Genomic DNA, 43,984 nt, shown 5'->3' with positions numbered 1-43,984 from the left:
GCCGCCCCGCCCCGGGGCGGGGCACGCCGGGCGGGGGGCCCTGGGCGGGCCCCCCGCCACGGGCGGCCCGGGGCCGTGGGGCGGCGCCGCGCGGCGCCGCCCCGCGCGTCCGCCCGTCGGGTCCGCGCCACCTGGTGGCCGTTCGCCGGGTGCGGCCCGCCGACCTCGGCGGCGGGCCGCACCCGCACGTCAGGACTCGACGCGGTCCATGCGCTCGCGCAGGCTGCGCGGGCGCATGTCGGTCCAGACCTCGTCCACGTACGCGGAGCACTCGTCCTGGGTGCCCTCCTTGCCCACGGCCTGCCAGCCGGCCGGGACCTCCAGATCGGCCAGCCACAGCGAGTACTGGTCCTCGTCGTTGCGCAGGACCTGGTAGCGGGCGTTCTCGTCCATGTGTGTTCTCCCATCGCGGAGTCGGGGTGCGAAAGCGGGTCGGATGTGGGATCGGGGGGCGCGCCGGACCGTGGTCCGGGCGGTGTCCCGTCGGGCGCGGGGGGCCGGCCGGGGCGGCGCGCGGACACCGACGCCGGTGCGCGGCGCCGGGGCGGCGGGCTGTCGCGTCTTCACGAGCCGGCCCTGGCGTGCCCGGCGATGTGGCGCAGCGCCTCGGCGAAGTCCGCGGCCACGGCGCGTACGGTCGCCTCCTCGTGCACGGTGGGCCGGTAGCGCCAGGTGAAGGCCAGCCGGCCGTCCTGCACGGCGCCGACCACCTCCAGCAGGTGGGCGCCCGCGTCGCGGGGGTCGTGGTCCTGGCCGAAGGAACCGTGCTCGGCGCGCACCAGCGCCCCCGCCGCCTGGTCGGCCCTGGCGTCCCACTGCCCCAGGTAGTTGAAGGCGAGCTGTCCCGCGCCCGGGCGCGTCAACGCGGCGCGCACCTCGGCGGGGCCGTACGTGCGCAGCGCGCCGAACCCGATGCCGTTGCCGGGCACGGCCCGCAACTGCCGCCGCACCGACTTCACCAGCGCCCGCCAGTCGCGGTCCGGCCCCCGATGGGCGGCGTCCGGCACCCGCAGGCGGACCGGGTGGATGGTGGTGAACCAGCCGACGGTGCGGGAGAGGTCCACATCCTCCAGCAGCTCCTCCCGGCCGTGGCCCTCCAGATCCACACTGACCTCGTCGTCGCCGGTCCAGCGCGCCAGGGCCAGCGCGAGCGCGGCCAGCAGCACGTCGTTGACGCGCGTGCGGTACGCTGCGGGCGCCGCCCGCAGCAGCGCTCGCGTGTCCTCCTCGTCCAGCGAGGCGACCACCGAGCGGGGCGCGCCGCCCGTGCCGTCCCCGTCATGGTCCACGGGCAGCGGGGCCGGGGCCACCGCCTCTCGCCAGTAGGGCAGTTCCTCGTCCAGCTCGCCCGCCGTGACATGGGCGGCCAGCCCCCGGGCCCAGTCCCGGTAGGCGGTGGTGCGCCGGCCGAGTGCGACGGCCTGGCCCGCCACGGCCTGCCGGTAGCCGCTCTCCAGATCGTCCAGCAGGATGCGCCAGGACACCGCGTCGACGACCAGGTGGTGCGCCACCAGCAGCAGGAAGTCCGGCCGCCCGGGGGCTCCGGTGAACAGGGCGGCGCGCAGCAGCGGGCCCCGGCCGATGTCGAAGCCGGCGTGCAGGGCGTCGGCCGCCCGCTCCATGGCCGCCTCGGCCGCCGCCTCCGACAGCCCCGCCAGGTCGTGTCGCACCAGGAGATCCGGGGCGGAGGAGGGCGGCGGGTTGTGCTGCCGCCACTGCCCGCTGTCCTGGGTGAAGCGCATGCGCAGCGCGTCGTGGTGGGTGAGCAGGGCCTCCAGCGCCGCCCGCAGCGCGGTGGGGTCGTAGCGGTCCTCCAGTTCGAGCAGCGCGGACTGGTTGAAGTGGTCGCGGGAGGCGCGTGGCGTGGCGAGGAACCACGCCTGGATCGGTGTCAGCGGCAGGTCGCCGGTGACCGGGCCGTCGTCGGCGGCGGCGGACTCGACGGTCACCACGGTGGCCAGCGCGGCCACCGTCTGATGGGTGAACAGGTCCTTGGTGGCCAGATGGAGCCCGTCCCGGCGCAGCCGCGAGACGACCTGCATGCTGAGGATGGAGTCACCGCCGAGGTCGAAGAAGTTGTCGTCGGCGCCGACGGCGTCCAGGCCCAGCACATCGGCCCAGACCCGCGCGATCCGCCGCTCGGCCTCGGTGGCCGGCTCCCGGCGCGTCCCCGCGGAGCCGGCCGCTCCGGCGGCCGGGTCCGGGTCCGGCAGGGCGCGCCGGTCGATCTTGCCGTTGGCCGTCAGCGGCAGCCGCTCCAGGGCGACGTACAGGGACGGCAGCATGTGCGGCGGCAGTACGCGGGCCAGCTGGTCGCGTAGCTGTGCCACGGGCAGCCCCTCCGGTGTCGCCTCGGCCGGTACGACGTAGGCGACGAGCCGCCCCGGGCCCGCCGGACGCTGCCCGGCCGGGCCGGTGGGTCGCACGGCGACCACCGCGTCGCGCACCAGCGGCACGCGCCGCAGGGCGCTCTCGATCTCGCCGGGCTCGATCCGGAACCCGCGCAGCTTCACCTGCTCGTCGGCCCGCCCGGCGTAGCGGAGTTGGCCGTCCGCGCCCCATCGCGCCAGGTCGCCGGTGCGGTACATCCGCTCGCCGGGCGCCCCGTCGGGGCAGGCCACGAACCGGCTCGCGGTCAGCCCCGGGCGTCCCAGATAGCCGCGGGCCAGGTGCGGGCCCGCGACGTAGAGTTCGCCGATCACCCCGACCGGCACCGGGCGCAGCGCCGCGTCCAGCACCCGGGCGTGGGTGCCGGCCACCGGACGGCCGATGGGCGGGGCGCCGCCGTCCGGCGTCAGCGCGTCCGTCCAGGTGGCCACGATGGTCGCCTCGGTCGGCCCGTAGGAGTTGACCATGCGGCGGCCGGGTGCCCAGCGCTCCACCAGGTCGGCCGGGCACGCCTCGGCGCCGACGATCAGGGTGCGCAGGTGTGGCAGGTTCCCGGCCGCCTCGGGCGGCACGGTGGCCAGCGCCGCCGGCGGGATCAGCGCGTGGGTGACGCGCCGGTCGGCGAGCACCTGGGCGAGCCGGTCACCCAGCAACGGCCCCTCCTCGCCCGCGACGAGCGCGGCCCCGGACAGCACCGAGACACACAGCTCCAGCACGGAGGCGTCGAAGCTGGGGGACGCGAACTGCAGCACGCGGTCACCCGGGCGGACCGCGTACCGGGCCGTGGCGGCCGTGGCGAAGCCGGCGATCCCGGCGTGGGTGACCACCACCGCCTTGGGGGTGCCCGAGGTGCCGGAGGTGTAGATCACGTACGCCGGGTGGCCGGTGGTCAGCGGCGCGCGGCGGTCGGCGGCGGTCGGCGCGGTGTCCGGGCCGGTGGCGCGCCACACGTGCGCGGGGTCCTCGATGACCAGCGCCGCGCCGGAGTCGCGCACCATGAACTCCCGCCGCTCGGCCGGGTAGTCGGGGTCCACGGGCAGGAACGCGGCGCCCGCCTTCGCCACCGCCAGCTGTGCCACCACCGTCTCCGCCGAGCGCGGCAGCGCGATGGCCACCACGTCCTCCGGGCCCACGCCCCGGCCGAGGAGATGGTGCGCCAACCGGTTGGCGGCGCGCTCCACCTCGGCGTACGTCCACGCGCGCGCCCCGGCGACGAGCGCCACCGCCTCGGGTGCGCCGGCCGCCCGCCGCTCGAAGAGCTCGGCGATCGTCGCCGGGGGCACCGGGTCCCCGGCGACCTCGCCGCGCGCGGGCAACTGCTCCAGTTCTCCTCGGGAGGCCAGCGGCAGGGCGCCGACGGGGCGGTGCGGGTCCCGGGCGATGGCGGCCAGCAACGTGGCGAGCTGACCGGCCATCCGCTCGGCGGTGGCGGCGTCGAACAGGTCGGTGGCGTACGTCAGCAGCCCGTGCAGCTCGCCGGTACCGGACTCGGCGAACTCCCAGGTGAGGTCGAACCCGGCGTGGTGGGTGTCCGGCTCGATGTCGCTGACCTCAAGGCCCGGCAGGTCCAGGTCCGCCCCCGGCGCGTTCTGCAACACGACCATCGCCTGGAACAGCGGCGTGCGGCTGGTGTCGCGTACCGGCTGGACCGCGTCCACCACCTGCTCGAAGGGGACGTCCTGGTGCGCGAAGGCGTCCAGCACCGTGCGCCGCACCCCCTCCAGGACGTCGGGGAAGGACTCCTCGGGGGTGATGGTGGAGCGCAGGGTCAGGGTGTTGACGAAGAAGCCGACCAGGCCCTGGGTCTCGGGACGGTCGCGACCGGAGGTGACCGTACCGACGGCGATGTCCCGCTGCCCGGACAGCCGCGCCAGATACGTCTGCACGGCGGCCACCAGCGTGGTGAACACCGTGGTCCGCCGCTCCCGGGCGAACCCGGCCAGCCCACGGGCCACGTCGGGCGGCAGCACCAGCCGGGCCGTCGCCCCGGCCCGGCTCCGCTCGGCCGGTCGCGGCCGGTCGGTGGGCACGCCCAGCGGCTCCACGCCCGCCAGGGTCCGCCGCCAGTACCGCAGGTGCTCCTCGGCCACCTCCCGGCCCGAGGTCCGCTGCCAGTACGCGATGTCGCCGTACCCCACCGGCAGCGGCGGCAGCGGGCCGACGTCCTCGCCCAGCGCCGCCCGGTAGAGGTGGGCCAGGTCACCGGTGAGCACGGAGGTGGACCAGCCGTCGGTGACGATGTGGTGCAGGGTCAGGGTCAGCACGTGCTCGTGCGCGTCGAGCCGCAGGAGAGCGGCGCGCAGCAGCGGCCCCTGGCGCAGGTCGAAGGGGCGGGTGCGCTCCTGGTCCAGCAGCTCCGACAGCCGCCGCGCGCGCTCGGCCACGGGCAGCGGCGACAGGTCGCGCACGGGCAGCGGCACCTCGCCCGGCGCGTGCACGATCTGCACGCCCTGGTCGTCCACGGTGTCGAAGGTGGTGCGCAGCGACTCGTGCCGGGCGACCAGCGCGACCAGCGCGCCCCGCAGCGCGGAGACGTCCAGCTCGCCCCGCAGGCGCAGCGCCAGCGGGGTGATGTACTCGCTGCCACCGGGCGCGAACGCGTCCAGGAACCACAGGCGTTGCTGCGCGTACGACAGCGGCAGTCGGTCCCGGGCCACCGGGGCGGGCGTGATCGGGGCGGGCCCGGCGGCACGCTCCCCGGCGAGCAACGTCGCGACCCCGGCCGGAGTCGGATGGGTGAACACCGTCCGTGGCGTGACCTCGGCGCCGAACTCCGCCGCCAGGCGGGAGGCGAGCCGGATGCTGAGGATCGAGTCGCCGCCCAGCGCGAAGAAGTCGTCCTCCACACCAACCCGTTCCACGCCCAGCACCTCGGCCCACACCCGCGCGGCCCGGCCCTCGGCCTCGCTGCGCGGGGCGAGCGCGCCAGAACGCCCGGCGGCGGGCGCCGGCGCGGGCAGGGCCGCCCGGTCCACCTTGCCGTGGGCGCTCAGCGGCAGCGCCGCCAGCGTCACGAACGCCGAGGGCACCAGGTAGTCGGGCAGGGCACGCTCGGCGTGGGCCCGCACGTCCTCGATGTCCAGTCCCTCCTCGCCCACCACGTAGGCCACGAGCCGCTTGGCGCCGTGGTGCTCCTCGCGGGCCACCACCGCCGCGTCCCGAACCCCCGGATGGGCGGCGAGGACCCCCTCGACCTCGCCCGGCTCGACCCGGAATCCACGGACCTTGACCTGGTCGTCGGCCCGGCCCCGGAACTCCACCGTGCCGTCGACCCGGCGCCGGGCCAGGTCGCCGGTGCGGTACATCCGGCCGCCGGGCGGCCCGAACGGGTCGGCCGGGAACCGCCCGGCCGTCGCCCCCGGCCGGTCGAGGTAGCCCCGGGCCACGCCCTCCCCGGCCAGGTACAGCTCACCGACCGTGCCCGGCGGCACCGGGCGCATCCGCGCGTCCAGCACGTGCGCGCGCAGGTCGTCCAGCGGATGCCCGACGGGCACCGGGTCCGGCACGGCGGCCGGGTCGGACATCGCGAAGGACGTGGCGAAGGTCGTCACCTCGGTCGGCCCGTACCCGTCGACCACCACCAGACCCGGGCAGGCGGCCAGCACGCGCCGCACGGCCGCGGCCGGGACGACGTCGCCGCCCGTCCACACCTGCCGCAGTCCCGCCAGGGCCCTGGGCGCGTCCTGCGCCAGCAGCCGGAACAGGCCGGCCGTCAGCCACAGCGCCGTCAGGCCCCGCTCGGCGACCAGCCGCCGCAGCACGGCGGCGTCCAGCGGCCCCGGGGGCGCGACGACGACCCGGCCGCCGCCCAGCAGCGGAGCCCACACCTCGAAGGTGGTCGCGTCGAAGGCCACCGGCGAGTGCAGCAGGACCCGCTCGCACACCCCGTCGGCGAACCGGCTGTCGGTGGCCAGCGAGGCCACGTCCCGGTGCCGCACCCCGACCGGCTTGGGCAGCCCCGTGGAGCCCGAGGTGAACATCACGTACGCCAGCCGGTCCGGGTCCGCCGGCGGCAGCGCATCCGGGCCGGGCAGGGGAGCCGTCCGGGCGGCGGCCACCTCGTCGGCGGTCAGCCGGACGCTCACCCGCGCCTGCTCCAGCAGGCGCGCTCGGCGCCCGGCGGGCGCGCGGTCGTCCACGGGCACGTACGCGCCGCCCGCCTTGACCACCGCGAGCTGGGCGACCACGAGTTCGGCCGAGCGGTCCAGGAGCAGCGCGACCCGGTCCTCCACCGCCAGCCCGCCGGCCACCAGGCGCGCCGCCAGCCGGTCGGACCAGTCGGCCAGTTCGCGGCAGGTGAGGTCCCGGCCGGCGCCGTCGGTGAGGGCGACCGCGTCCGGGGCGCTGCGCACCCGGGCGGCGAACAGGTCCACCGGCGAGAGGGGCCGCGCCGGGCGCGCGGTGGTGTTCCAGCCACGCAGCACCGCGCGGTCCTCGTCGGTCAGCGACTCCAGGTCCCGCGGCGGCCGTGCCCCGTCGCCGGCGAGCGCGTCGGCGGTCGCCGTCAGCAGCACCGCCAGGCGCTCCGTGGCCCGCTCCACCGTGGCCCGCTCGAAGAGCGTCTCGTCGTAGTCGAGGTCGAAGCCGAGACGATCACCCAGGTAGGCCCGCAGGCACAGCGCGAAGGTGGTCGCGGTCTCGGCGCGTACGTCCACGATCGCGATGCCCGCGTCGGCCGTGGCCCGCTCGTCGAAGGGGTAGTTCTCGAAGACGACCATGCTGTCGAACAGCCCCGAGCCCGCCGGGGTGTCGCCGAGCGCCTGGATGCGGGGCAGCGCGACGAAGTCGAAACGCCGGGCGTCGCTCTGCGCCTCCTGCAGGGCGCGCAGCCACGACAGCGTGCCCTGGGGCCCGTCGGTGCGCACCCGGGTGGGCACGGTGTTGATGAACAGGCCCACCATGTCCTCCACGCCCGGTAGTTCGGCGGGCCGGCCGGAGACCGTGGTGCCGAACACCACGTCCTGGCGCCCGCTGTAGCGGGCCAACAGCAGCGCCCAGGCGCCCTGCACCACGGTGTTGACGGTCAGCGCGCCCCGGCCGGCCGCCTCCCGCAACCGGGCCGAGACCTCCTCGCTCAGCTCCAGGTGCACCGAGGCGGCCGACCTGGCGCGGTGCGCCTCCACCGGCGGGCGGTCGTAGGGCAGCGGCGTGGGCTCGGTGAACCCGGCCAGTGCGCCGGACCAGTACCGTTCGGCCTCCGCCTGGTCCCGCTCGCCCAACCAGTGCAGGAAGTCACGGAAGGGGTGGCGGGCCGGCGCGCGCACGACACCGCCGGTGACGGTGGCCGCGTACCGGGCGCACACCTCGGTGAAGAGCTGCCCGGTGCTCCAGCCGTCCAGCATCAGGTGGTGCGAGGACCACACCAGGAGCACCTCGTCACCGGGGAGGGCGGCGAGCGCCAGCCGGCTCAGCGGCGCCACCGTGACGTCCATGCCACTCGCCCGGTCCTCGGCCAGCAACCGGTCGAGCGCCGCCGCACGCGCGGCGGGGGACAGGGACCGCCAGTCGTGGTGGGTGATCGGCAGCGCGGCCCGCCGCCGCACCACCTGCACCGGGTGCGGCAGGTCCCGCCAGTGAACGGCGGCACGCAGCGCGGGAGTGCGGTCGGCCACCTCCCGCCAGGCGTCGGCGAACGCCTGGGGGTCGGCCACGCCCGCGACGCGCACGGTCAACTGGTCCACGTAGGCGTCCGCCGCGTCGACCAGACCGTGGAAGAGCATGCCCGCCTGAAGCGCCGTCAGCGGCAGCACGTCCTCCACCTCGGCACCGTCACCCGCGACCAGGTCCACCTGGCGCTGGTCCAGCCCGGCGAGCGGGAAGTCGGAGGGGCTGCGCCCACCCGCCCCCGGGGTCGCGCAGTGCGCGACGATCTCGCTCAGCGCCGCGACCATCTCCTCGGCCAGCCGGCGCACCAGGGCCTCGTCGTACACCGCGGGCGGATAGGTCCAGCCCAGCTCCAGCACGCCGCCCTGCACGACACCCGTCACCTCCAGCGCGTACGGGCGCCGCTCCTCGGGCGCGGTGTCCAGCCCGGCCGACGGCAGCGCGGAGCGCAACAGGCCCTCGGCAGCCGGCTGTTCACCGGAGGCCAGGTCCCACTGGCCGTGGTAGTTGAAGCCCACGCGCGGCGTGGGCGCGGCGGGCAGCGGGCCCGGCCGCCGCAGGTGGCGCAGCGCGCCGTAGCTCAGGCCCCGCAGCGGCACGCCGCGCACCTGCTCCTTGACCGACAGCAGCGTCTGACGCCAGTCCGCCTCCGGCGCCACGGACAGGGCCAGCGGGAACTCGTTGGTGAACCAGCCGACCGTACGGGAGGTGTCCAGCTCCGCGAAGAGCTCCTCCCGGCCGTGACCCTCCACACCGACGAGCACCGTCTCCCGCCCACACCAGCGGGCCAACGTCCGACCCAGGGCACTGAGCAGCACATCGGCCACCTGGGTGCGGTACACCTCCGGCACCCGCCGTAGCAGGGCCTCGGTGTCCGCCCGGCCCAGCTGGGCGGTGACGGTGGCGGCCCGGCCGTGGGTGTCGGGCCCCGGCCGGCCGGCGGGCAGCTCGGCCGGCGCGGCGCACACCGCGCTCCAGTACGCCGCGTCGCCGTCGAAGCCGCCCGAGTCCGCGTACCCCGCCAGACGGTGCGCCCACGACCCGAACCCGGTACCCACCGGCGCGAGTTCGACCACTCGGCCGGCCGCCGCGTCCCGGTAGCCGCTCTCCAGGTCGCCCAGCAGGACGCGCCAGGACACCCCGTCCACCACCAGGTGGTGGACGGTGAGCACCAACTGCGGCGCGGCGTCGGGGCCCCGGTCGAAGAACAGCGCCCGCGCCACGCGACCCACCGTGGGGTCCAACTCCGCACGCGCGTCCTCGGTCGCGGCGCGCACCGCCTCCTCCAGGGCCGCGCCGTCCACCCCGCGCACGTCGTGACGGGTGAACACCGTGTCGGGCGCGGCCGGCAGCGGCTCCTGCGACCAGGCGCCCTCGGCGTGACGGAACCGGGTGCGCAGCCCCTCGTGCCGGGCCACCAGCGCGGCCACGGCCGCCTCCAGCGCCGAGACGTCGGTGTCGGGCGCCAGCTCCACCCGGTTGGTCATGGTGAAGCGCATCGGGTCGCCGGGCCGGCGGTCCGCCAGGTACCAGTGCTGGATCGGGGTGAGCGGCGCCGGGCCGCCGGGCGCCCCGGCCGCGTCCGTCGCCCGCGCGTCGGCCTGCCCGGCGCGCAGCGCCAGTTCGGCGACGGTCTGGTGACGGAAGACGTCCTTGGAGGTGAGGGCCAGCCCGGCCCGCCGGGCCCGGGAGACGATCTGGATGCTGAGGATGGAGTCCCCGCCCAGCGTGAAGAAGTTGTCCGCCACGCCGACCCGGGGAACGCCGAGCACCCGCGCCCAGATGTCGGCCAGCAGTGTCTCGGCCTCGGTACGCGGCGCCACGTGCGCGCCCGCCCCGTCCGGCTGGGCGGGCGGCTCGGGCAGGGCGCCCCGGTCCGTCTTGCCACTGCTGGTCCGCGGTATCCGCGCCAGGGGGACGAACACCGAGGGCACCATGTAGTCCGGCAGGCTCCGCCGCAGCCGCACCCGCAGCTCCTCCACGGCCAACGGCCGCGGCCCCTCGGGCACCAGGTAGGCCACCAGGCGCGCCCGACCCGCGTGCTCCCGGGCCACCACCACCGCCTCCCGCACCCCGCCGGTGGCCAGCAGCGCCGCCTCCACCTCACCGGGCTCGATCCGGAACCCGCGCACCTTCACCTGCTCGTCCGCGCGCCCGAGGAACTCCAGCGACCCCGACCCCTCCCAGCGGGCCAGGTCACCGGTGCGGTACATGCGGGTGCCCGGCGGCCCGAACGGGTCGGCCACGAACCGCCCCGAGGTCAGACCCGGCCGCCCCAGGTAGCCACGGGCGACCTGGGCCCCCGCGAGGTAGAGCTCCCCCGGCACGCCGACCGGCACCGGCCGCAGCGCCGCGTCGAGCACATAGGCCCGTACGCCCCGCCCCGGCCGGCCGATCAGGGGCCGCCGCGGATGCTCGGCGAAGCTCCCGTACACGGCGTCGACCGTGCACTCGGTGGGCCCGTACACGTTGAACGCGCTCACGCCCGCCAGGTCGCGCAGCTCCCGCCACAGCGGGGCGCCGACCGCCTCGCCGCCGACCAGGACCAGCCGGGGGCGGTGGTCGCCGGTGAACAGCCCGGCGTCCACCAGCTCCTGAAGGAAGGAGGGGGTGGTGTTCACGCAGTCGATCCGGTGCTCGGCCACCAGGGCGACGAACGCCGCCGGATCGTGCCGCGTCTCCTCGTCCACCAGGTGCACCCGCTGGCCCAGGGCCAACAACAGCGGGCCCTCCCAGGAGGTGTCGAAGGAGAAGGCGGCGCTCAGCGCGAACCGCAGCCGCCCGCCGTCCCCGGTGTGCGGGGCCACCAGGCCCGCCTGGTGGTCGCGGCACAGGTTGAGCAGGTGCCGGTGCTCGACCAGCACGCCCTTGGGCCGGCCGGTCGAGCCCGAGGTGAAGTTCAGGTACGCGGCGTGGGCGCCGCGCAGCGGCGCGAGCCGGTCGGCGTCGCTGGGGTCGTGCGCGGGCAGCCCCGTCCACGGCACCTCGCGCAGCGCGTCGGGCGTCAGCACCACGTGCGGCGCGGCGTCCTCGTACAGCAGCGCCACGCGCTCCTCGGGCAGCTCCGGGTCCACCGACAGATGGGTGCCCCCGGCCTTCAGTACGGCCAGCAGCGCCACCAGCATGTCCGAGGTGCGTGGCAGCCGCACGGCCACCAGCCGCTCGGGACCCACACCGAGTCCGATGAGGTGGTGGGCCAGGGCGTTGGCGCGGGCGTTGAGGGTGGCGAAGTCCAGCGTGGCGTCCCGGGCCACCAGGGCGGTCGCGCGCGGAGTGCGGGCCGCCCACTCCTGGAAGAGGTCCACCAGCGTCGCGTCCGGAGCCGGCGCGGGCAGCGGCTCGCCCTGCCAGCGCGTGAGCGTGCGCCGCTCGGCGTCGGTCATCAACGGCAGCGCCCCCACCGACTGGTCGGGGTCGTCCGCGACCGCCTCCAGCAGCAGCCGCAGCCGTCGCACCGCCCGCTCCACCGTGACCCGGTCGAACAGCGCCGTGTCGTACTCGACGTAGCCGGTCAGCCCGTCGTCGCCCGCCACGAAGTCCAAGCTCAGGTCGAAGGTGGCGTGCCGCACGGGCGGGGTGAGCGCCTCGACGGCCAGGCCCGGCAGCTCCGGCTCCCGGCCGCCCAGGTTGTGCAGGGCGACCATGACCTGGAACAGCGGGGTGCGGCTGGTGTCCCGCTCCGGCCGCACCGCCTCCACCAGGCGCTCGAAGGGAACGTCCTGGTGCGCGAAGGCGTCCAGCACCGTCGCGCGCACCTCGCCCAGGAGCTGGGTGAACGGCGCGTCGGGCCGCACCCGGTTCCGCAGCACCAGGGTGTTCACGAACATGCCCACCAGGTGCTCCAGTTCGGGGCGCTCGCGCCCCGCGGACACCGTGCCGACCGCGATGTCCTCCTGGCCCGACCAGCGGGCGAACAGCACCTCACAGGCCGCGAGCAGCGTCATGTACAACGTGGCGTCGGCCCGGCGCCCGGCCTCCCGGAGCCGGTCGGTCAGCGTGGCGGGCAGCGAGAACTCCAGCAGCGCCCCGTCCCCGGCGCGCACGGCCGGCCGTGGCCGGTCCGTCGGCAGCTCCAGCGGGGCCACCCCCGCCAGCCGCTCCCGCCAGTAGGCGAGGGCGGCCTCGTCGGCGGCGGTGGCCCGCGCGTCCTGCCAGGCAGCGAAGTCCACGTAGGACAGCGGCAGTTCGGGAAGGCGCGGCGGGCGGCCGGCCAGGGCCGCCGCGTACAGCTCGGCCACGTCCCGGCCCAGCACGGTCGCCGACCAGCCGTCGGTGGCGATGTGGTGCACGGCCAGCGTCAGCACGTGCTCGTCGGCGGCCAACCGCACCAGCCCGGCCCGCAGCAGCGGTCCGCGCGCCAGGTCGAAGGGCGCGCCGGCCTCGCGGGCCAACAGCGCCTCGAGCGCGGCCTCGCGCTCGCCCGCCGGCGTCGCCGACAGGTCGGCGCGGGCCAGGTCCACCGGGTGCGGCGGGTGAACGCGCTGGCTGGCCCGGCCGTCCCGGTCGGCGAACGTGGTGCGCAGCGGCTCGTGCCGGGCCACCAGCCCGTCCAGGGCCGCGCCCAGGGCGCCGACGTCGAGCGTGCCGCGCAGCCGCAGCGCGGACAGCGTCACGTACGTGGTGCCGCCGGGCTCGAAGCGGTCCAGGAACCACAGCCGCCGCTGGGCGGGCGACAGCGGCAGCGCACCGGTGCGGTCGGCCGTCGGGATCGGGTCCGCCGACGCGGCGGCCGACCTCGGGGCCGGCAGGGCGGCGGCCAGCTCCGCGAGCGTGGAATGGGTGAACAGCAGCCGTGGGGAGACCTCCGCGCCGAGGGCGGCGTGCAACCGGGAGGCGACGCGCACGGCGAGGATCGAGTCCCCGCCCAGCGCGAAGAAGCCGTCCTCGGCGCCGACCTCGACCGCGCCGAGCACCTGCGACCACACCCCGGCCACCAGCCGCTCGGCCTCGGTGCGCGGCGCCGCGCGGTCCCCGGCTGTGGCGTAGCCGTCCGGGCCGGGCGCGGGCAGGGCACGGTGGTCGAGCTTGCCGTTGACGGTCAACGGCAGCGCCGCCAGGGTCACGAACGCGGCGGGCACCATGTGCGCGGGCAGCCGCCCCTGGAGGTGCGCGCGCAACGCGGCGGCCGACGGCGGCGCGGCCGGGTCCACGCCCACGACGTGGGCGACCAGCCGCCGCCCGCCCGGAGTGTCCTCGCGCACGCCCACCACCGCCTCGGCCACGGCGGGGTGCGCCGACAGCGCGGCCTCGATCTCGCCGGGCTCGATACGGAACCCACGGATCTTCACCTGCTGGTCGGCCCGGCCCAGGTACTCCAGGGTGCCGTCCGCCCGCCACCGCGCCCGGTCGCCGGTGCGGTACATCCGCGTCCCCGACGGGCCGAACGGGTCGGCCACGAACCGCGCGGCGGTCAGCCCCGGCCGGTTCAGGTAGCCACGGGCCAGGCCCTCGCCCGCGACGTACATCTCACCCACCGCGCCGGGCGGGACCGGCGCGAGGTCGCCGTCGAGCACGTACACCCGCAGGTCCGCGAGGCCCCGGCCGATGCCGCTGGAGGTGGCCCCGGCGACGGTGGCGCGATCCAGCGGCGCGTAGGTGACGTGCACCGTGGTCTCGGTGATGCCGTACATGTTGACCAGCACCGGCGCGGTGTCCGGGTGGCGCGCGAACCACTCGGCCAGCCGCCCCGGCTCCAGCGCCTCCCCACCGAAGATCACCCGGCGCAGCGCCAGCCGGTCGCCGAGCTCCGGGTGTTCGGCGTCCGCGCGCACCAGGGGCTGGAACGCCGACGGCGTCTGGTTCAGGACCGTGACCCGCTCGTCCACCAGCAGGCGCAGGAAGTCCCCGGGCGACCTGGCCACGTCGTGCGGGACCACGACCAGCCGCCCGCCGTGCGCCAGCGCGCCCCAGATCTCCCAGACGGAGAAGTCGAACGCGTAGGAGTGGAACAGGGTCCACACGTCGTGCTCGTCGAACCCGAACTGGTCCCGGGTGCGCTCCAGCAGCCGCACCACGTTGGAGTGCGGCACCACCACGCCCTTGGGCAGCCCGGTGGAGCCCGAGGTGTAGATCACGTACGCGGGGTGCTCGGGCCGCGGCCGGTGGGCGGGGCCCGGCCCGGCGGCGGGCCGGCGGGCCAGGTCGGCCCGGACGTCGGGGTCGTCCAGGAGCAGATGGGGGCAGTCGGCGTCCCGCACCCGCTCCGCGACGGAACTCGTCGTCACCAGCAGCGCCGGCCTGGCGTCGCCCAGCAGATGGGCGATGCGCTCGGCGGGCAGCTCCGGGTCGATCGGCACATAAGCCGCCCCGCTCCTGACCACCGCCAGCAGCGCCACCAGCAGCTCCGTCGAGCGGGGCAGGGCGAGCGCCACGAACCGCTCGGGACGGGCCCCGTACTCGGCGAGCCGGTGTGCCAACCGCCCCGCCGCGGCGTCGAGTTCCGCGTACGTCACAGTGGCGCCCGCGAAGGAGAGGGCCACGGCCCGCGGGGTGCGGGCCGCCCGAGCCTCGAACAGGTCCACCAGCGTGCGCCCCGAGTGCCCCCGCTCGGTGCCGTTCCAGTCGGTCAGCACGCGGTGGCGTTCCTCGGCGCTGGTCCACGCCAGCTCCCGCAGCGGCCGGTCGGGGCCGGCCGCCAGCTCGCCCAGCAGCAGGCGCAGCCGGTCGGCGAGGGTCCGCGCGGTGGCCGCGTCGAACAGCTCGGGGTCGTAGGCGAGGTCGAACCCGAGACGGTCGCTCTGGTAGGCGCGCAACACCAGCGGGAAGTTGGTGGCATCGCGCGAGGTCACCTCCCGTACGCGGACGCCGGCACCGGCGGTGCGGGCGTCGTCGAACGGGTAGTTCTCGAAGGCGACCATGCTGGCGAACAGCGCGGTGCCCGCCGGCACGTCGCTCAGCGCGCTCACCCGCGCCAGCGACACGGCTTCGAAGCGGCGTGCCTCCGCCTGCGCGTCCTGTACCTCCCGCAGCCACACCGCGGCCGGCCGGTCCCCGTCCACCCGGACCCGGGTGGGCAGTGTGTTGATGAACATGCCCACCATGGACTCCACGCCGTCCAGCTCCGCCGGGCGGCCCGAGACGGTGGTGCCGAACACCACCTCGCGCTCGGCGGCGTAGCGGGACAACAACAGCGCCCACGCGCCCTGCACCACGGTGTTCAGGGTCAGCCCCCGGCGCTGCGCGGCCCGCGCCAGCTCCCGGGACGTCCCGAGGGGCAGGGTGGCGGCCACCGTCTGGGCCGAGCGGGTGCGGTGCGCCTCGCGGGGCGGCCGGTCCCAGGGCAGCGGCGTCGGCGTCGCGAACCCGGCCAGCGCGGACCGCCAGAACTCCTCGGTCTCCCCGGCCCCACCCTCCCGCCCGGCCAGCCAGCGCACGTAGTCGCCGAACGGGCGGCGGCGCGGCGGCGCGTACGCGCGGCCCGCCACCAGCGCCGCGTACTCCTCGCACACCTCGGTCAGCACCTGCGCCAGGCTCCAGCCGTCCAGGATCACGTGGTGCGAGGTCCACACCAGGTGCAGGCCGTCGCCCGGCAGCCGGGCCAGCGACAGGCGCAGCAGCGGCGCGGTGCCCAGGTCCATGCCGCGCGCCAGGTCGCGCTCCCGCAGCCGGGCCAGCGCGTCCGCGCGCGCGGCCTCGTCCAGCTCCCGCCAGTCGTGGTGCTCCACGGGCACCTGGGCCCGGCGGTCGACGATCTGCACCGGCCGGGGCACGTCCTGCCACACCACGCGACTGCGCAGAGCGGGCGTCCGGTCCACCACCCGCTGCCAGGCGCGGGCGAAGCCCGCCGGGTCCGCCACCCCCTCCAGCAACAGGGTGGCCTGGTCGAGATAGACGTCGTCGTCCGCGCCGTCCAGCAGGCGGTGGAAGACCATGCCCTCCTGGAGCGGGGTCAGCGGCAGGATGTCCTCCACCGCGCGCCCGTCCCCGGCCAGCCGGTCCACCCGCGCCTGGTCCAGCCCGGCCAGCGGGAAGTCCGAGGGGGTGCGCCCGCCGGCCCCCGGCAGCGCGCAGTGCTCGACGATGGCGGCCAGGGCGCGCACCGTGTTCTCGGCCAGGGCGCGCACCGTGTCCCGGTCGTGCACCTGGTCGCTGTAGTGCCAGGTCGTCTCCAGTACGCCGTCGGCCACGACCGCCGAGACGTCGAGCAGGTGGTCGAGCCGCTCACCGGCGGCCAGCTCACCGCCGGGCACCTCGCCCGCCGGAGCGAAGTCGCGACCCGGCGCCGAGTCCCACTGACCGTGGTAGTTGAAGCACACCTGCGGCAGCGGCACCTCGCGCAGCGCGCGCGCCGCCGGCTCCCGCGAGCCCAGACGGGCCAGCGCCTCGTAGCCGAAACCGTGCCGGGGCACCGCCCGCAGCCGCTCCTTCACCGACTTCAGCACCGCGCCCCAGTCGGACCCGGCCGCGCCCGCCCCCTCCAGGGCGAAGGTGACCGGGTACTGGGCGGTGAACCAGCCGACGGTCCGGGACAGGTCCACGGCGCCGAGACCGCCCGCGCCCGCCCCGTCCGCCTCCGCCCCGAACTCCGGCGCGTCCTCCAGCTCCTCCCGGCCGTGCCCCTCCAGGGCCACGGTCACCCGGTCGGAGCCGGTCCAGTCGGCGAGCGTCCGGCACACGGCGCTGAGCAGCACGTCGTCCACGCGCGTGCGGTAGACGGCCGGCACCCGGCGCAGCAGCGCCTCGGTGGCCTCCCGCGAGAGCCGGGCGCGCACGGTGCGCACCGATCCGGCCAGCGGCACCCCGGAGCGGTCCACGGGCAGCGGCACCCGGGGCTGCCCGCTCTCCCGCGTCCAGTACGGCAGGTCCGCGTCGAGACCGCCCGCGGCCACCCAGCGCTCCAGCCGCTCGGTCCAGGCGGTGTACGGCGTGGTCGCCGGCTCCAGCTCGACCCGCGCGCCGGCGACGGCCTGGCGGTAGCCGCTCTCCAGGTCGGCCAGCAGCACCCGCCAGGAAACGCTGTCCACGGCCAGGTGATGGGCGCTCAGCAGCAGCTGCGGACGCCCCCCGGCCGCCGGCCGCAGGAGCGCGGCGCGCAGCATGGTGCCGCCGGCCGGGTCCAGGCCGGCGCGCAGCTCGTCGGCCGCCACGCGCAGGGCCGCCTCCCGGGCGGCGCCCTCTCCCGGCACCTCGCGGTGGACCAGCGCGCCCGCCGCCCCGGCCTCGTCGACGGCCACCGGGTACTGGCGCCAGGAGCCGTCCTGGCGGACGAACCGGGTGCGCAGCGCCGGATGGTGGGCGACCACGGCGCGCAGCGCGCGCTCCAGGGCGTCCGGGTCGACCTCGCGCGGCAGGTCGAGCACCATCGACATGGCGAAGTGCCCCAGCGACCCGTGCGTGGCGAAGAACCACTCCTGGATCGGGGCCAGCGGACCCGGCCCGGCCTCCCGCGGCAGCGCGGTGGCGACCGGGGGAGCGGCGCGCCGGTCGGCGGCGCCGGCGAGCTCGGCGACGGTCTGGTGCCGGAAGACGTCCCGCGACGTCAGGTGCATTCCGGCGGCCCTGGCCCGGGACACCGTCTGGATGCCGAGGATCGAGTCGCCGCCCAGCTCGAAGAAGTTGTCGTCGACGCCCACCCGGGCCACGCCCAGCACGGCCGACCAGATCCCGGCCAGCTCCCGCTCCGCCGAGGTGCGCGGCGCGGTGAACTCCCGCTCGCCCGCCCCGGCGTCCGGGTCGGGGGCCGGCAGCGCGCGCCGGTCCAGCTTCCCGCTGACCGTCAGCGGCAACGCGTCCAGCACGACGAACGCGGCGGGCACCAGGTGGCGCGGCAACGTCAGCGACAGCGCCTGCCGTAGCGCGGCGGGCGCCGGCGCGCCCGCGCCCGCCGGCGGCACCACGTAAGCGGCCAGCCGGGCGTGGCCGCGCTCGTCGGAGACGGCCACGACGGCGGCCTCGGCGACCTCGGGCAGCGCCGTCAACGCCGCCTCCACCTCGCCCGGCTCCACCCGGTGGCCACGGATCTTGACCTGGTCGTCGGCGCGGCCCAGGTAATCCAGCCGCCCGTCCGAGGTCCAGCGGGCCAGGTCGCCGGTGCGGTACATCCGGCCGCCGGGCGGCCCGAAGGGGTCGGGCACGAACCGCGCGGCGGTCAGCCCGGGCCGGTGCAGGTAGCCACGCGCCACCTGGTCGCCCGCCAGGTACAGCTCGCCACCCACCCCGACGGGCACCGGCTGCCCCCGGCCGTCCAGCACGTAGGCGCGCACGTTGGCCAGCGGGCGACCCACCACCGGCCGCAGCGCGCCGTCCACGCGGCAGGCCAGCGCGTCGACGGTGCACTCGGTGGGCCCGTAGAAGTTGTACGCGGCCACGTCCGTCAGCCCGGCCAGCTCGCGCCACAGCGCGGGGCCGACGGCCTCGCCGCCGAGCATCAGCACGCGCGGGTGGTGACGGGGGTCGGTGAGCAGTCCGGCGGGCAGCAACTGCCGCAGGTAGGAGGGGGTCACGTCGAGGAAGTCGACGCGGTGCTCGACCACGTACTCCACCAGGGCCGCCGGGTCCAACCGGGTGGCCTCGTCCACCAGGTGCAGCCGGTGGCCGTCCGCCATCAGCAGCACGCCCTCCAGCGAGGTGTCGAAGGAGAACGACGCGGTCAGGGCCACCCGCAGCGGACCGCCACCGGCGTCGGCGACGAAGCCCGCGCGGTGCGCGGCGAGCAGGTTCGCCAGCGAGCGGTGCTCGACCGACACCCCCTTGGGGCGGCCCGTGGAGCCGGAGGTGTAGATGACGTACGCCGTGTTGTCGGGGCCCACAGAGCCCAGCCGGTCCGCGTCGGTGGGATCGTCCTCACGCCCCTGAACGGGCAGTTCGCGTAACGTCTCCTCGTCGACCACCAGCGCGGGCCGGGCGTCCGCCAGCAGCAGCCGGGTCCGCTCCTCGGGCAGCTCCGGGTCCACCGGCAGGTAACCGGCGCCGGACTTCCACACGGCCAGGATCGCCACGACCATGTCGGCGGTACGCGGCAGTCGCACCGCCACCAGCCGCTCGGGCCCGGCGCCCCGGGCGATGAGGTGGTGGGCCAGCACGTTGGCGCGGGCGTTGAGGGTGGCGAAGTCCAACGTGGCGTCCCGGGCCACCAGCGCCGTCGCGCGCGGGCTACGGGCGACCCGCGCCTGGAAGAGCTCCGGGTAGGTGGCGGGCGGCACCGGGTGGGCGGTGGCGTTCCACTCCACCAGCAGCCGCCGCCGCTCCGCCTCCGACAGCAGCGCCAACTCACCCAACGGGCGGTCGGGTTCGGCCGTGACCCCGGCCAGCAGAGTCACCAGTTGTTCGGCCATACGCGTGGCGGTCGCCGCGTCGAACAGGTCGGTGCGGTACTCCAGCAGACCGGCCAGCCCGTCCCCCTCGGGCACGAACTCGACACTGAGGTCGAAGGTGGCCGAGCGGCGCGGCACCGCGACCGGCTCGGTCACCAGCTCGCGCATGGCGGGTGCGGCGGGCGGCGCGGGATGGAGCAGGACCATGGCGTCGAACAGCGGGTTACGCCCCGCCTCGCGGGCCGCGCCCACCGCGTCCACCAGCCGCTCGAAGGGGACGTCGTCGTGGGCGAAGGCGTCCAGCACCGCGGTGGAGGAGGCGGCGAGCAGCTCCCGGTAGGAGCCGGTGGCCTCCACCGGCGCCCGGAGCACCACCGTGTTGACGAACAGGCCCACCGCGCGCTCCAGTTCGGTGCGCCCACGGCCGGGCGTCAGCGAACCCACGGTGATGTCGTCCTGGCCCGACCAGCGGGTGAACAGCGCCTGGCAGGCGGCGACCAGCGCGGCGAACAGCGTGGTGTGCTGCCCCGTCGCCAGCTCCCGCAGCCGGGCCGTGGTGGCCGCCGGAACGGAGAAGCCGTGCACGGCCCCCGCCCCGGCCTCCCGCCCCTCGCGCGGGCGGTCCAGCGGCAGCTCCAGCGGCACCAGGCCGTCCAACCGCTTCGTCCAGTAGGCCAGGTGTTCCTCCAGCGACGCGCCGGTCAGCCGCTCGCGCTGCCAGGCGGCGAAGTCCGGGTACTGGGTGGTGACCGGGGGCAGCGCCGGTTCCTGACCGTGCGCCAACGCGTCGTACAGGGCGCACAGCTCCTCCAGCAGCACGCCCATCGACCAGCCGTCGGTGACGGTGTGGTGCGCGGTGACCAGCAGTACGTGCGCGTCGTCCGACTCGCGCAGCAGCACCGCCCGCACCAGCGGGCCGTCGCCCAGGTCGAACGGTCGCGCGTACTCCGCGAGCAGCGCCGCCTCCAGCGCCGTCCCCGACTCCCGCACGCCCGCGGCCGTCGCCGGCTGCCCCGCCAGGTCCCGTACGGGCAGCTCCACCGGGCCCGGGGGACGCACCCGCTGCACCGGTCGCCCGTCCACGACGTCGAAGGTGGTACGTAACGCCTCGTGGCGGGCCACGACGGCGCCCAGCGCCCGGGCGAGCGCCTCGCGGTCCAGTGCGCCGGTCAACCGCAGCGCCACCGCGCTGTTGTACCGGGCGTCGCCCGGTTCGAGCTGGTCCAGGAGCCACAGCCGCTGCTGGGCGAAGGACGCCGGCAGCGGTCGGGAGCGGTCCGCGCGCGGAACGCCGCCCCCGCCGGCGGCCGGGCCGGCCTTGCCCGCCAGGCGCCGGCGCAGCGCCTCCTGGAGATCGCGCGGCAGGGCCGCGGCACGGTTCTGCTTCGAGTTCGAAGACGTCATGTCGTCGGCCCTCATCGTTCGTCGTGGTCGATGTCGCCGCTCGCGGCGTCTTCCAGTTCCCGCAGCACCCGCTCCTCCACCAGCTCGGCCAGGGCGGCGACCGTGCGGGTGGTGAACACGTCCCGGGGGGTGAGGGCCAGGCCGAACGCCTCGCCCGCGCGCGCGGCGACGGCCAGCGCCCGCATCGAGTCGCCGCCCAGGGCGAAGAAGTCGTCCGTGGCGCCCACGGAGGCGTCCAGCACCTGGGCCCACACCTCCGCGACGACCTCCTCGGTCGGCGTGCGCGGTGCCACGCGTGCGGCGGCCGGCGCCGAGCGTGCCTCGGGCGCGGGCAGGGCGGCCCGGTCGACCTTGCCGTTCTCGGTCAGCGGGAAGCGCTCCAGAACGGCGAAGGCCACCGGCACCATGTGCCCGGGCAGCGTGCGGGCGGCGAACGCGCGCAGCTCCGCGTCGGGCGGCACCTCGGCCTCCGGCGCGGCGAGCAAATGCGCCACCAGCACCGGCTCGCCGGGCGTATCCCGCCGCACGCTCACCACGGCCTGCCGCACCGCCGGGTGGGCCGCCAGCGCGGCCTCCACCTCACCCGCCTCGATCCGGTAGCCGCGCAGCGCGATCTGGTGGTCGGCCCGGCCCAGGAAGTACAGCTCGCCCGAGGCGTCCCGGCGCACCAGGTCGCCGGTGCGGTACATCCGCGAGCCGGGCGGCCCGTAGAGGTCGGCGGTGAACCGGGAGGCGGTCAGGCCCGGCCGGCCCAGGTAGCCACGGGCCAGCGACGGCCCGTGCACCCACAGCTCGCCGGGCACGTTGTCGGCCACCGGGCGCAGCCGCGCGTCGAGCACGTACCCGCCGCTGCCCGGCCGTGGCCGGCCGATGGACGGCGCGGCCCCGGTGGGCGTCAGCGGCTCGGACCAGGTCGCCACGACCGTGGCCTCGGTCGGCCCGTAGGAGTTGATCATCCGGTGGTGGGGCGCCCAACGCGCGACCAGGTCCGCGCCGCACGCGTCGGCGCCGACGACGAGCGTGCGCAGGTCACCCAGCGTGCCCGCGACCTCCGGCGGCACGGTCGCCAGCGCGGCGGGGGGCAACAGGGTGTGGGTGACGCGCTCGGCGCGCAGCACCTCGGCCAGCTCCCCACCGAGCAGCGGGCCCGGCGGGGGCAGTACCAGCGCCGCCCCCGAGGGCAGCGCCATGCACAGCTCCAGCACCGACGCGTCGAAGCTGGGCCGGGCGAACGCCAGCACCCGGTCGCCCGGCCGCACCCGGTAGTGGTGGGCCTCCGCCGCGGCGAACTCCGCCAGCCCGCGGTGGGTGACGACCACACCCTTGGGGGTCCCGGTGGAACCCGAGGTGTAGAGCACGTACGCCGCATCGTCCGGGTCCGACGGGCCACGCCGGTCGGCGTCGGTGGGCCGGTGTCCGGGCGCCCCGTGACCGTCCTCGGCCAGCAGCTCGCCCACGTCGCCGTGGGCCAGCGTGACCACCGGGGCCGCGTCACCCAGCATCAGCGCGATCCGCTCGGCCGGGTAGCCCGGGTCGACGGGCAGGAACGCGGCGCCCGCCTTGGCGGTCGCGAGCTGGGCGGTGACCATGTCCGCCCCACGCGGCAGCACCAGCGCCACCAGGTCGCCGGGGCCCGCGCCGCGCGCGATGAGCCGGTGCGCGAGCCGGTTGGCCCGCGCCTCCAGCTCCGCGAAGGACAGCCGCAGGTCCGGCGCGCTCAGCGCGGTGGCCTGCGGCCACCGGTCGACGGCGGCCTCCACCAGCGCCGCCAGGCCGGCCGTGGGCACCGGGCGGCCGTCCGCCGGCGCCGCGACGGGCCCGGTCAGCCGCGCGGCCTCGCGCGGCGGCAGGGTGTCGACGGCGTCGACGGTGACGTCCTCGCCGGCGGCTGCCAGAGCGCCCAGGGCGTACGTGACCTGGTCGGCCAGCGACCTGGCCGTGGCCGCCTCGAAGTACCGCGGGTCGTAGCCGAGTTCGACACTGAGCCGGTCACCGGGCGAGACCACCGCCGTCAGCGGGTAGTTGGTGGCCTCCAGCGCGTTCAGGTCCCGTACCCGCAGCCCGTGCGCGGTGGCCGCGCCGTCGTTGATCGGATAGTTCTCGAACACCACCAGGCTCTCGAACAGCGGCACCCCCGCGGGCACCTCGCTCCAGGCGCGCAGGTCGGCCAGCGGCAGGTGGTCGTGGCCCCGGGCGTCGGCCTGCGCGGCCTGCAACGCGCCCAGCCAGTCGGCCGGGGAGGCGCCGCCGTCCACCGAGCACCGCACCGGCAGTGTGTTGATGAACAGCCCGGTGATCTCCTCCGCGCCGGGCAGGTCGGAGGGCCGCCCGGAGACGGTCGTACCGAAGCACACGTCACGCTCACCACTCCAGCGCGACAGCAGCAGGGCCCACACCCCCTGCACGACGGTGTTCAACGTCAGGTGGTGGCGCCGCGCGAAGTCCCGCAGCGCGGCGCTCTCCCGCTCACCCAGCCGCCGCGACAGCCAGGTGCCCGACCGGGTCGCCGCCCCCGGCTCCGGGCGGCGGTCGTAGGGCAGCGGGGTCGGCGCGGCCAGACCCGCCAGGGCACGACGCCAGTGCTCCTCGGCCCGGCCGTCGTCGCGGGCGGCGAGCCAGGCGACGTAGTCGACGAACGGGCGCCGCTCCGGCGGCCGGGGATCGGCGCCGCGCGCCAGGGCCGCGTGGCAGGCGAACACGTCCGAGAGCACCTGGAAGACGCTCCACCCGTCCAGCAACACGTGGTGGAAGGTCCACACCACGCGCACCTCGGTGGGGGAGAGCCGGGCGAGCGCCAGCCGCAACAACGGCGGTCGATCCAGCGCCAGCCCACGCTCCCGGTCCCGCTCCAACAGCCCCTCCAGCGCCGCGTCGCGCTCGTCCTGGGCCAGCCCGCTCCAGTCCAGCTCGGTGACCGGTAGATCCGCGCGCCGGTGCACCGCCTGCAGCGGCACCGGCACCCCGCGCAACACCACCGCGCTGCGCAGCACCGGCGTGCGGTCCACGACCCGCTGCCAGGCCGCCGCCAGCACGGCGCTGTCCGTGACGCCGTCCAGTACGAAGGTGGCCTGCTCCACGTACAGCCCCTCGCCGGGCTGGTCGAGTCCGTGGAAGACCAGGCCGGCCTGGGTGGGGGTGAGCGGGTACAGGTCCACCACGTCCCGCCCGGTGCCCACCAGCCGGTCCACCGTCGCCTGGTCGAGCCGGGCCAGCGGGAAGTCCGAGGGCGTACGCCCCCCGGCGTCCGGCCGCGCGCAGTGCCGCACGATCGCGCGCAGTTCGGCCGCCGTCTCCTCGGCCAGCCGCCGCACGGTCGCGCGCTCGTGCACGTTCGCCGAGTACGACCAGGTGAACTCCAACTGCTTGTCCGTCACCGCCCCCACGACGTCGATCAGGTACGGCCGGTCGGCACCCCGGTCCATGTCGCCGCCCAGCGCGCCGTACGGCGCGTGCAGCAGGCCACCGTCCGCGCGGGCGCTCCAGTCCCGCCGACCGAGGTAGTTGAACGAGATCCGCGGCTCCTCCGGGAAGGGGCCCGCAGCCCGCCGCAGATGGCGCAGCGCGCCATGGCCCAGACCGTTGCGGGGCACCGCCCGCAGGCCCTCCTTGGCGGACTTCAGCGCCGCTCCCAGGTCCGCCTCCGGCGGCAGGTCCAGGGCGACGGGGAACAGGGTGGTGAACCAGCCGACGGTGCGCGAGAGGTCGACCCCCTCGAACAGCTCCTCCCGGCCGTGGCCCTCCAGGGCGATCGGCACCCGCGCCCGCCCGGTCCAGCGGGCCAGCACCCGGCCCAGGGCGCACAGCAGCACGTCCGCCACCCGGGTGCCATAGACCTCCGGCACGTCCTGCAGCAGCCGGCGGGTCTCCTCCGTCTCCCACCGCACGGTCACCCGCTCCTCGGAGTCCGCGGAGTTGCGGCCGACACGGTCGGTGGGCAGCTCGGCGGGGGCGCCGGCCGTGGCCCAGTAGGGGAGTTCGTCATCGAAGCCCCCGGCGGCGGCGTGGTCGGCCAGCGTGCGCGCCCAGGAGCGGAAGGACGTCGTCTTCGGGCCCAGATCGGCCTCCCGCCCGGCACGCAGCCCGCGGTAGGCACTGTCCAGGTCCTCCGCGATGATCCGCCACGACACCGCGTCCACCACCAGGTGGTGGGCGGCCAGCAGCAGGATCGGCGGCGACTGGTCACCCGGCCGGCACAGCACGGCCCGCAGCAGCGGCCCCCGCGCCAGGTCGAAGTCCGCGCACACCTGGTCGGCGAGCGCACGCACCCCCGCCGCGATCTCCTCCGGGGCCCCGCCCGGCACGTCGCGCACCCGCAGATCGGCAGCCGCGCCGGGCGCGGTGCCGTACTGGCGGGGCAGATCCGAGCCGGTGTCCTCGTACCGCATGCGCAGCGCGTCGTGGTGCTCCAGCACGGTGGCCAGCGCGGCGCGCAGCGCCTCCACGTCGGTGTCCTCGGCCAGCCGGAAGGCGAGCGACTGGGCGAAGCGGGCCGGATCGCCCGGCGCGCCGTCGAACAGCCAGTGCTGAATGGGCGTCAGCGCCACCTCGCCCACCACGGGCCCCTGTTCGGCACCCGCGTCAGCGGACGACACCGCCTCGGCCGCCGCCGCGAGCGAGGCCACCGTCTGGTGCGAGAACAGATGGCGCGGGGTCAGCGCGATGCCCGCCCGCCGGGCCGCCGAGACGACCTGGATGCTCAGGATGGAGTCCCCGCCCAGCGCGAAGTAGTTGTCGTGCGCGCCCACCCGCTCCACGCCCAGCACCTCGGCCCAGATACGGGCCAACTCCACCTCGGCGGCGGTGCGCGGCGCCACATGCCCCTCGGCCGACGCGGTCGCCGACCAGTCGGGCACCGGCAGGGCACGCCGGTCGAGCTTGCCCGTCGCGCCCAGCGGCAGCCGCTCCAACGGCACGATCGCGGCGGGCACCAGGTGGTCGGGCAGCGCCCGCGCGAGGAAGGCGCGCAGCGCGGCGGGGTCGGCGGACGCCCCCTCGCGGCCCACCGCGTACCCCACCAGGCGCTTGTGGCCACCACTGTCCACCACCCGCGCGGCGGCCTCGGCCACCTCCGGATGCCGGGCCAGCGCGGCTTCCACCTCGCCCAGTTCGACACGGAAGCCCCGCACCTTGACCTGGTCGTCCGAGCGCCCCAGGTACTCCAACTGGCCGTCGCCGCCCCAGCGCACCAGGTCGCCGGTGCGGTACATCCGCCCGCCCGCCGGCCCGAACGGGTCGGGCAGGAAGCGGCGGGCGGTCAGCCCGGGCCGCCGCAGGTAGCCACGGGCCACCCCGGTCCCCGACAGGTACAGCTCGCCCGGCGCCCCCACGGGCACCGGCCGCAGCCAGGAGTCCAGCACATACGCCCGGGCACCGGCCACCGGCCTGCCGATCGGCGGGGTACGGTCCGGGTCGGCCGGGTCACAGTCGTAGGCGGTCGCGTAGACGGTCGCCTCGGTCGGGCCGTAGATGTTGGCGACCCGGCAGCCCGGAATAGCGGCACGGACCTCCCGCACGGTACGCGCCGCCAGCCCCTCGCCGGCCAGCACCACCGTCTCGGCCGAGACCCGCACCGCGCCCTGGGCCAGCAACTGGCCCAGCGCCGAGGGCACGGCGCTCAGCAGACTCACCCGCCAGCGCGCGCCGCCCTCGGCCAGCGCCAGCAGGTCGTCCACCAGCTCGATACCCCCGCCGCACAGCAGCGGGCCGAAGATCTCGAAGACGGACACGTCGAAGTTCAGCGACGTAGCGGCCACGACGTGGGACAGGCCGGCGGGACCGAAGGTGGCGCGCGCCCAGTCGGCCAGCGCCACCACCGAGCCGTGGGTGGCGATCACACCCTTGGGCACACCCGTCGAGCCCGAGGTGTGGATGACGTACGCGGGATGGGCGGGCGACAGCGGCCCCTCCCGCTCCGCGTCGGTGACGTCCCCGGCGGGCAGCGCGGCCAGCCGCCCGTCCAGAGCCGGCCCGAACTCGATCCGCCGGGCACCCCCCTCGGGCAGCCGCGCGCCCGCGGAGGGCGTGGTCAGCACGAGCGCCGGACGCACGTCCTCGAAGAGGAAGGCGACGCGCTCCGCCGGGTAGGAGGGATCGACCGGCAGATAGCCGGCGCCGCTCTTGGCCACCGCGAGCAACGCCACGACCAGGTCGCGCGTGCGCGGCAGGGCCAGGGCCACGAAGCGCTCGGGCCCCGCGCCCGCCGCGATCAGCTCCCGGGCCAGCCGGTTGGCGCGCTCGTTCAGCTCCCGGTAGCTCAGCCGCCCGTCCGCGGCCGTCACGGCCAGGGCGTCGGGCGTGCGTGCGGCCTGCTCCTCGAACACCTCGGGCAGCACGCGCCCGGGCACCGGGACCACCGCGCCCCCCAACTCGCCCGTGATACGCAGCGCTTCGGGCGCCTCCAGCAGCGGCAGCTCCCGCAGCCGGCGCTCCGGCCCGGTCGCCATCGCCGTCAACAGCACCCGCAGGCAGCCGCCCAGCCGCTCCACGGTCGCGGCGTCGAAGGCCGCCGGGTCGTAGTCCAGAGCCATCGTCAGCCGCTCACCGGGGGCGACGATCATGCTGAGCGGGTAGTTGGTGGGCTCCAGGTCCCGCTCCTCCTCCAGGCTCAGCCCGTGCCGGGCCAGGGCACCACCGTCGAAGGGGTAGTTCTCGAACACCACCAGGCTCTCGAACAGGTGCGTGCCGCGCGGCACGTCGCTCCAGGACTGGATCTGCGCCAGCGACACGAAGTCGTGCCGTCGCGCCTCCGACTGGGCCTCCTGCACCTCCCGCAGCCACTCCGGCAGCGCCCGGTCCCCCTCGACGCGGACCCGGGTGGGCAGCGTGTTGATGAACAGACCCACCATGGCCTCCACGCCCGGCAGGTCCGCCGGGCGTCCGGAGACGGTGGTGCCGAACACCACGTCGGCGCTGTCACCGAAGCGCGCCAACAGCAGCGCCCAGGCGCCCTGCAGCACGGTGTTCACCGTCAGGCCGTACCGCCGGGCCATCGCCCGCAACTCCGCCGAGTCCGCCGCGCTCAGACGCACGCGCACCGAGCCCGACGAGGAGGCGCGGTGGGCCTCCACCGGCCGCCGGTCACGCGGCAGCTCGGTCGGCGCGGTGAAACCGGCCAGCACCGCCCGCCAGTGCCGCTCCGCTGCGGAGGTGTCCCGCCCGGCCAGCCAGCCCAGGTAGTCGCCGAACGGCGCCCGGGACGACACCCGCGGCGCGCGGCCCGAGGTCAGCGCCGCGTACCGCTCGCAGACCTCGTCGAAGACCTGGGCCGCGCTCCAGCCGTCCAGCAGGACGTGATGGAAGGTCCACACCAGCCGCACCCGGTCGGCCGACAGCCGGACCAGGGTCAGCCGCATCAGCGGGGCGACGGCCAGGTCCAGGCCCTTCTCCCGGTCGGCGGCCAGCAGTTCCTCCAGCGCCCGCCCGTCGTCCTCGCCGTCCCGCCCCGACCAGTCGTGGTGGGTGACGGGCACGACCGCCCGCTCCTGCACCACCTGGACCGGTTCGGCGCTCTCCTCCCACACCAGGCGGGTGCGCAGCATCGCGTTGGCATCGGCCGTCCGCTGCCAGGCCGTGGCCAGCGCGTCGGGGTCGGTGACCCCGCGCAGCACCATGTGCACCTGGTTGAAGTAGGTGGCCGAGCCGGCGTCCAGCAGGGTGTGGAAGAGCATGCCCGCCTGCATCGGCGTCAGCGGCAGGACGTCGCGCACCGCGCGCCCGTCCCCCACGATCCGGTCGACGGCCCGCTGGTCCAGCCGAGCCAACGGGAAGTCGGACGGAGTGCGACCGCCGGCCTCCGGCCGGGCGCAGTGCTCGACGATCTCCGCCAGCGCCCCCACCATGCCCTCGGCCAACGCCCTGACCGTCGCCTCCCGGTGCACCGCCCTGCTGTGGTACCAGGTCAGCTCCAGCCTGCCGTCCTCCACCCGACCGACGACATCCAGCAGGTGCGGACGCCGCGACTCCGGCGCCTCCGAGCCGTCGAGACCGCCCCGCACCCCCCGCACCAGACCCTCGCCACCCGGCCAGTCGAACTGCCCCAGGTAGTTGAAGCTGATGCGCGGCGGGGGAGCGGCTGCCGGCCCCGACACCTCCGCCAGGTGGCGCAGCGCGCCGTAGCCGAGCCCCTGGCCCGGTACCGCCCGCAACCCCTCCTTGACCGCCTTGAGCGCCGCGCCCCAGTCCCCGTCAGGCACCTCCAGAGCGACGGGGTACAGGCTGGTGAACCAGCCGACCGTACGCGAGAGGTCCACGCCCTCGAAGAGGTGGTCCGCACGACCGTGCCCCTCCAGCGCCACCGCGACGGTACGCCGCCCCGTCCACGTGGCCAGCACCCGGCCGAGCGCGGCCAGCAACACGTCGTCGATCCGCGTGCGATACACGCCGGGCACCTTGCGCAGCAGGGCGCCGGTCAGCTCCCGATCCAGACGTACGCTCACCTGGCCCAGGTCGGCGACGGTGTTGCCGCCCGCCCCGTCGACGGGCAGCGGGGCCGCGCAGTGCCGGGCCACCTCGGCCCAGTGAGCGCGCTCGGCGTCGAACCCACCGGCCGTGGCGCGGGCCCGCAGCAGCCGCGCCCACTCCCGCACGGAGGTGGTGCGAGCGAGCGGCTCGCCGCCGCCGGTGCGCTCCCGCTCGTAGGCGCTCTCCAGATCCTCCAGGAGCACCCGCCACGAGACGCCGTCCACGACCAGGTGGTGCACGGCCAGCACCAGCCGCGCCGGCTCGCCACCGGAGCCGGTGAACAGGTCAGCCGTGAGCAACGGCCCCCTCTCCAGCGGGAAGACGGCGCGCGCGCCGCCCGTGGCCGCCGCCACCGCCGCCGCGTACCGCGCCTCGGACAGCCCGCTCACGTCGTGCTCCCGCAGCAGGTCGACCCCGGCCGCACCGGGGGCCGGGCAGTGCTGGCGCCACCCGCCGTCCCCCAGCCGCTCGAACCGGGAACGCAGAGCGTCGTGGTGGTCCCACAGCACACCCAGCGCCCGACGCAGCGCCCGCGCGTCGACGTCCTGAGCCAGCTCGATGGTGACCCGCTGGTCGAAGTGGCCCGGGCGAGAGGGCTCGGCGTCCAGGAACCAGTGCTGGATCGGGGTGAGCGGCACCTCGCCGCTCACCGGCTCGGCCCCCACGATCGGCGCTACCTGCGCCGAGGCCGCGGCGAGCGCGGCGATCGTGGGATGCCGGAAGACCTCCCGAGGGGTCAGCGACAGACCCGCCCGCCGAGCCCGCGAGACGACCTGGATGCTGAGAATCGAATCCCCGCCCAGGTGGAAGAAGTTGTCCTCCACACCCACCCGTTCCACACCCAGCAGCCCACACCAGATCTCCGCCAGCACCCGTTCCGCTTCGGTGCCCGGCGCCCGGTACGCCCCCTCGGCGCCGGCCACCGGCTCGGGCGCGGGCAGCCGCCGCCGGTCCACCTTGCCGTTGCCGGTCAGCGGCAGCGCGTCCAACGTCACGAACACCGAGGGCACCATGTAGTCCGGCACCTCAGCGGCCAGATACGCACGCAGCCCGGCGACATCCGGCAGCCCGGCGCCCGGCGCCGCCACCAGATAGCCCACCAGCCGCGCCGGCCCCGACTCGGAGCGCGCCACCACCACCGCCTCGGCGACCGCCGGGTGCCGAACCAGCACGGCCTCGATCTCGGCGGGCTCGACCCGAAACCCCCGGACCTTGACCTGGTCATCGGCCCGGCCCGCGAACAGCAGCTCGCCCTCACCACTCCAGCGCACCAGATCGCCGGTGCGGTACATGCGGCCACCGGGCGGCCCGAACGGGTCCGCCACATACCGCAGCGCCGTCGCCCCCGCACGGCCGGCGTAACCACGAGCCAGCCCCGCGCCGGCGATGTACAGCTCACCCGGGACGCCGGGCGGCAGCGGCTCCAGCACCTGGTCCAGGACGTACACGCGCGTGTTGTCCAGCGGCCGGCCGATGGGCAGCGAGGCGGGCAGCGCCTCCCCGCCACCAAAGGCCCGCCGGGTGGCGAACGTGGTGGTCTCGGTCGGGCCGTAGCCGTCGACCACGGTGATGCCGGGGCACGCGTCGAGCACCGCCCGCACCGCGCCGGCGGGCACCACATCACCCCCCGTCCACACCTGGCGCGCCCCCCGCAGGCAGTCCGGCTCCTCCTGCGCCAGCAGCCGGAAGAGACCGGCCGTCAGCCACAGGCAGCTCACACCCCGCTCGGATATCGCCCGGCGCACCGTCGCCGCCTCCACCTCACCGGGCGGCGCCAGCACCGCGCGGCCACCGCGCAGCAGCGGCACCCACAGCTCGTAGGTGGCCGCGTCGAACGCCTGCGGCGAGTGCACCAGCACCCGGTCGTGACCCTCGAACGCCCGGTCAAAGGCGAGCGCCACCACGTCCCGGTGACGCACCGCGACCCCCTTGGGCCGGCCCGTGGAGCCCGAGGTGAACATCAGGCACAGCACGTTGTCCGGGTGCGCGACCGGCAGCGTGACCGCGCCCGGCACATCAGGCGGCGCCTCGCCGTCCACCAACAGCACCCGCCCGCCCGCAGCCACCGCCTCGGCACTCGCACGCCAGGCGGCGTCGGTGAGCACCAGCGTCACGGCGGCGTCCGCCAGCATCCGCCGCAGCCGCTCACGCGGCGCCCGGCCATCCAACGGGACGTACGCGCCACCCGCCCAGGCGATCGCCAACTGCGCGACCACCGCGTCGGCCGAGCGCTCCATCAACATCCCCACCGGCTGCTCCGGGCGCAGCCCGAGCGCGACCAGGTGGCGCGCCAGCGCGTCGGCGCGATCAGCGAGTTCGCGGTAGGTGACCACCGCGCCGTCGGTGTCCAGCGCGACGGCCTCCGGCGCACTCCGGGCCCGCGCCGCGAACAGGCCCGTGACCGTGGCCTCGGGCACGTCGACGAAGGTCGCGTTCCACTCCTCGAGGACCTGCCGGCGACGCCCCGCGCCCAGCGGCGACAGCCGCGCGGGCGGGCGATCCGCGCCCCCGGGCATGCCCTCCAGAAGCACGGTCAGGTACTCGCCGAACCGCTCGATGGTGGCCGCGTCGAACAACTCGGCGTCGTAGCCCAGACGCAGCGCCAGCCGGGCACCGGGATAGGCCACCAGACTCAACGGGTAGTTGGTGGTCTCGACGCCCTCCAGGCCGCTCAGCCGCAGCCCGTGCGCGGCGGCCAGGGCGTCGTCCACCGGGTAGTTCTCGAACACGACGATGCTGTCGAACAGCGCGGCCCGCTCCGGCAACCCGGACAGCGAGCCCAACCGAGGCAGCGGCAGGAAGTCGAACCGCCGATCCTCACTCTGCGTCTCCTGCACCCGGCGCAGCCAGTCGGTCAACGTGCCCGCGCGAGGGACGGCCAACCGGGTCGGCAGCGTGTTGATGAACAGGCCGTTCATCGCCTCCACGCCGGGCAGCTCCGGCGGGCGCCCGGAGACCGTGGTGCCGAACACGACCTCGTCCCGGCCCGTGAGCCGGGCCAGCAGCAACGCCCAGGCGGCCTGCACCACGGTGCCCGCGGTCACCCCCGCCTCCCTGGCCAGCCGCTCCAGCCGGCGCGAGGCCCCCTCGGACAGCGTCACCCGCACCTCCGCCCCGGACTCCGCCCGGTGCGCCTCGCGGGGCTCACGGTCGTACGGCAGCACCGTCGGCTCGGTCAGCTCCGCCAGGCGCTCCCGCCAGTGCCCCTCGGCCCGCGCCACGTCGCGCTCCCGCAACCAGGCGACGTAGTCCCGGAACGGCCCGCGCTCGGGCACCGCGCCGGCCGGATCGACACCGTCACGCAGCGCCGCGTGGCAGGCGAAGACGTCGGAGAGCACCTGGAACAGGCTCCAGCCGTCGAGGATCAGATGGTGGAAGGACCACACCACCCGCACCTCGGACCCCGACAACCGCACCAGCGTCAGCCGCAGCAGCGGCGCCGTCCGTGGATCGATCCCGCGCCGACGGTCCTCGTCGAGTAACTCCCCTAACCGCAGCGCGCGTTCGCCCTCCGACAGGCCGCTCCAGTCGAGTCGGGCCACCGGCACCGCGACCCGACGCTCGACCACCAACACCGGCTCCGGCACGTCCTCCCACACCACCCGCGAACGCAGCACCGGCGTACGGTCCACCACCCGCTGCCACGCGGCGGCCAGCACCCCCGGATCCGACACCCCCTCCAGCACGAACGTCAACTGCTGGAAGTAGGCGCTCCCCGCCTCCCGCGAGAGCCGGTGGAAGAGCATCCCGGCCTGGGTGGGCGTGAGCGGGTGAATGTCCTCCACCCCCGAACCGTCACCCACGATCCGGTCCACCGCCCGCTGGTCCAGCGCCGCCAGCGGAAAGTCGGACGGGGTACGCCCCCCGGCGCCGGGCCGCCCACCGTGCCGGGCGATGCCCCGCAGCGCCTCGACATAGGCGCCCGCCAGCCGCGCCACGGTCTCCTCGCGATGCACCCCCGCCGAGTAGAACCAGGTGAACTCCAACGCGTCCCCGTCCAGCCGCCCGACGACCTCCAGGGCGTGCGGGCGCGGCGCCGCCGGATCGGCGTCCAGCGCCAGCTCCCGGTACAGGCCACGGAACAGACCGTCCGCACCCCCGGGCAGCGCCAGGTGGCCCAGGTAGTTGAAGCTGATACCGGCGGTGGGACCGGTGGGCACCTCCGGCGCCCCGGTCAGGTACCGGTGCACGCCGTGACCCAGCCCCCGCCCGGGCACCGCCCGCAACTGCTCCTTCACCGACTTCACGACGGTGCCCCAGTCCGCGTCCGAAGACACGCTCAGCGCCACCGGGTACCGGGTGGTGAACCAACCGACGGTACGACTGAGATCCGCGTCGGCGAACAACTCCTCCCGGCCGTGCCCCTCCAGGTCGACCGGCACCCGATCACGCCCGGTCCACTCGCCCAGCACCCGCCCCAACGCGCTCAACAGCACGTCGTTGACCTGCGTACGGTACGCGGCGGGCAGCGTGTGCAGCAGCGTCGCGGACTCCCGCGCGCTCAGCCGCACGGTCACCGAACGAGCCGACGCATAGGTGTCGGCACCGGCCAGGTCGGTGGGCAGCGCGACGTCGCCACCACCGGCCGGCGCCGCCCAGTACGCCCGCTCGCCGTCGAAACCCCCGGCCCTGGCATGGCCGGTCAGCCGCAGCGCCCAGTGCCTCACCGAGGCGGACCTCGCCGGCAGTACCGGTTCGACCCCGACGCGCCGCGCCCGGTAGGCCCGGTCCAGGTCCTCAAGCAGCACACTCCAGGAGACCCCGTCCACCACCAGGTGGTGCACGCTCAGGTGCAGCACGGCCGGCCCCCGCCCGCCCCGGTCATGCAGCACGGCCCGCAGCAGCGGCCCCCGGGCCAGGTCGAACGGGCCCAGGTGAGGGGCGTCGTCGTCGGGCCCGGCGTGCCGCCCCAGCACCACCGGGGGCGCGTCGCGGCCGATGTGCTGCTGCCAGACGCCGTCGTCATCGCGCAGGAACCGGGAGCGCAGCGCGTCGTGATGGGCGACCACATCCCCCAGGGCGGCCCGCAGCGCGTCGGCGTCCACCGGATCGCCCAACTCCACGGAGAGCGTCTGCGCGAACCGGCCCGCCCACGCCTCGCCCGCCTCGAACAGCCAGCGCTGGATGGGCGTCAACGGCGCCTGACCGACCGCCTCGACCGCCGGCACCGTGCGCACGGCGGGCGGCTCCGCCGCCTCCGCGCAGCGCGCCAGGGCCCCGACCGTCTGGTACTGGTAGATATCGCGCGAGGTGACGGCCAACCCCGCCTGCCGGGCCTGGGCCACCACGTGGATGCTCAGGATCGAGTCGCCGCCCAACAGGAAGAAGTTGTCGTTGAGCCCCACCCGCTCCACGCGCAGGACGTTCGCCCACACGGCGGCCAGCGCCTTCTCGGTGGCGGTGCGCGGAGCCTCGTAGTCCGCCCCGGCCACCGACGTCCAGTCCGGCGCGGGCAACCGGTCGCGATCCAGCTTGCCGTTGGGACTCAGCGGCAGCTCCGACAGGACGACCACGGCCTGCGGCACCATGTAGTGCGGCATGACACGACCCACCTCACGCAACACCGCCCCCGGCACCAGCTCCACACCCGGCTCGGGCACCACATAGCCGATCAGCCGCTTGTGCCCCTCACCCTCCCGGGTCGCCGCGGCCGCCCGGGCCACGCCCGCGCACCCCCGCAACGCCTCCTCGACCTCACCCAGCTCGACACGGAACCCCCGCACCTTCACCTGCCGGTCGGTTCTGCCCAGGTACTCCAGCTCACCCTCGGCCGTCCACCGCACCAGGTCCCCGGTGCGGTACATGCGCGCACCCGGAGCGGCGAACGGGTCGGGAACGAACCGGGCCGCGGTCAGCCCAGGACGGTTCAGGTAGCCGCGCGCCACACCACTCCCACCGATGTACAACTCACCCGCCACACCCACCGGCTGCGGACGCAGACCACCATCCAGGACGTACACCCGCGCCCGGGCGACCGGCCGGCCGATCGGCGGCGCCTGCCGAGGCGACTCGTCACCGGCGAACCACGCCGTGGCGTACACCGTCGCCTCCGTCGGACCGTAGATGTTGGCGATCCGGGCCGCCGGCAGCGCCTGCCGGATCTGCCGCAGCGTCCGGGCCGGCAGCGCCTCACCCGCCAGCACCACCGTCCCGGCCGCCACCGCCCCCGCACCCCGGCCCAGCGCCAGCGCGAGCGCCGACGGCACACCGCTGAGCAGCCCGGCGCGCTCGGGCACCACGCCCTCGGCGAGCGCCGTCAGGTCGGCCACCACCACCACGCTCCCGCCGCACAACAACGGCACCAGCAGCTCGAAGACGGACACGTCGAAGTTGAGCGAGGTGGAGGCCACCACGTCGGTCAACCCCCCCACCCCGAACCGGTCCCCGGCCCAGGCCGCCAGATCCACCACGCCACGGTGAGCCACCAGCACACCCTTGGGACGACCGGTCGAACCGGAGGTGTAGATGGCGTACGCGGGGTGCAGGGAATCCAGCGGGCGAAGCCGCTCGGCATCCGAGAGGGCCGACGCCGAGTGCCCGGCCCACTCCGCCTCGACCGCCGGCTCGTCGAGCACCAGGCACACCGTGCCCTCCGGCAGGCGATCCACGCTCTCCCGCACCGTCACCACCAGGGCCGGCCGAGCGTCGGCGAGCATGAACCGGATGCGCTCATCCGGATAGCCCGGATCCACCGGCAGATAGCCCGCACCCGCCTTCAACACCGCCCACAGCACGGGCAGCAACTCGGCCGAGCGCGGCAGAGCCACACCCACCAGCGTCTCCGGCCCCACCCCCCGGCCGACCAGCAGCCGGGCGAGACGGTTGGCACGCTCGTCGACCTGCGCGTAGGTCAGCCGAGTCGCCCCGCACACGACGGCGACCCGCTCCGGAGTCCGCCGGACCTGGGCCTCCAGCAGCGCGGGCAGCGTCGCGTCCGGGCCACCGGGGTGCGGGGTGTTCCAGTCGTCGAGCATCACGCGCCGCTCACGCTCGCTCAGCAGCGGCAACTCGGCCAGCCCGCGCCGCGGGTCCTCGGCCATACCGTCCAACAGCAGATGCAGCTGCCGGCCGAGCCGCTCCACCGTCCGCGCGTCGAACAGGTCGGTGTTGTACTCCACCGTCAACCCAAGAGAGCCGTCCGGACGCGGCGTGAACTCCAGCACCAGGTCGAACCGCGCCGCCGGACGCGGCAGCGGATACTCCTCGATCCCCACCCCCGCGGCCCGTGGCGGGTGGTCCAGAGGCGTCTGCTGCACCACCAGAGCCTGCACCAGCGGAGTGCGACTGGCGTCGCGTCGCGGCGCCAGCTCCTCCACCACCCGGTCGAACGGCACCGCGTCGTGCCCGAAGGCGTCCAGCAGCGTCGCGCGCACCGTCTCCAGGTACTGGTTGACGGAGACCGAACCGTCCACGTCCGTGCGCAGCACCAGCGTGTTGACGAAGAAGCCCGCCACCTCCTCCAGCTCACGCCGGGTACGCCCACTGGTGACGGTGCCGATCGCCACGTCGCGCTGCCCGGTCCAGCGGGAGAACAGCACCGAGACCGCGGCGGCGAGAACCGTGAACACGGTCGCCCCCCGCGCACGGGCCAGCCCGGTCAGCCGCTCCGCCAGCTCCGTGGGCAAAACGTGGCGATGCGCCGCGCCAGCCGTGGTGCGCACCGCGGGACGCGGCCGGTCCGTGGGCAGGTCAAGCGGCTGCGAGCCGGCCAGCTGGGCCCTCCAGTACGCGAGCGCCTCGGCGTGCTCACCGGCATCGGCGTGCTCCCGCTCCCACACCGCGAAGTCCGGATACTGCAACGCCGGCGCGGACAACCCGACCTCGCCGCCGGTCGCCTCGGCCGCGTACAACGCCGCCAGCTCCCGCACCAACATCCCCACCGACCAGCCGTCGGTGACGATGTGGTGCTGCGCGAGCAGCAGCACATGCGACTCCGCGTCCAGCCGCAGCAGCAGCGCGCTGGTGAGCGGCCCGTTCAACAGGTCGTACGGCCGGCGCAGCTCCTCGGTCAGCAGCCGCTCGACCTCCGCCTCCCGCCGTCCGACCGCGAGCCCGCCGAGGTCGGTGACGCGCAACGGCAGCGCGGCGGGCCCGTCCACCCGCTGCACACCCCGCCCCTCCACCTGGGCGAAGGTGGTGCGCAGCGCGTCGTGCCGGGCCGCGAGCCCATCCAGCGCCCGACCCAGCGCCCCGGTGTCCAGCGCGCCGCCCAGCCGCACCGCGACACCGGTGTTGTACTCCGTGCCGCCGGCCGTCAGGTCGTCCAGGAACCACAGCCGCCGCTGGGCCCCGGACATCGGCAGCTCACGGTCACGGCGCGCGGGCGTGATCGGAGCGCGAGCCCGCTCCTCGGCCGGCCCCTCCACCAGGGGCGCCAGCGCGGCGATCGTCCGCGCCCCGAACAACTCCCGCATGGTCACCACGGTGCCGAAGGCCTCCCGCACCCGGGACAGGACACGGGCGGCGAGCACCGAGTCACCACCGAGGTCGAAGAAGTCGTCCGTCACACCCGCCTCGCGTACCGACAGCACCTCGGACCAGATGCCCGCCAGAATCCGTTCGGCGTCGGTCCGGGGCACGACGGCGTCCGCGCCGGTGCCCTGGGAGGGGCCGGGCGCGGGCAGCGCCCCGGTGTCGATCTTGTGATGCGCCGTCAACGGGAAGGCGTCCAGGACGACGACGGCCGAGGGCACCATGTGCGCGGGCAGACTCCGGGCCGCCGCCGCGCGCACCTCGGTGGCCGACGGCGGGCGACCCGCGTCGGCCGGCGTGACATAACCGACCAGGCGCCGCAACCCCGGCTCGTCCTCGCGCACGGTGACCACCGCGGCGCCGACCCGCGAGTGCCGGACCAACGCCGCCTCCACCTCCCCCGGCTCGATACGAAACCCCCGCACCTTGACCTGCCGGTCCACCCGCCCGACGAACTCCAGCTCGCCCTCGGCATTCCAGCGAGCCAGGTCACCGGTGCGATACAGGCGCGCGCCCGGCACCCCGAAAGGGTCGGCGACAAAACGCGCGGCCGTCAGAGCAGGCCGCCCCAGGTAGCCGCGCGCCACCCCGGCACCACCCACGTACAACTCGCCGTCGGTGCCCGGCGGCACCGGCCGCATGGCCGCGTCCAACACGCGCGCCTCGGCGTACGGCAGCGGCCGGCCGATCGAGGGCGCGCCCCCGCCGGGAACCAGCGGGCCGGTCCAGGAGGCCACGATGGTGGCCTCGGTGGGACCGTAGGAGTTGATCATCCGGCGGCCCGTTGCCCAACGGTCCACCAGCTCAGCCGGGCACGCCTCGGCCCCCACGATGAGAGTCCGCAGGTCAGGCAGGCCCTCCTCGCCGGCCGGGGCGGGCAGGGTGGCGAGCGCGGCCGGCGGTATCAGAGCGTGCGTCACACGGTGCTCGCGCAGCACGACGGCCAGCTCCTCACCCAGCCACGGCCCGCCCGCCGGCACCACCAGGGTCGCGCCCGCCAGAAGCGAGGCGCACAGCTCCAGCACGGAGGCGTCGAAACTGGGGGAGGAGAACTGCAACACCCGGTCGCCCGGCCCCACCTCGTACCGCGCGGCAGCCGCCGCCGCGAACCCGGCGAGCCCGGCGTGCGGCACCACCACACCCTTCGGCGCCCCAGTGGACCCCGAAGTGAAGATGACGTACGCCGGATGGCGAGAGTCCGGCGGCGCGGCCGGCCCCGCCCCACCCCGCGACCGCCCGGAGTCGGCCGACCGGACCAGCGCCGCGTCGTCGATGACCACGACCGGCCGCGCGTCGGACAACATCAGCGCTCGCCGCTCGGCCGGATAGGCCGGATCGACCGGCAGGAACGCGCCACCCGCCTTCGCCACCGCCAGCTCCGCGACCACGAGTTCGACACCACGGGGCAGCACGATGGCCGCGACGCGCTCCGGACCCACCCCGCGCCCGACGAGATCGCGGCCCAGGGCCTCGGACCACGCGTCGATCTCGCCGTAGGACCACTCCCGCCGCCCGTCCGTCACCGCCGGCGCGTCCGGCGCGCGCCGCACCCACGCGGCGAACAGCTCCGCCAACGAGGTGCCCGGCGCCGGAGCCGGGCGCGCCGCCGCGGACCAGGACAGAGGAGTGGCAGATGCTGACATTTCATGCTGGTGCGTCATGGCGGTGATCCTTTTCGGCGGGGACGAAGGGTGCGGCGTGACATCGGGCGACCCGCGGCCGTCGCGGACGGCGGGGCCCGGCGCGGGGCCGGCTCGAAGCGAGGTGGTGACCGGGGAACGCCCCGAGCGCGGCGGTGAGCGGACGTCAGACGTCGTCGGTACGACGCGCGGTGCGACCGGAGATCTGCACCCGGTCCACGGCACCGCTACGGGCATCGCGCAGGAAGCGACCGCCGGGCAGGCGCCGACCCGAGGCCGGGTCGACCAGATCGCAGGAGAAGTCCGGATAACAGACCAGCGGCGCCGGGGTGTCACCCCCCACGGACAGCGCGAGCGCGCCCTCGGCATCCGCCGTGACCCGGTATTCCAGGGCGCCGTTACGGTACGTCCCGGCGCACTGGGGGAGGACGACGGGACCGCCCCGCTCGGGTACCCGGGCGGCGGTGGGGACCCGCAGCCCGGTGAGGTCGGCCAGGCCGTCGGCCAGCGCGTGCCACAGCTCGGTGCCGTTCCCACCGTTGCTGGTGAAGGCCACCACGGCGCCCAGCTCCGGCTCCACCCGCAGGTGACAGGAGGTGCCCTGGGCGTTCCCGTCGTGGCCGCACCACAGCGCGGTGCCCTCCCCGAAGAGCGCGAGGCCAGCGCCCCAGCCGTCGGCCAGGACCCCGGGGTCGGCCCCCGCCACGGGGCGGCGCATCTCCTCGGCCGCGTCGGACGCCAGCACCGAGGCGGGCCCGTGCCCGGCGACCGCGCGGCCCAGGGCGAGCAGGTCCAGCGCACTCGCCAGCACGGCACCCGCCGGAGCCTCCACCGGCGCCAGCGTCTGCCGCACGGGAAGCGCTCGGCCGGTCGACGGGTGGACGGAGTGCCCGCCGGCGACCGGCCGACGCGGTGAGCGGTCACCGACGAACGCGGGGATCGCCCCCAGCGGCTCGACGACCATCGCCCGCACCGCCTGCTCCCACGACATCCCGGTCACCGCCTCGACGGCCCGCCCCGCGGCGACGTACCCGGCATTGGAGTACGAGAAGCCGGCGCCGGGCGTACCCACTGCGTCGCCGGCGGCGCAGTGCGCGGACAGATAGCGCGCCGTGCTCAACGCCGCCGCCTCGTCCGAGTCCGGCCCGGTCGGCAACCCCGCGGTGTGGCCTAGAAGTTGGCGTACGGTGAACCGTGGCGCGCGCCGCAACTCCGGCACATGGTCGGCCACCGGGTCGTCCAGACCGAGGTCCCCTTCGGCGACCAGGATCATCAGAGCCGTGGCCGTGTAGGTCTTGGTGACACTGCCGATCGGGACCGCCGTCTCGGCGGTGAACGGCTCACCCGTCGCGACGTTGACGTGTCCGGTGTACGCGGAGTGCGTCACCGAGTCGACGTGGACAGCGAGTTGGGCCCCGGGCACCCGATAGGCGTGCGCGAGGTTGGTCAGTAACTCCGTCAGGAGGCCGGATACCGGGAGCGGTCGCCGACCGGCGCTCGGGGCACTTGAGACGTGGGACATGGAACGAAACTCCTGGAACTCGATACTCACGGGAGCCGGCGCGCCTGCCTGGCGAGGGAGCGGCCTCAGAGGGCCGACGCGCGCTACCGTCGGCCGTCTAACGCCGGGCCACCGGACACCTTCTCCGGCGGGCCCGGCCGACGGCCATGGGACCCGCCTATCCGGCGGTACGGCGTGGGGACCTCTGAACACGCAGCGGCAGCTGGCGGGCGCCGACGATGACAGCCGGGTTCTGCGTGACGACGCCAGCGCGGTCGGCGATCGCGATGTCGGGGAACCGGTCGAACAGCATCCGCAGGGCGATCCTGGCCTCCATCCTGGCCAGCGGAGCACCGAAGCAGAAGTGAATGCCATGACCGAAGGTCAGATGAGGGTTGGAGCCGCGAGCCGGGTCGAAGGACTCGGCGTCGACGAACCGGGCCCGGTCGCGATTGGCGGCACCCAGATGGGCCGTCACGATGGTGTCGGCCGGGATGATCGCCCCGCTCAACTCGACCTCCCGCGTCGTGCGGCGGCCCAACTCGGGGAACGGCGGCAGGAAGCGCAGCACCTCGTCGATGGTCGGGGACAGCAGGCCGGGGTCGGCTCGCAGCGAGACGGCCGCATCGGGGTGTCGATCGAAACAGAGCAACGCGTTGCCCAGTAGAGCGGTGGTGGTGACGTGCCCGGCGACCAGCAAGAGAGCCACGAAGCCGACGATCTCCTGGTCGCTCAGCCGCGTTCCGTCCGCCTCGGCCTGAACCAGCTTGCCGGTCAGGTTGTCGCCGGGGTTCTTACGGTGGTGGCGGATGTGGTCCAGGAAGTAGCTGTTCATCTCGCGCACGGTGGGTGCGATGGCCTCCAGCGCTCGCTCGATGTCGGACATCTCCAACGCCTCGCCGAGATCGTCCCCGCCGAACAGCGTGGCCGCCCACTGCTGGAACAACCCCCGATCGCTAGCAGGCACGCCCAGTAACTCGGCGATGACGATGATGGGCAACGGGTAGGCCAAGGCGTCCACGGCGTCGAACTGGTCCTGGCCGTCGACGGCGTCGAGCAGATCCTTGGTAATCGCGTGAATTCTCGGTTCGAGGTCGGTTATCACACGGGGTGTGAAAGCCTGACTGACGAGGGTACGCAGGGTGCGGTGACGGGGCGGGTCCATGCCCACGAAGTTGCCCTGACGGAAATCCTCGAAGTCCTCCTGAGTGGGAGTCAGCCCGGAGAAGTCGGAGGAGAAAGCGGCCGGGTCGGCGAGTACTCGGGTGACGTTCTCGTGGTCGGTCACCAGCCACGTCTTCTGTTGCTCGTCGTGGCGTACCGGCGCGGCCTCCCGCAGCCCCTCCCACCGGCTGACCAGTTCCTCGTAGACGAACGGCGCCTCACTCGGCGTGCTGCTGGTCACCAGTCCCCCTTCAGCGTGGACTCCCGGAGAGGCCTCATCCTCGCCGGGTGGATGTGCGCGGTACTCGTCCGTGGCAATGGACCCCGAAAAGAATGAAGCCGCACTCCACCACAGATTTTTATCACAGGTCGTTCACATACCTACTCGACTTCTGCTGAATCTCTGAGACGCGGACACGGGAATCGACCAACATCTCTGGCGTGTTTCCGGTCACATGTGCACGTGCCCGAGAGCGAGGGCGTATTCTCACGTTCCTTTCGCATGGCATGCGAAAGAGCGGCGCGACGGAAAAGCAAATGCGGGCAAACAGAAACCATCGCCCGGCAAAAAGTCGCACCGAATAAGCGAACGAACGAAACAGGACAGGTTTGCCGAACCTGCGCGGAGCGAGATGCCGGTAAGCGTCGGCGCCGGTATCCGCCCACGCATGCCGGCGCTACGGATCCCCGACGAAGTCTTCGCCCCGACCTGGCGCCTGTGTCACAGGCGGATGGTCAGCGGAGCTGACACCGCCGAGGTCTGTTCGCCGGCCATCGCGGCGTGCGAACCCGCCCGCCGCTCACATCGCTGCTGGGAGTGCGGTACCCCACGCCACGCCCCCTTTCCTGCGCTGAGCCTCTTCCCGCCCCCTGGCACACGCCATTGGGACCATTCCCCTCAACCCCCTGACCATGGACCACACAGGCCGACGAAGCCCCTCCTCGGCCTGTCCTCTTATCGCGAGCGCGTGGCGATGACACCACCACAGCTCGCCTCGCTACCGCACACATCGCATCGGAAGCCCCCTCCGCGAAGCGTGTCTGCGGCCCCTTCCCTTACTGATCACGCCATGTGCTCAAACGCCGGACTGTCGGGTACCGAGCGAACGACGCACTGGCAAAGAATGCCCGGAAAAGGCAATCGAAAACGCTCAAGGGCAAACAGGTGTGTCTGGTGGTGTCGATGGTGAGCGTTTCGGCGTTTTCACGCCAGCCAATCTCGACCGACAGTCTTCACGTCTCGCCTCGAGATCGCAACACTGTCCGGTGAAGCGGAGGGTGATTTTGTGCCTCTTTTCCTTACCCGACGGTAGGTGTCAGAGGCCCCTGGGGCGGGTGGGGCAGGTGAATTCCCACTGGTCGTTACTCGTAAGTATTTGGCCACAACGACTCCCGGTCGCATACGCGGCAGCCGCCGAGTACCCCGCTGACCAGCGGCTCTGAAGAGAAAAAGTGATTCGATCAAGAATGATCCCGACCGAAAGTAATGTGATCAACCAGAGATTAGTTGACCACATTCACAGTCTTGCGCCGAACAGTGTGCTGCGGTATCGCCGTGTTTCTTTCCAGGAGGAGCGTCGCTTCTTCGGCTCCATCTCGACGCGAATGCAAAGAGGAAAACGTTGTCGATCGGAGGGCAGCAGCCCAGCATTGGACCGCCGTCCCCAGGACCGTAGTGAGCAGAGACACGTACAGCCCGCTCCCAGGCGCTGGAAGACGCTACGCTCCAGCCTCCGGTGCGACCGTGCTCTCGCCCAGCCGGTGACGGCACGCCTTGGCGCTGGAAAAACTCAACAGGTGGTGCCGACACGACTGGCCCAGCAGGACCCTGTCCTCAGCGGAGAGGTCACCCTCCGAGTAGACGGGAGCAGCGACCCAGACAGACCGGCAAGAGCCCCTACGATCGTGTGGGTGGCACGTCAAGCGTGCACCACGCGCGCCCGCTGTTGTACGGGCCCAAGAGCGCCTTGACGAGATGCGGCCGCAGGACAGATGCTGCCCAGATTGCTCGAGCCGCACTTGCCTTGCTCGACGACCTCACAGCCCTGGGCCAACCCCAGAGCCCCCCGACTGAAACCAAGAGCGGCTCAAGAGTTGTC

General features: G+C 75.0%; 5 protein-coding genes. All 5 read right to left on the bottom strand.

Going from position 1 to position 43,984, the window contains the following annotated elements:
- Positions 1-189: 189 nt before the first annotated feature.
- Entirely contained in the window at positions 190-393 is a 204-nt protein-coding gene (locus tag ACFVFR_RS29565; RefSeq protein ID WP_383707260.1) for an MbtH family protein, read from the bottom strand.
- Between the two features lie 170 nt (positions 394-563).
- Positions 564-20,648 carry a non-ribosomal peptide synthase/polyketide synthase gene (locus tag ACFVFR_RS29560; protein WP_383707258.1) on the bottom strand — a complete coding sequence of 6,695 codons (20,085 nt, stop codon included), beginning with the start codon at positions 20,646-20,648 and terminating at the stop codon, positions 564-566.
- Between the two features lie 11 nt (positions 20,649-20,659).
- Complete coding sequence (locus tag ACFVFR_RS29555; RefSeq protein WP_383707256.1) at positions 20,660-39,241, bottom strand: non-ribosomal peptide synthase/polyketide synthase; 18,582 nt, start codon at positions 39,239-39,241, stop codon at positions 20,660-20,662.
- A 145-nt stretch (positions 39,242-39,386) separates the two neighbouring features.
- Positions 39,387-40,742 carry a serine hydrolase domain-containing protein gene (locus ACFVFR_RS29550; RefSeq protein ID WP_383707254.1) on the bottom strand — a complete coding sequence of 452 codons (1,356 nt, stop codon included), beginning with the start codon at positions 40,740-40,742 and terminating at the stop codon, positions 39,387-39,389.
- Between the two features lie 157 nt (positions 40,743-40,899).
- Entirely contained in the window at positions 40,900-42,126 is a 1,227-nt protein-coding gene (locus ACFVFR_RS29545) for a cytochrome P450 (RefSeq protein ID WP_383707252.1), read from the bottom strand.
- Between the last annotated feature and the right edge of the window lie 1,858 nt (positions 42,127-43,984).

Origin of the sequence: Streptomyces sp. NPDC057702 (assembly GCF_042799315.1) — a bacterium.
Classification (GTDB): Bacteria; Actinomycetota; Actinomycetes; order Streptomycetales; family Streptomycetaceae; genus Streptomyces.
Note: the sequence above shows the minus strand (reverse complement) of the source record. Positions and strands in the feature narration are given on the sequence as shown.

Coding starts and splice junctions, on each gene's coding strand:
- ACFVFR_RS29560 (WP_383707258.1), bottom strand. CDS start 20,648: ATGACGTCTTCGAACTCGAAGCAGAACCGTGCCGCGGCCCTGCCGCGC.
- ACFVFR_RS29550 (WP_383707254.1), bottom strand. CDS start 40,742: ATGTCCCACGTCTCAAGTGCCCCGAGCGCCGGTCGGCGACCGCTCCCG.
- ACFVFR_RS29565 (WP_383707260.1), bottom strand. CDS start 393: ATGGACGAGAACGCCCGCTACCAGGTCCTGCGCAACGACGAGGACCAG.
- ACFVFR_RS29555 (WP_383707256.1), bottom strand. CDS start 39,241: ATGACGCACCAGCATGAAATGTCAGCATCTGCCACTCCTCTGTCCTGG.